General features: G+C 48.2%; 47 protein-coding genes (2 of these 47 cut by a window edge). 33 read left to right on the top strand and 14 right to left on the bottom strand.

Going from position 1 to position 57,671, the window contains the following annotated elements:
• A protein-coding gene (locus AB4114_RS18005) for a trypsin-like peptidase domain-containing protein (RefSeq protein ID WP_441989703.1) crosses the window boundary here: on the top strand, positions 1-1,749 show its 3' portion. Its footprint begins 774 nt before the window's first position; only the last 1,749 of its 2,523 coding nucleotides appear in the window; its start codon lies off the left edge, out of view; it ends in the stop codon at positions 1,747-1,749.
• A 519-nt stretch (positions 1,750-2,268) separates the two neighbouring features.
• Here AB4114_RS18005 and AB4114_RS18000 read toward each other — a convergent pair.
• Both AB4114_RS18000 and AB4114_RS17995 read right to left on the bottom strand, forming a co-directional pair.
• On the bottom strand, positions 2,269-3,087 hold the full coding sequence (locus AB4114_RS18000) for a (2Fe-2S)-binding protein (protein ID WP_441989702.1): 819 nt from the start codon (positions 3,085-3,087) through the stop codon (positions 2,269-2,271).
• 560 nt (positions 3,088-3,647) lie between these two features.
• Positions 3,648-4,436: a pirin family protein gene (locus AB4114_RS17995; protein WP_441989701.1), complete on the bottom strand. Its 789-nt coding sequence runs from the start codon at positions 4,434-4,436 to the stop codon at positions 3,648-3,650.
• 184 nt (positions 4,437-4,620) lie between these two features.
• Here AB4114_RS17995 and AB4114_RS17990 point away from each other — a divergent pair, with 184 nt between their 5' ends.
• The 7 genes from AB4114_RS17990 to AB4114_RS17960 all read left to right on the top strand — a co-directional run bounded on the left by AB4114_RS17990 (position 4,621) and on the right by AB4114_RS17960 (position 10,530).
• The gene (locus AB4114_RS17990; RefSeq protein WP_171638308.1) at positions 4,621-5,037 is read left to right on the top strand and encodes a BlaI/MecI/CopY family transcriptional regulator; all 417 of its coding nucleotides are present in this window, start codon (positions 4,621-4,623) and stop codon (positions 5,035-5,037) included.
• A 2-nt stretch (positions 5,038-5,039) separates the two neighbouring features.
• Entirely contained in the window at positions 5,040-5,879 is an 840-nt protein-coding gene (locus AB4114_RS17985; RefSeq protein ID WP_441989700.1) for a M56 family metallopeptidase, read from the top strand.
• Between the two features lie 119 nt (positions 5,880-5,998).
• Entirely contained in the window at positions 5,999-6,583 is a 585-nt protein-coding gene (locus tag AB4114_RS17980) for a DUF2231 domain-containing protein (protein ID WP_441989699.1), read from the top strand.
• A 97-nt stretch (positions 6,584-6,680) separates the two neighbouring features.
• Complete coding sequence (locus tag AB4114_RS17975) at positions 6,681-6,935, top strand: hypothetical protein (RefSeq protein ID WP_441989698.1); 255 nt, start codon at positions 6,681-6,683, stop codon at positions 6,933-6,935.
• 719 nt (positions 6,936-7,654) lie between these two features.
• Positions 7,655-8,356, top strand: coding sequence for a response regulator transcription factor (locus AB4114_RS17970; RefSeq protein WP_441989697.1), 702 nt, complete (start codon positions 7,655-7,657; stop codon positions 8,354-8,356).
• Positions 8,334-8,549 (top strand): hypothetical protein, encoded by a 216-nt coding sequence (locus tag AB4114_RS17965; RefSeq protein WP_441989696.1) that lies wholly within the window; start codon positions 8,334-8,336, stop codon positions 8,547-8,549. Before AB4114_RS17970 ends, AB4114_RS17965 begins: the two co-directional genes overlap by 23 nt.
• Complete coding sequence (locus tag AB4114_RS17960; protein ID WP_441989695.1) at positions 8,494-10,530, top strand: histidine kinase dimerization/phospho-acceptor domain-containing protein; 2,037 nt, start codon at positions 8,494-8,496, stop codon at positions 10,528-10,530. The genes AB4114_RS17965 and AB4114_RS17960 overlap by 56 nt, the downstream gene beginning before the upstream one ends.
• Before the next feature lie 106 nt (positions 10,531-10,636).
• Here the strand turns inward: AB4114_RS17960 and AB4114_RS17955 are convergent, their stop codons facing one another.
• Positions 10,637-10,810: a hypothetical protein gene (locus AB4114_RS17955; RefSeq protein WP_441989694.1), complete on the bottom strand. Its 174-nt coding sequence runs from the start codon at positions 10,808-10,810 to the stop codon at positions 10,637-10,639.
• A gap of 543 nt (positions 10,811-11,353) precedes the next feature.
• On the opposite strand from AB4114_RS17955, the gene AB4114_RS17950 reads away from it, so the two are divergent.
• The 3 genes from AB4114_RS17950 to AB4114_RS17940 all read left to right on the top strand — a co-directional run bounded on the left by AB4114_RS17950 (position 11,354) and on the right by AB4114_RS17940 (position 15,686).
• Positions 11,354-13,105: an ABC transporter ATP-binding protein gene (locus tag AB4114_RS17950; protein WP_441989693.1), complete on the top strand. Its 1,752-nt coding sequence runs from the start codon at positions 11,354-11,356 to the stop codon at positions 13,103-13,105.
• A gap of 61 nt (positions 13,106-13,166) precedes the next feature.
• The gene (locus tag AB4114_RS17945; protein WP_441989692.1) at positions 13,167-15,272 is read left to right on the top strand and encodes an ABC transporter ATP-binding protein; all 2,106 of its coding nucleotides are present in this window, start codon (positions 13,167-13,169) and stop codon (positions 15,270-15,272) included.
• A gap of 102 nt (positions 15,273-15,374) precedes the next feature.
• Positions 15,375-15,686: a hypothetical protein gene (locus tag AB4114_RS17940; protein ID WP_171638272.1), complete on the top strand. Its 312-nt coding sequence runs from the start codon at positions 15,375-15,377 to the stop codon at positions 15,684-15,686.
• A 367-nt stretch (positions 15,687-16,053) separates the two neighbouring features.
• Here AB4114_RS17940 and AB4114_RS17935 read toward each other — a convergent pair whose 3' ends face one another.
• Positions 16,054-16,674 carry an NAD(P)-dependent oxidoreductase gene (locus AB4114_RS17935; protein ID WP_441989762.1) on the bottom strand — a complete coding sequence of 207 codons (621 nt, stop codon included), beginning with the start codon at positions 16,672-16,674 and terminating at the stop codon, positions 16,054-16,056.
• Between the two features lie 125 nt (positions 16,675-16,799).
• On the opposite strand from AB4114_RS17935, the gene rluF reads away from it, so the two are divergent.
• Together rluF and AB4114_RS17925 are read left to right on the top strand one after the other, a co-directional pair.
• A complete protein-coding gene (gene rluF / locus AB4114_RS17930; RefSeq protein ID WP_441989691.1) occupies positions 16,800-17,513 on the top strand; it encodes a 23S rRNA pseudouridine(2604) synthase RluF in 714 nt (237 codons plus the stop codon).
• Positions 17,514-17,736: 223 nt separating this feature from the next.
• The gene (locus AB4114_RS17925; RefSeq protein WP_441989690.1) at positions 17,737-20,109 is read left to right on the top strand and encodes a YcdB/YcdC domain-containing protein; all 2,373 of its coding nucleotides are present in this window, start codon (positions 17,737-17,739) and stop codon (positions 20,107-20,109) included.
• 99 nt (positions 20,110-20,208) lie between these two features.
• On the opposite strand, the gene AB4114_RS17920 is transcribed toward AB4114_RS17925, so the two are convergent.
• Positions 20,209-20,820, bottom strand: a complete 612-nt coding sequence (locus AB4114_RS17920; RefSeq protein WP_441989689.1) for a TetR/AcrR family transcriptional regulator — start codon at positions 20,818-20,820, stop codon at positions 20,209-20,211.
• Positions 20,821-21,032: 212 nt separating this feature from the next.
• Between AB4114_RS17920 and AB4114_RS17915 the strand changes: the two genes are divergently transcribed.
• The 8 genes from AB4114_RS17915 to AB4114_RS17880 all read left to right on the top strand — a co-directional run bounded on the left by AB4114_RS17915 (position 21,033) and on the right by AB4114_RS17880 (position 35,082).
• Positions 21,033-22,535 (top strand): MDR family MFS transporter, encoded by a 1,503-nt coding sequence (locus AB4114_RS17915; RefSeq protein WP_441989688.1) that lies wholly within the window; start codon positions 21,033-21,035, stop codon positions 22,533-22,535.
• Between the two features lie 419 nt (positions 22,536-22,954).
• Positions 22,955-24,211 (top strand): threonine ammonia-lyase IlvA, encoded by a 1,257-nt coding sequence (ilvA, locus tag AB4114_RS17910; protein ID WP_441989687.1) that lies wholly within the window; start codon positions 22,955-22,957, stop codon positions 24,209-24,211.
• 299 nt (positions 24,212-24,510) lie between these two features.
• Positions 24,511-25,560: a BMP family lipoprotein gene (locus tag AB4114_RS17905; protein WP_441989686.1), complete on the top strand. Its 1,050-nt coding sequence runs from the start codon at positions 24,511-24,513 to the stop codon at positions 25,558-25,560.
• Positions 25,561-25,699: 139 nt separating this feature from the next.
• Positions 25,700-27,241, top strand: coding sequence for an ABC transporter ATP-binding protein (locus AB4114_RS17900; RefSeq protein ID WP_441989685.1), 1,542 nt, complete (start codon positions 25,700-25,702; stop codon positions 27,239-27,241).
• Positions 27,234-28,313 carry an ABC transporter permease gene (locus tag AB4114_RS17895; RefSeq protein WP_171638258.1) on the top strand — a complete coding sequence of 360 codons (1,080 nt, stop codon included), beginning with the start codon at positions 27,234-27,236 and terminating at the stop codon, positions 28,311-28,313. Before AB4114_RS17900 ends, AB4114_RS17895 begins: the two co-directional genes overlap by 8 nt.
• Position 28,314: 1 nt before the next feature.
• Positions 28,315-29,298, top strand: a complete 984-nt coding sequence (locus AB4114_RS17890) for an ABC transporter permease (protein ID WP_441989684.1) — start codon at positions 28,315-28,317, stop codon at positions 29,296-29,298.
• Between the two features lie 586 nt (positions 29,299-29,884).
• Positions 29,885-31,885: a methyl-accepting chemotaxis protein gene (locus tag AB4114_RS17885; protein ID WP_441989683.1), complete on the top strand. Its 2,001-nt coding sequence runs from the start codon at positions 29,885-29,887 to the stop codon at positions 31,883-31,885.
• 125 nt (positions 31,886-32,010) lie between these two features.
• Positions 32,011-35,082 carry a response regulator gene (locus AB4114_RS17880; protein ID WP_441989682.1) on the top strand — a complete coding sequence of 1,024 codons (3,072 nt, stop codon included), beginning with the start codon at positions 32,011-32,013 and terminating at the stop codon, positions 35,080-35,082.
• A gap of 86 nt (positions 35,083-35,168) precedes the next feature.
• On the opposite strand, the gene AB4114_RS17875 is transcribed toward AB4114_RS17880, so the two are convergent.
• The 3 genes from AB4114_RS17875 to AB4114_RS17865 form a co-directional block, all read right to left on the bottom strand.
• Positions 35,169-36,224, bottom strand: a complete 1,056-nt coding sequence (locus tag AB4114_RS17875) for a hypothetical protein (RefSeq protein WP_441989681.1) — start codon at positions 36,222-36,224, stop codon at positions 35,169-35,171.
• Positions 36,214-36,789 (bottom strand): sigma-70 family RNA polymerase sigma factor, encoded by a 576-nt coding sequence (locus AB4114_RS17870; protein WP_441989680.1) that lies wholly within the window; start codon positions 36,787-36,789, stop codon positions 36,214-36,216. The genes AB4114_RS17875 and AB4114_RS17870 overlap by 11 nt, the downstream gene beginning before the upstream one ends.
• 317 nt (positions 36,790-37,106) lie before the next feature.
• Positions 37,107-37,964 carry an AraC family transcriptional regulator gene (locus AB4114_RS17865; protein ID WP_441989679.1) on the bottom strand — a complete coding sequence of 286 codons (858 nt, stop codon included), beginning with the start codon at positions 37,962-37,964 and terminating at the stop codon, positions 37,107-37,109.
• 221 nt (positions 37,965-38,185) lie between these two features.
• Between AB4114_RS17865 and AB4114_RS17860 the strand changes: the two genes are divergently transcribed.
• The 6 genes from AB4114_RS17860 (at position 38,186) to AB4114_RS17835 (ending at position 47,020) form a co-directional block, all read left to right on the top strand.
• A complete protein-coding gene (locus tag AB4114_RS17860; protein WP_441989678.1) occupies positions 38,186-39,367 on the top strand; it encodes a galactokinase in 1,182 nt (393 codons plus the stop codon).
• 1 nt (position 39,368) lies between these two features.
• Positions 39,369-40,370, top strand: a complete 1,002-nt coding sequence (gene galE / locus AB4114_RS17855) for a UDP-glucose 4-epimerase GalE (protein ID WP_441989677.1) — start codon at positions 39,369-39,371, stop codon at positions 40,368-40,370.
• A gap of 412 nt (positions 40,371-40,782) precedes the next feature.
• Positions 40,783-42,360 (top strand): UDP-glucose--hexose-1-phosphate uridylyltransferase, encoded by a 1,578-nt coding sequence (locus AB4114_RS17850; RefSeq protein WP_441989761.1) that lies wholly within the window; start codon positions 40,783-40,785, stop codon positions 42,358-42,360.
• Between the two features lie 627 nt (positions 42,361-42,987).
• Complete coding sequence (locus AB4114_RS17845; protein WP_441989676.1) at positions 42,988-43,431, top strand: MarR family winged helix-turn-helix transcriptional regulator; 444 nt, start codon at positions 42,988-42,990, stop codon at positions 43,429-43,431.
• Between the two features lie 39 nt (positions 43,432-43,470).
• Complete coding sequence (locus tag AB4114_RS17840; RefSeq protein WP_441989675.1) at positions 43,471-45,252, top strand: ABC transporter ATP-binding protein; 1,782 nt, start codon at positions 43,471-43,473, stop codon at positions 45,250-45,252.
• Positions 45,245-47,020 carry an ABC transporter ATP-binding protein gene (locus AB4114_RS17835; RefSeq protein WP_441989674.1) on the top strand — a complete coding sequence of 592 codons (1,776 nt, stop codon included), beginning with the start codon at positions 45,245-45,247 and terminating at the stop codon, positions 47,018-47,020. The genes AB4114_RS17840 and AB4114_RS17835 overlap by 8 nt, the downstream gene beginning before the upstream one ends.
• A gap of 559 nt (positions 47,021-47,579) precedes the next feature.
• On the opposite strand, the gene AB4114_RS17830 is transcribed toward AB4114_RS17835, so the two are convergent.
• On the bottom strand, positions 47,580-49,169 hold the full coding sequence (locus tag AB4114_RS17830; protein WP_441989673.1) for a histidine kinase N-terminal 7TM domain-containing diguanylate cyclase: 1,590 nt from the start codon (positions 49,167-49,169) through the stop codon (positions 47,580-47,582).
• Between the two features lie 196 nt (positions 49,170-49,365).
• Between AB4114_RS17830 and AB4114_RS17825 the strand changes: the two genes are divergently transcribed.
• Genes AB4114_RS17825 through AB4114_RS17810 form a run of 4 tightly spaced genes read left to right on the top strand, consistent with a single transcriptional unit; the run spans position 49,366 to position 52,620 of the window.
• A complete protein-coding gene (locus tag AB4114_RS17825) occupies positions 49,366-50,355 on the top strand; it encodes an acrylyl-CoA reductase family protein (RefSeq protein ID WP_441989760.1) in 990 nt (329 codons plus the stop codon).
• Positions 50,356-50,396: 41 nt separating this feature from the next.
• On the top strand, positions 50,397-51,254 hold the full coding sequence (locus AB4114_RS17820; RefSeq protein WP_441989672.1) for a carbon-nitrogen hydrolase family protein: 858 nt from the start codon (positions 50,397-50,399) through the stop codon (positions 51,252-51,254).
• A 4-nt stretch (positions 51,255-51,258) separates the two neighbouring features.
• Complete coding sequence (locus tag AB4114_RS17815) at positions 51,259-51,933, top strand: GNAT family N-acetyltransferase (RefSeq protein WP_441989671.1); 675 nt, start codon at positions 51,259-51,261, stop codon at positions 51,931-51,933.
• 15 nt (positions 51,934-51,948) lie between these two features.
• Positions 51,949-52,620, top strand: a complete 672-nt coding sequence (locus AB4114_RS17810) for a GNAT family N-acetyltransferase (RefSeq protein ID WP_441989670.1) — start codon at positions 51,949-51,951, stop codon at positions 52,618-52,620.
• Positions 52,621-52,682: 62 nt separating this feature from the next.
• Here the strand turns inward: AB4114_RS17810 and AB4114_RS17805 are convergent, their stop codons facing one another.
• The gene (locus AB4114_RS17805; RefSeq protein ID WP_171638211.1) at positions 52,683-53,132 is read right to left on the bottom strand and encodes an SRPBCC domain-containing protein; all 450 of its coding nucleotides are present in this window, start codon (positions 53,130-53,132) and stop codon (positions 52,683-52,685) included.
• A 93-nt stretch (positions 53,133-53,225) separates the two neighbouring features.
• Between AB4114_RS17805 and AB4114_RS17800 the strand changes: the two genes are divergently transcribed.
• Entirely contained in the window at positions 53,226-54,083 is an 858-nt protein-coding gene (locus tag AB4114_RS17800; RefSeq protein WP_441989669.1) for an AraC family transcriptional regulator, read from the top strand.
• A 709-nt stretch (positions 54,084-54,792) separates the two neighbouring features.
• Here the strand turns inward: AB4114_RS17800 and AB4114_RS17795 are convergent.
• The 4 genes from AB4114_RS17795 to sigY form a co-directional block, all read right to left on the bottom strand.
• Positions 54,793-55,998 carry an MFS transporter gene (locus AB4114_RS17795; protein WP_441989668.1) on the bottom strand — a complete coding sequence of 402 codons (1,206 nt, stop codon included), beginning with the start codon at positions 55,996-55,998 and terminating at the stop codon, positions 54,793-54,795.
• Positions 55,999-56,162: 164 nt separating this feature from the next.
• A complete protein-coding gene (locus AB4114_RS17790) occupies positions 56,163-56,375 on the bottom strand; it encodes a sigmaY antisigma factor component (protein ID WP_441989667.1) in 213 nt (70 codons plus the stop codon).
• A complete protein-coding gene (locus tag AB4114_RS17785) occupies positions 56,362-56,766 on the bottom strand; it encodes a YxlC family protein (protein ID WP_441989666.1) in 405 nt (134 codons plus the stop codon). Before AB4114_RS17785 ends, AB4114_RS17790 begins: the two co-directional genes overlap by 14 nt.
• Positions 56,767-57,291 carry an RNA polymerase sigma factor SigY gene (sigY, locus tag AB4114_RS17780; RefSeq protein WP_441989665.1) on the bottom strand — a complete coding sequence of 175 codons (525 nt, stop codon included), beginning with the start codon at positions 57,289-57,291 and terminating at the stop codon, positions 56,767-56,769.
• Positions 57,292-57,469: 178 nt separating this feature from the next.
• Between sigY and AB4114_RS17775 the strand changes: the two genes are divergently transcribed.
• A protein-coding gene (locus tag AB4114_RS17775) for a GNAT family N-acetyltransferase (protein WP_441989664.1) crosses the window boundary here: on the top strand, positions 57,470-57,671 show its beginning. The gene runs 680 nt beyond the window's last position; 202 of the gene's 882 nt are visible here — the first part of the coding sequence; its start codon is at positions 57,470-57,472; the stop codon falls past the right edge of the window.

Raw genomic sequence — 57,671 nt, 5'->3', positions numbered from 1 at the left:
GAAGCCGTTGTTGGCTTGCCGAGTTCGACCGGGCTCCGAGTAACTTACGTGGGCGCAGATTCACCTGCGGCTGAAGCGGGAATTGAACAAGATGAAATTTTAGTTTCTGTAGGCCCTAACTCGGTCAAAACACTCGTCGATTACAACGAGGCGATTAAAAAGTATTTGCCAGGCCAATCCGTGGATATTAAGCTTCAGGCTGGAAGCTCGACGTTGACCAAAACTGTGAAGCTTGGTGAATTGCACAGTGCAGAAGCGACTTTAACAGAAGATACCGAGGGAAGTTCTTTGGATGCGGACAGCGGTAAAACGAAGATTGGCGACAGCCATTTCGGCTGGTCCATGAAGTACCCGGCGGGTCTTGTCAAAAGACAACAATCCGACGACGGTGATACMGTAAGCTTCGTTGATGCGAAGKGCGAATTCGCGCTTTCTATTCACGTAGACAGTGACMAAAGTGATGAGCTGTCGGCAGCGGCTCTTTTGAACAAACTCGCAGGTGATAATAGTAGTGAATATTCGGGCTATGGGGATAGTGCGACGATTCTGGAACGTCAATATGTGAAGCGGGCAGAAAGTCCTTATGCCAAAATCGTGAGCCGATCCGGTGAAGATGGCTATATCCAGACGCGAGGCTACCTGCATGGTGGTCGTTTGTATACGGTTAAGCTTTTCGTAACCAAAGAACAATACACGAATCGTTCCAAGCAAAACAGCTTTAATGATTTGTTAGATAGCTTTAAGCTTGCTTTTAATACGGCAGATAACTCTCTGAAAGATATTTCTGTCTTTAATTCTGATGATGTGACCTATACGAGCGAGTACGGGTTATCGATCGATTTGCCTGCGGATTGGGAGCAGGATCATCGTGGAAGCAACTCCTTTTACAATGAGGATTATTCGCAAACGATCCATGTGTATGTTACCTCAGCGTCTTCGGGTGATACCCTGTCGGATTGGGTTGGCCGGGGGATTAAAGAGTTTGAGGCCAAATATAAGGCGGATTATCGCCGTGTAGACAAGCCAGTAGAGGTAACCGTAGACGGTGTGCCAGCGTGGAAAGTAGATTTTGCGAGTTCCTTGGGAGACGAGTGGGATGCGGGAAGTTCGCTCTTTTTCATCAAAGACAAGTACAAATATGAAGTGCAATTGGCCTATCCGCAAGATGATCAAGGTAATGAGCTGAAGAAGATCTGGGATAACGTGGTGGCGTCGATCTCCGTGGATAAAGAAAAGATGGATGGGGAACTTGGCTTCATTCAGGATTTAGATGAGCTTGCCGATCCGGATCGTTCAACGCTATATAAGAACGAGAAGTTCAACTATACCGTGCGTATTCCTGAAAATTGGACAACGAACCGCTCTTACGATGGTAACGATCAGGCGACGAAGTCCTTTACCTTCACAGGTGGTTACTTACGTGTAGAGGCAGACAGCAAGAAGGCTTACGCCGAAGTCTTGAAGGATGCCGAAGAGGAGCACAAAGTCAGTCACACCAATGATAGTGACTACACGTACTCGTCAGAGGATGTTACACTTTTCGGTGATGTGAAAGCGAAGAAGTACACGGTGAGCTATTCAAAAGCGCACATTCCGTACGCCGAGACGGTCTATTTGTTTAATCGCAAGCAAGTCACGTATACGGTGACGCTTCGTATGGATGCTGCAGTGAGCACGGAAGCGAATGTTGCGCGGCTGAACAAGGCGTTCACTTCGTTCACCTTGGTGAGCGGTACGGGCGGGAAGTAGAGCCTCGCTCGAGCGAGTGGAGTAGGAAAAAGCAGCGGGAATCCCGCTGCTTTTTCTGTTTGGGGGATGTGCGGCAGTTGTGATGCGGAACGTCAGTACCCGCACCCCGACAGTAATGATCCTCGCCAGTTACGGAACGTCAGTACGCTATTTGGTGAAGGAATGGCCTTTTTCCGGGATTAAGGGAACGTAGATCCGCTATTTTCCACTTTTGCTGGGTTTAGCACCGCTTTTTGAACAAATAAGGTACTGACGTTCCGTTTCGAGGCTAGATTCGTTGTTTTCGCCCAAATAGGGGATCTACGTTCCGTTACGTGGGAATAACAGCTTGTGTTTAAGAAACTTGTACGTATCTCAGGGACGACTTCCAATTTGATTACTCTCCCTGCGCCTGCCACCTACCAGCACAGAACCCGCATTCGCACCCGACCCAACTAACGCCAACGTCCATCAAACTAGCTAAACAAACCAAAGCCCCCGAGGAAAATTCCTCAGGGGCTTTGAATATTCAAGTCTTCTTTATCCAGCTGTAGCTGTGCTGGCCTGTTTGCTCTTGATCTCAATGAACATTTCCTCACGCTGCGAATCCTTGAGGATCGGGCAATTGAAGCACTTTGTTCCTTCTTCGCGACGGTAGTACATGCAACAGGAGGAGCGCATCAGAATTTTTTTGCCTTCTTGATAAGGGCTATCTATGTACTTCGGCTCATGGACGAAAGGATTTACTTTGCGACCAAAAACATCGGCCGTCAACTGTTTCGTCAACACCTCATAATCGGCAGTGAACTGTTCACGGACGTGGGGACGTGGGTCATTTTCCAACACATAGTCACGTACGAATGTCATGCGCGCAGCGAATTGATTCCAGATCATAGCCTGATTCACTTTGGCTTGCTCTGCGATGACCGTAATCATTGGCGTGATGAGGGTTGAGAACAGCTTGCGCATCTCTAACTCAATGAACAGGTCACGATCTTCTGTCGGAACTTCCTTCCATTGTACGTTTACAAGCTTATATCCGACATGTGCATGGTCGCCATGATTCTCGACTTCAAGTGCGAGATGATCTAACTCCAAATCCAACCATTGGTTGTACTGAGCAAGAAACAGGTGGATCGTAGCCACCAGATTGAAAAGAGTGAGTCCCAAGTACGACGCAGAAATGTCTAACCCTTTGCCGCGAAGTAACGTTTGCCCTTGCTGCAGGACGTCCAGCATCACTGGTCCCTCTAGGAGTTGCCGTGCAGGAATGTGCAGGAGGGGGTCTTCCATTCCTTTTGGTGAAATATGAAAGTACATCTCAACTAGCGAAAAATCGACGTTTGTTTCGATGGGCATCGTCAGCACACTCCAAATATAAGAATGATTATCATTATCATAATAATTCCTTTGATCATACAAGAGACGTGACGAAAGTGTCAATTTGGTTTCTTCCAAAAAAGGAAGGCGAATCCTACAAATACATGGAAAAAGTCCATGTAATTTAGCCCGATTTCTCTGATTCGCCAGGTTAGATGGAAAAAGTACAGCTAATTTCGCTGATTTGGGCCTTTCGGGCGGATAGGCGTGAGATTAGCTGCATGTTTTCCATCTATTGCTGAAAAAGAGGCGGAAAGGCTCAAAATAGCTGGAGGAAATCCAGTTATTCTGGCGGGGAGTGCTGGCTAGTTGGCGGTATGAAGTAATTGTTGGCGGATGTGTTGGAATTGGAGGTATGAAGTAATTGTTGGAGCTCGTGTTGGAATTGGAGGTATAAAGTAATTGCTGGAGGTGTGATGGAGTTGGTGAAATGAAGTAAATAGGAGAAGGAGGAGAGTGGATGTTTGCCGAGAAGTGAAGCTCTTATAAACACAATACCTCTCCATCTTTAGAGATGGAGAGGTACGTGTGAAAAATGCTTACTTCCGATACAGTGCATAGCCTGGATCTTCAGGTACGTCAATGGCAATGATCCGCAGGGCTTGCTCGCTGCCCGCCACCAAGTGAAGAGCTTCGCCCTCACCTGCCGCTTGCGCTACCACAAAATCCTTGTGGGACAGCGTTTTCCGCTCCTGCTCTAGCCCTTGCTCTTCGCGAACAACGCTCCCCACGCCTTCCCCGCGAATCACGAGGAACGCCATCCTGCGTCCCAGCTCCAACTCATAGCTGAACGACGCACCAGGCTCAATCTCCCAATCATACATCCGCGCATCTGTATCCAACTGGATAGGAGCCTCTCCGCCGATCACTTTTTTCACGGTTGCACCAGCAGCTTGGCTAACGGGGAATAACTCATGCTGGTATTGATGGTAGGCAGCCGGCTTTTTCCCAGTCTCACTCAAATGCGGTTCAAACCAAATCTGCATCGCCTCGCTGCCCGCTCTGCGGAAGGCCTCGGCGTGATAAATACCTGAACCCGCTTGAATCACTTGCGCACCGCCGTTCGTCACGGTTTCCAAAGAGCCGAGGGAATCGCGGTGCTCGACAAGTCCGTCGATCACGTACGTGACAATTTCGAACGCTTTGTGCGGGTGCATGCCGATTTCCGATACATCGGTCGCTTTGCCCCATGCCCAGTAGAATAGAGGGCCGACACGATCTACCGCTGTCTTTTCGCCGGGAAAGCTGATAGCCCGTTGTTCGACGAATTTACCTCCATCGAATGCGCCTACGCCTTGCTCACTTACCGAATATATGTGAATGCTCATCAGAACCATCCTTAACTAACTTATTTTTAATAACTAACTTTATGTAAGTATTATATCGCGAAATTAAGGAGATGTCAAAGTAATTTCAAAGTAATTTCAAAGCATGTCGCTCACACATCGTGGTGCTTCTTGACTTCCGTACTATGATCACACTACAATTTATAGTGTAAGGAGTGTGGCTAACGTGAAAATGCAAAACTTTAAATTAAAGGAAAGCGGACTTAACCGCTTTTTCGGTCCACTAGAGTCTAAAATTATGGAAATTCTCTGGACCAGCCCCTCGGAAATGACGATCAAAGACGTCCAACAAAAGCTGGACGAAGACAAAGCGATTAATTTCAATACCGTGATGACGGTGATGAACCGCCTCGTGGACAAAAAGATTTTACAAAAGCGTTCCGTTGCCAGGTCGTTTCACTATAAGCCTGTTATCACGATTGAAGAGTTCATGGACACGCAATCCAAAGAGCTGACGTATGACCTTATTGAACAATTTGGCTCGTTGGCAGTAACCCATATGGTTGATGCGCTCGATAAAGTGGACCCTGAGCTACTTGACCAGTTGGAGCAGCATATTCTACTTCTGAAAAGGGATCGATAACGATGAAGGAATCGCGATTCAAATGGCTGTACGCGGCTGCACTAGTGGTTGGGGGCACGATTATGTGGCAAATGGTGGCCTTCCTCCTAGGGCATATGTTCCACTGGAGACCCTCTCGCAATCTATTTGATTTGTGTATGATTCTCCTTCACTATCTGCATGTGCCAGGGCACGTACCTATGACCTTAGTCAATCTATTGATTCTCTACACGATGGGGACAATGGTCTGGTTCACGGTAAAGCACAGCTATGATGTGGTCAAGGCGAATAAGCTTGTGAAGAAATACCATGATGTCGCTCTTTCCGAAGCGTATGCTGCGAACTTCGCTCTCGCGCAGCAGCAACTCCAAATCGTCCGCTACCCAGCACCACTTGCCATGACCATCGGGTTATGGAAGCCGCGTATACTGGTCTCAACGGGACTGATGGACATGCTGGAGCCGGGTGAGCTTCGTGCGGTGATTGAGCATGAGAAATGCCATGTACAGCACCGGGATCCTGCGGCGATTTTCCTGCTGGCGCTAATCTCGAAGTCGATGCGGTATATCCCTATTTTTGCTTGGATTGCCCACAAATATCCGATGATGATCGAGYTCCGCGCGGACAAGTACGCCATCGAACGGATGGAGCAAGCGACAGACCTAGGCAGTGCGCTATTGAAGCTGCTCAAACAAACCGGGAAACCGCGGTTTCCACTCTCACACGCTTCCTTTGCGGAGACGTCTATGAATGTGCGTATTCAGCATATTTTGGACCCCGAGAGGGAAGTTGCCTTGCGCTGGCCACTTATTCGGTTAGCGATTTCTGCACTTATCTTCATAGTCGTTATGGGGCTTATCTAACCAGTAAGTCCTTTTTTTACTTGATAATGGGCTTGTCAGAAAAAGAATTGACAATTTCAACCTTTTACACTACGCTTTGTAGTGTAAACTATTTTCGGATACATAAAGGAGCGAATAGCATGGACTACATAATGAAAAATCTACATTTTATATTCACTCACGTTCCCATTGCGCTATTAATTTTCAGCTTTGTTTTTGATGTTGTGGCCCTTATTTTTAAAAAGAAGGAGTGGCACTCAGCGGGTATGCTGTGCCTTGTCGTTGGTGCGCTTGGTGCGATTGCCAGCGTTCTTACAGGGCCAGAATCACGGAATACGCTCGTTGGCTCGCATGAATTCTATGCTAGGCTAACGATGATCCTTGCTATTGTATTAGCCGTAGTACGTGTAGGCTTGCTTGTTTGGAAAAAGCTCGAGCTCGGCAGCAACCCGATCTTTCTCGTCGCTTCTCTTGTTGCGGTGCTACTCGTTAGCTACACAGGTCATCTTGGCGGCAAAATGGTACATCGCGACATGCAAGGCTTCCCAGGTGGCGGGCCTGGTATGCAGGGTGGACCTGGCGGCGCCGGGCCTGGCATACAAGGAGGCCCCGGACAGAATGGCCAAGGGGGCCAAGGTCAAACGCAGGGTGGCCAGCGTCAAGGTGGCCAAGGCCAAGGACAGCAGCAACCAGGTGCTCAAACGTCACCTGCACCAGCTAAATAATAAAAGGGAGATTAGCTGCGATTAAGCTACGAATAAAATTACCTCTTATACCTCATCCTAGCAGAGGTATTGCATAACGCCTTCAGGAGGTAACCATATGACAAAGGTTGATTCAAGCTTACAATCGCAAAATCCGATCTCATCCGCACAAAATTCCGTCGACAACGTTCACCAAGCCGTAAATCATGCCCTATCTCACCCAACTGAGCAAACGACGGAAGAGGCTCAAAATGCCATTTCCAAAGCTGAAAATGCTGTAGCACAGGCAAGTCTCCAATCGGACAGCCCCGCGGTACAGCAAGCTACGGAGTCCTTGGACGAAGATAAGGCACGACTTGCGGATTTGGAATAAACACAATTGCAATGAAGATATCGAAATGATGAAGAAGGCCGTATCCCGTAGTTTACAACTACAGTGGATGCGGCTTTTTGGAATTTATTTGTTTTGGGTTTAGGGTAAGCAAAGCTTACCCCTTATTTCATGTATAATCACACTTCACTTTATCTGATTTTGGCTTTCGCACCCGGCTAAATGGAAAACATACAGTTAATTCTCCCAAATTCCTCCAAATTCCACGATTAGATGGAATTTATGTGGTTAAATCATCGAATTTCATCCGTATTCTCTTGAAATCTTAATATTAAATGGATAATTTCCAGTTAAATCACGGAAACACGAATTAAACGTGAAATTAGCTGTACAAAATACAGTTACTCTAGTGTTTGGTGCACGGCTGCCCGCATCCCTGCACGAGAGAGGAGCGCCAACGTGTCTGCCGTATACAAAAAGGGACGTACTTCTCAAGTACAGTCCCTTTCTTGTATTTCTCCATAAACGCTCCTTCCTTGAAGGACGGCGGAGGCGTTTTTCTGGCGTCTTCCAGCGCTTTCTGCTTGTACAACAGACCTCATGATGAAATGGTACTTCCGTGCTACACTAAAGAGACGAATAGCTTGTTAGCCCTGTCTTCATAATTTCGTAAGAATTATGGTAACTATTTTGTAAATAGTGTCTATTATCATTAGGCTAGTACGGTGGCTTGAAGTGAGATGATGAAAAGGTGCGTGGACGTGACGAAATACCAAGTGCTGGTCGTCGATGACGATATCGACATTCAGGAAGCGATTGAGATTTATTTGAGGGGCGAAGGGATGGAAGTCAGCAAAGCGAACAACGGTCTGGAAGCGCTGCTTTTGCTGGAGGAAAAGGAGTTCCATTTGATCATCCTTGATATCATGATGCCGAAGATGGATGGGATTCAAGCGACATTCAAGATTAGAGAGAAATGTAATGTCCCCATCCTGATGCTTTCCGCCAAAACAGAGGATATGGACAAAATTATGGGCCTGAATGTTGGCGCTGACGATTATTTAACGAAGCCTTTCAATCCGCTGGAGCTAATCGCCCGAGTGAAGTCGCAGTTAAGGCGCTACACAACGCTAGGGCCATTTGGAACGGAGAAGACGGCAAATGAGGAGTTAAGCGTCCGCGGCCTTGTGCTCAATCCTGTCACCAAGGAAGTCACAGTCGATGGCGAGGAAGTACGTATGACGCCAACAGAATTCAAAATTTTGGAGCTGCTGATGGTGAATAAGGGACGTGTTTTTTCTATTGACGATATTTATGAAAAGGTGTGGAAAGATCCCGCCTTTAACGCGGAGAATACCGTGGCTGTGCATGTGCGCAGAATTCGCGAGAAAATCGAAATTAATCCGAAGGATCCTAAATATTTGAAGGTGGTGTGGGGTGTTGGCTATAAAATGGAGAAGTAGATCACTCTCCCTGGTGCTGCTGGTCGGTGTTTTCATCATGTGGACATTGACGTTATTCGCAGTAACGAATGCCTATAAGAACAGTGTGTACTTCGGTGAGGACGCTTATTTTCAAAAGCGGGGCATTCGCGAGGGAAATGAATTCCATCTACGAGAATATTCAGTTGTACCATCTGGAGGCTCCGCATTTTAGTGAGAAAACACCAGAAGAGCAGCTAGGCAATAATGACTATTATAACGTGATACGAGATGCGGAGCGAACCGTAGAGGAGCGTGTCAGAAATCTGGAGCAGAAGTACAGCCAGCGTATCGACACGGCTCGCAATCATGAAACAAATGCAGACGTTGATCGGCTGGAAGCTGAAAGAGACGCGAAAATGGCGGAGCTGAATAAGGAGAAGGAAGCTACTTTTCAACAAAATCTGAAGGCTGCGATTACGGCTAAGCAAAAGCAATTCTTGTCCGCCAAGACAAATTTGGATAACCGTCTTAAATCACTCTACTATGTCGTGAAAAACTTGAAAACCGGTGAAACCTATAGCAATATCTCATCTGAGGCGCTGCAAAAAAAGGTAGATCAACAGGCGTTCATGTATACACTAACAGTACCCAAGTTAGATGAACCGAACAGAATGTTGTACGCCATGAACTATGACCAGGTCAGTGCTACATACTATATCTTAAACCCATCGCAAGGCACGGGCATTATTCAGACAGATTATCTCTCTTACCAATCAGTAAAAAAGCAAGCGACAGCAACGGTTTTCTGGCTAGCAGCACTCTTGGTTCTGACAATTGGGCTAACCTACTTGGCAAGAAAATATCGGGGAGATACCATATCGCTAATCGATATCGAAAGGGTGGTAAGGGAACGCCTGCCGATCGATGTTCGGGCTTGGACAACTTTTATTGCGGCAGCTGCCCTGTTCGGTATCCTCTTCGATGCTGAAATATACTACTGGTCTCCGACGTATATCAGTATTTATCAAATAAGTATCGTACTCATCGCAACAACTTTACTTGTCATTGTATACAGTGGTTTTCGCGGTGCAGTCGCATTGCTGAAACATCCGGACAATCTCGCTATGGAATGGAGAAGTAGCTTAACCGCGTCATTCTGGCAAACCCTGAAAGATACGCTGGAGCAAAGAGGCTTGTTGTTCAAGTTAGTCGTCTTTATGGCGATCATCGCGATCATGGGCTTCTTGCCTGTGTGTGTGGTAGCTTCTAGCGGAGAAGAGGCTGTTATCGTCTTTACGTTCGTCTGGTACATCCTGTTCCTACTCGTGGTACTGCCATATATGATGCGGAAGATTAAGCAGCTTCGTGCCATTATCAAAGGCGTGGAACAAATGTCGCAAGGCAACTTCGATGTGACCCTTCCTGCCAAAGGCAAAGGCCAATTGTCCCGGATGGCGATGAACATTAACAATTTGAAGTACGGCTTGCAGCTTTCGCTGGAGAAACAACGCGTCAGTGATCGTCTCAAAACAGAGTTGATTACGAATGTTTCCCATGATTTGAAAACACCGTTAACCTCCATTATCAATTATGTAGATTTACTTAAAAAGGAAGGGTTGACCGCTGACCAATCCACCCACTACCTCGAGGTGCTTGATCGAAAAACGCAGCGGCTTAAAGTGCTGATCGAAGATCTTTTCGAGGCATCGAAGATGGCAAGCGGAGCTACAGAGCTTCATTGGGAAAAAGTCGACGTTTCCGCCCTACTGACACAAGCCTTGGCGGAGTTCAGCGACAAAATCGAGGCGTCCACGCTGACTTTTCGCGTAAACGTGCAAAGCCCGCATATGTATGCGCTGCTGGATGGCAAAAAAACGTGGCGCGTCTTCGAGAATCTCATCGGTAACGCCTTGAAATATGCCTTGCCGGGAACTCGGGTTTACGTCACGTTGACGGAAAACATAGAGCGCGTGATCCTCATCATTCAGAATATCTCGCTCCACGAGCTCAATTACGGCGTAGAGGAGCTGTTCGAACGCTTCAAACGCGGCGACCAGTCTCGCGGAACAGAAGGCTCTGGCCTCGGCTTGGCCATTGCCAAGAGCATCGTTGAGCTGCAGGGCGGCACGCTCACGATTGACATTGACGGCGACCAATTCAAGGTTATTGCCGAATTTGAGAAGCGGGAGTTGCTGACTGCACCGGAAGCGTAGGGCGTAGAATATGCTCATATAGATAACGTTATGACATAGTGCTATTCACACGTGTACTCAAGCCCTACTAAATTAAGAACACCGTCCTATTAGGACGGCGTTCTTATTATTTTAGCTCAAGCTCCAACTCCTCCAACGTATACCGGTTGTCCCACAAAAAAATCATGTCATACGCTATTGAGTCCTTCGAGACAAACCTTGCTGTAGCTGTAATAACACCGCCTATGATCGTTCCGAATCCCACAATCCATCCCATCAATGCAAACACTTGATCGACCATGTGCATTCACTCCTTTGAGGCGCGATGAACTCCTAATCTATCCATATGCCTGATGAATTTGAAACATGTGTGACATTTGAAAGCCTTCTCATCACGAGTATAGACATCGGAAATGTCGGGCTGGGAGAGTTGCATTTTAATCTTTTTATCCGATTGACACGTTCAGAAGAGGGATGGTAAGATCACCCTGTAAGGTTCGAATAGACAGCTTTTGGAAAATTAACAGGCACTTAATGTGCCGGGCTCATCAAACGAAATAGGGGGTTTCACTATGGATATTATGGTTATTGTCCTTAACACACATCATAAACGGACACGCGTCCAACCTAATTTCATAGATGGTAACCCGCTGGTTGGCCCGAGCGACTGCATACGCATGTTCGGCTGTTAGCACCCCTTCCCATACGTTAAGTTGTGAAGCGCGGGTTACGAAGTTCGTAACGAGCGCTTTTCTGTTTCTATAGATGGCATATCGCTGCGCGCGGTGTGTCTTTTTGCGTCTTTGGGTGTCTATGCGCCATTTGAGAGGAGTGACAAGATCGTATGTTTACTGTATTAAAGAAATTAGCTTGGTTTTTCAAAATGAACTGGAAACGCTACAGCCTCGCGATTGGGCTGCTGATCATCGTTGGCATCATTGATGTTTTACCGCCAAAGCTGATTGGTTACGCGATTGATGGCATACACATGGGTACCTTAACGGGAGCCAAATTGGGGCAATTACTCGCCTTTTGGGGCGCACTCATCGTCGTGAGTTATGGGCTGTCTTACATTTGGTTGTACCAGCTGTTCGGCGGAGCCTTCGTCCTTGAACGTGTGCTGCGCTCCCGATTCATGCGGCAGCTGCTGCGGATGACGCCTACCTTCTATGAGCGCAATCGCACGGGTGATCTGATGGCTAGAGCGACGAACGATTTGCAATCGGTATCGACTACCGCCGGGTTCGGGATTTTGACCTTCGTCGATTCGACGCTGTTTATGCTAACGATTCTGAGCATGATGGGTTTCTTCATTAGCTGGAAGCTGACGCTTGCCTCGATTTTACCACTGCCGATTATGGCTGTTGCGATTACGATTTTTGGCGGCCGCATCCATGAAAGGTTCATCCTCGCACAGGATGCTTTCGGTCAAATGAATGACCGCGTCCTGGAAACCATCGCAGGCGTTCGGGTCATCCGAGCATTCGTGCAGGAGAAGGCGAGCGAGCACAATTTTGCGACGATGACGGACGACGTTTATCGTAAAAATATCGCCGTAGCGGTAATTGATGCTCTTTTTGAACCAACGGTCAAAATTCTGGTCGGTATTTCCTACCTGATCGGACTTTGTTACGGAGGCTATCTCGTGTTCCACAGTGAGCTGACGCTCGGAGAGCTAGTGTCCTTCAATACCTTCCTGGGTATGTTGATCTGGCCGATGTTTGCGATCGGTGAGCTGATGAATATTATGCAGCGCGGGAATGCATCGCTAGATCGGGTCAATGAGACCCTTGGCTACAAGCCGGATGTCATAGAAGCTCAGAAAGCTGCGACGCAGCTACAACCAGATTCAATCACCTTTGACAATGTAACGTTCCGCTATCCGTCCTCATCCATTGATAATTTAGTTGGCATGACGTTTCGCTTAAAACGCGGACAGACGCTCGGTATTGTCGGCCGAACAGGCAGTGGCAAAACAACCCTGCTGAAACAGCTGCTTCGCGAGTATCCTGTCGGTCAAGGCGCGATCACGATCACGGATACGCCAATTGAACAGATCGCGATCGATACGCTGCATGGTTGGATCGGATATGTGCCGCAGGAGCCGATTCTATTCTCCAAAAGCGTGCGCGAAAACATTATGTTCGGCAAGGGGCAAGGCACCGAAGAAGAATTACATCGCGCGCTTGATCTAGCTGCGTTCCGCAAGGACGTCGAGTTCCTGCCGGAAGGTCTGCAGACACTCGTCGGGGAAAAAGGCGTCGCCTTATCCGGCGGTCAGAAGCAGCGCGTCTCCATCGCGCGGGCGTTGTACGTCGATCCGGAGATTCTCCTGCTCGACGACGCGCTCTCTGCGGTCGATGCGAAGACGGAGGCCGAGATCATCAGCGGTATCCGCACGGAACGCGCAGGCAAAACCACCCTAATCACCACGCACCGACTCTCTGCCGTGCAGCATGCCGATTGGATTGTCGTGCTCGATGAGGGTTATATCATTGAAGAAGGCACGCACGAGCAGCTTCTGGCCCTCGGCGGCTGGTATAAAGAGCAATATGACCGTCAACAGCTCGAGGAGCAGACGGTTGGGATGGAATAGATGATGGGGCACATCGAGCCCCCAACGATATGAGACAAAAGAAAAGTAGGTGAGACTCCTGATGACACAAACGCAACAAACGAAACAAACAAAACAAACAACATCAACGAAACAAACCGGAAAACGGTTGTTCCAATATGCGGCCAAATTCAAGCAAACCTTGCTCATCGCGCTGCTATTCTTATCTTTGGCTGTCGCTACTGAGCTGGCGGGACCTTTCATTGCCAAGCATATGATCGACACCCACATTCTCGGCATCGAGAAGCCGTGGTACGAAACACAGTCGGCAAAGAAGGGTGAGAAGGCTGTTGCTTTTGAGCAGACCTTCTATAAGCGGGGTGACAACTACGCAGAGGGTGAGCCGAAGGGCAAAGAGGTCCGTATCCTGCAAGTAGGCAGCAAGTTCGTGTGGCTGGATCAAGCGCTCCCCTGGGATGGCGTCCGCAAGCTGACGGATGATGGCAAGCTGCTGGTTACGCAAGGCACGGAGCAGGCGGAGTATGCCGTTCGGAAGCTGAGTGTGCAGGAGCTGTATAGCTTTTATCAACCACAATTTGCAGAGTTAATGAAGCTGGCGGGGTTCTATGTGATCTTGATTTTCGTGGGAGCCGTCTTTACCTACGGGCAGAGATATTTGCTGCAAGCGGCAGCGAATCGCATCATTCAGCGCATGCGCAGAGATGTGTTCGCGCAAATTCAGCGATTGCCGATTAATTATTTTGACAATCAACCTGCAGGCAAAGTCGTTTCACGCATCACCAACGACACGGAGTCGGTCCGAGATCTGTATGTGCAGGTGTTGGCGAACTTTTTTACAGGCACCATCTACATTCTAGGAATTATCGCGGCCATCTTCATTCTCGACGTTCGGCTGGCTCTCTTCACGCTGCCGATCATTCCGCTGCTCATTGCGTGGATTATCGTGTACCGCAAGTATGCGTCGACGATTAATCATGAAATTCGCGAACGGATTAGTAGCATCAACGGGATGATCAATGAAGCGATTCAAGGGATGACAATCATTCGAGCTTTTCGTCGGCAAAAGGAAACGACTGAGGAATTTGAGGTTTTGAATGAAGAGTACACGCACTATCAAAATAAACTGCTCAGCTTGAATTCCTTAACCTCTCATAACTTGATGAACGTGGTGCGGAACCTGTTCTTCTTCGGGTTGATCTGGTATGTGGGCGGCAGTTCGCTCAATGCGGTGATTACAGTTGGTGTGCTTTATGCCTTCGTCGATTACCTCAACCGGATGTTCCATCCGATGGTAGGTATCGTGAATCAGCTGCCGAATTTGGAGCGAGCGCTTGTGTCGGCTGACCGCGTGTTCGAGCTGCTAGATGAACAGGGAATCGACGTTGTTGCTGAAAAAGCAGACCGCTACAAAGGCCACGTGAGCTTTGAGCATGTTGGCTTCGCCTACAAAGAAGGGGAGGATGTGTTGAAAGACATCTCCTTCGAGGCCAAACAAGGGCAGACGGTTGCACTGGTGGGGCATACCGGATCGGGTAAAAGCTCGATCTTGAATCTGTTATTTCGCTTCTATGAGGTCAGCGAAGGCCGTATCACGGTCGATGGCCGTGATATTCGCGAGCTGTCGAAGCAGCAGCTTCGCCAGCACATGGGCATCGTGCTGCAGGATCCGTTCCTGTTCACGGGGACGATTGCGTCCAATGTCTCCTTGGACGATCCGTCCATCACCCGGGAACGGGTGGAGGCGGCGCTGCGCGAAGTTGGCGCAGCGGAGATGCTTGGGGCGCTGCCGCGCGGCCTCGATGAGCCTGTCATCGAGAAGGGCAGCACGCTGTCTGCTGGGCAGCGGCAGCTGATTTCATTCGCCCGGGCGCTGGCGTTCGACCCGGCGATCTTGATCCTCGATGAGGCGACGGCCTCCATCGACACGGAGACCGAGGCCATCATTCAGGCCGCGCTCGAAGTGCTTGCGAAGGGGCGGACCACCTTCATCATTGCTCATAGGCTGTCGACGATTCGCAGCGCCGACTTGATTCTTGTGCTCGACCACGGCGAGATCGTCGAGCGTGGCACGCATGAGGAGCTCATGGGGCTCCTCGGGCGGTACTACCAGATGTACCAGCTGCAAGCTGGACATCCGGAAATTGCCGCTGCTGCGGAGAGCGGCGAGTCGATTGGGCATAAGATCTAGGTCGCGAGTCGTAGACGAATCTCGACAAAAGGCTAACGACGCTGACTTTCCAATATGCTACAATAAAACAAATTGATGCTTATGGGAAGTGGAGGAGAATTTATGCGTTCAGATACGGTTCGTCTGCTTAATCTGCTGCAGCTATTATCAGAAGTAGCAATTGCAGTAGGGTATTTACTTGGGTTAATCCCATTCGTGTATGCATGGTCATGTGCTTGGGTCATTCCATTGGTGTTCGTGAATTTGGTGTTTGCCATCCTCACGGGCAATGGGACTACGCTGAAAACGATCATCAACATCGCATTGGCCTTCTTAAGTCTCATTCCTTTGCTCGGTTATGTATTCCGCTTTGGCGGCATCGTCGTGTCGGGCTTGAATATGAGAGACTTGTCCAAGAGAAGAAACAACTATTAGATGTAGTGAAAAAACGGATGGCGCCGAACTGGCGCGCATCCGTTTTTTTTCTTTAACAGGAAATATAGCTAATTTGTATGGTTGAGAAGGCGACTTTGGCAGTCTCCGCTTTAGCTCGCTCCCACGGCCTGTGTAATTCTAACGGACACCAGCGCCGCTATTTCGAAAAAAGCAAACAGTTTTCTAGTGTAACGGACACCAGTGCCGTTATTTACTATTTGAGAGGCAATATAACGCCCGAAACACGAGGATAACGGCCGTGTTGTCCGATAGAATAGGCGAATCCAGTTAAATGACTGAATAACGTCATCTGTGTCCGTTAGACGAGGTGGCGTACAGGTGTGGTTCGGCGTTATTCGCTCCCCCGCTAATACGCCAACCCGACGCGGCAGCCGACATACGCGTCCTCCACCGCGACACGGTAGGTGAACGCCGCGGTGTCGCCGACGGAGATGGACGTGCCGCCGTCCGGCAAGAAATCGCGCTCCGCGCGGAACAGACCCTGCGCTTCGCCGTCAGGCAAATAGGTTGGACACACGACTGTCCAACCTAGGCCCGACGCAGCGAGCAGCGCCAACGCCTGGCGGTGCTCCTCGGCCGCGCGTGTCGACGAGCGCCGCGTGTCCGGCGCTTCAAAACGCAGCAGACCCGGATGCTCCCGGCTCTGCAAGATGCCGGCCGTGCCGACGGTAACCACGCGGCTCACGCCGGCAGCCTTCATCGCCGCGATGAGCAGCGGCGTCGCCTCGGTCAGCACGGTGCCGCCATCGGTGCCAAGGCAGCTCACGACGACGTCTACGCCTGTCATGGCGCCTGCGAGATCCTCTGCGGAACAAGCATTACCTTGCAGCAAAGTGAGCCGATCGGAATGCAGTGATATTTTATCCATACTCCGCACGATTGCCGTTACCTCATGACCATCCTGCAGGGCTTGAGCTAGAACGCGCTGACCCACACGGCCAGTTGCTCCTAATAGTAGAAAGTGCATCATCGTACTCCTTCGTATGTCATCTGTTCTCCTAGTATAACAAACTTGAACCGTCGCTTCGAATCCATCATAATAGAAGGTATTGAATCCAAGTGAATACGGAATTAGAAGGGAATTTCAGGGGCATGAGAATTAATAAGTTTATAAGTGAAACCGGCGTGTGCTCCAGACGTGAGGCGGACAAATGGGTCGAAGCTAGGCGTGTGACGATCAATGGTGAGATTGCGGGGCTCGGCAGCGTTGTAGGTCCTGGTGATGAAGTGAAGGTCGATGGGCGGGCAATTGGAGAGAAAAAAGAGCACGTCTACATCGCGCTTAACAAGCCTGTGGGTATTACCTCGACAACGGAGGCGCATATTCGTGGGAATATCGTGGATTTCGTGGGGCACTCGGAGCGGATTTTCCCAATTGGCAGATTGGACAAAGACTCAGAAGGTCTTATCCTACTGACGAATAACGGGGATATTGTTAACCAGATTCTTCGTGCAGAGAACAATCACGATAAAGAATACATCGTAACGGTGAATCGGCCGATTACGCAGATGTTTTTGCGGGGAATGGCTAGTGGGGTGCGGATTCTGGGCACGATGACGAAGCCTTGTGAAATCATTCAAGTCAACGAACGTGTATTTCGTATCATTCTCACACAGGGGCTGAACCGGCAAATTCGTAGGATGTGCGAAGCGTTCGGATATCGTGTAGTGCGTTTGCAGCGTGTGCGCATCATGCATATTCATTTGGGCTCTTTGAAAGTTGGGAAGTGGCGGGATTTGACGCAAGGAGAATTAAAGGATTTGATGCAAATGCTTAGCCAGGAGAAGTCGCAGACGAATCCATAACTGAACATGAATCGCATGAATAGACTTGAGCATTCCGTGTAGGATGCTCAGGTCTTTTTCTATGAAGTGCGAGAATGAATCAGAGAAAAATATTGGTATTTTTTTCTTGCGTAGTTGCAACCTTTTTCCAGAGCACACCGTCAAGTACTATATGGCAGTTGGACGCGTCCAAGCATGTGGGTCCACATGTCGTATGGAGATCTACTTGAGGAGGAAGATGACTTTGAAATTATTGAAACAAGCAGGCACAATGGTACTCGCTTCGACATTGTTGCTGACAGTTGCCCCGATGGGGGCATGGGCGGCGGAAAGTGAATCTGGTTCAGCTACGTCCGCGATGTCATCCCCTGCCTACCCAGGGCAAGCCGACGTCTCGGCGCAAGATGCCAAAATTACAAAAGAACAAGCGCTTGAGTATGCCAAAGCTTACATAACACTACCTACGGATTATATTCTCCAATCGATAAGTTTAAACGCTTTCTATGGCCAGAATGGACAGAATATCCCAACGTGGAACATTAGCTATTCGAAGAAAGTGAAAGATCGTTACTATGGCTCAGCTAATATCGCCATCAATGGTTTGGATGGAACACTCACGTCTTACAATATGAATGACAATGATCCTGAACATAAACCGTCGTATCCGCCTAAGGTGGATTTCCAGGCTGCGAAGGAGCTGGCTGCAGCATTTGTAGCCAAAGTAAATCCATCGAAGCAAAAGGAACTGCTGTACGATGACTCGGTAGAAAAATCTTTCCGTACCCCGCTTGACGGCAATTATCAATATAACATTCGCTATGATCGATCCGTTGGGGGAGTTCCTTTCTCCGGGAATGGACTTAATGTCAACGTCAATGGTGAGGGTCAGGTTACGAGCTATTGGTACAATTGGGACGATAAGGTGATTTTTGATAAGGTGAGCACACCGATTTCGAAAGAGAAGGCAGATCAGCTTTTCCGTGAGAAGATGGAGCTTGCCTTACAATATCAAATCCCGTATAACACGCAAGGGAAAAGAGTACCGATTATTTCCTACTTCATGAACAGTGTTGCTTTGGATGCGGCAACAGGCGAGGTTTGGCAACCATTTCCTAGCTTGAATGGTAACAATAAGCCATTAACAGATAAGCCACTGGGAACGAAACCGCCAGCTACCTTGAATTTGACGAAGGAAGAAGCCGTTAAGAAAGTGGCAACGACGTTTAACCTATCCGCTGAGTACAAGCTGCAAGAAGCTTCCTACAATGAATCGAAGAATGCTGAGACGGGTGAGACCTTATCGAGCTGGAACATGAGCTGGGCCAAGGCAACGTCGGATACAGCGGCTACTGGAAAAATTGGTGCAGGAAATAACGTTTGGGCTTCCGTGAACAGTAAAACTGGCGTTATTACTAATTTTAACTATTATGTTCCATATAGCAGTGAGAATGATAAGCCTATCGAAGGCAAAGTTTCATTAGATGATGCGATTGCGAAAAGCACGGAGTTTGTCAAAGCGCAGCTTCCTGCTTCTACGGATCAACTCGTGCTGAATGTTCAGAAAGAGTACTCTCAGGATATGCTGAAGCAAATGCGCACATGGGAAATTAGCTACAAACGCGTCATTGACGGCGTTGCTGTGGGGAATGAAGAGGTGCGGGTAAGCATTGACCGTGTAACTGGAGCCATCTCGAACTATTATGTATCTCTAAGTGATAATATCGCGTATCCTGCTCAAAAGCCTGAGGTTATTTCCATCGATAAGGCCAAGGCTCTGTGGCTGGCACAGTTCGACGTGAAGCTTGGCTACGTATTGGAGAGTAACGGATACACAGGCGCTATGCCAATCGAGAAATACCGTGTAATGGTAGCGGCAGGGGAGATACCTCCATCTGCGGTGACGGATGCCAAAGCGCAGCCAAAGGCGAAGCTTGTGTATTCCCTTGTTCCTAAAAATGTGAATCGCGATAACTTTATTCTGGATGCCGAATCGGGTCAATGGCGCAGTGCGCAAACTGGCGAGGTTATCTCGTTGGATAAAGTGATTGTAAGTGATATTGATAAGCACTGGGCACAAAATGAACTTCAACTGATGCTTGATTATCAAGCTTTGGATGTGAAGGACGGCAAAGTGAACCCTGACCAAACAATTAAGCGCGGTGAGTTGGTCAAAATGCTGGTCATCGCCATGAATGGCGGCAACGGCGGCATCTATTACGGAGCTGAGCGTGCTGCTTCTTTCGCGGATGTGGGCAATGGCTCTAAATATTTTGCCTATGTGGAAAATGCCGTTGATCGCGGGCTGCTTGATGTAGGGAAAGAGTTCAATCCGGAAGCTGCGATGAATCGTGAAGAAATGGCGCAATTGATCGTGAAAGCGCTGGGTTATCACAGCCTAACGAAATTTGACGGCGTATTTAACAAGGATTTCTTGGATGCTGGGAAAGTGTCTAACGTTGGCGATGCTGCAATTGTGTTAGGGCTGAAAATTATGACGCTCAGCGATGGCTACTTTGCCCCACAGAATGAAGTGACGAAAGCACAGGCTGCAAGCGCGTTCTATCGCTTCTTGCAAACGAGAGCCAAATTGCAAGATAAGCCGCGATACTACTATTAATCTTTCTAACGTGAATCGCATAAGTGAAACGACAAAAGACCTCTCAATGCAGTATTGAGAGGTCTTTATTCAGCCGTCTAGGCATTTGTATCAAGAGAGCTAATCTCTTTTGAAAAGAAAGTAGAACAACTGACGGTAATGTGCCTTCATATGCTCTTTCGTATAGGCTTTCTCGTTTTTAATGTGAAAATAGCCAATCGGTGACATCGAGCAAATGATCGTGTGGGCTGCAAAATCGGGCTCTGCTTGTGGCTCTTGCCCAGGGCCAAGGGATTCGAGAATAAGCTCCGACAATTTATCGCGTATGAAATGGTAAATAGGGGAGAGGAAGAAGTTGCTGCGGCCATCCTCGCAGTTGATATTAATCTTAGTTGACATGGCAACGATTAGCTCGGCTTTTTCCTCAATTTCATCAATCCATAACTCCAAAATGCCAGTCAGTCGATCAATGGGTGCGGCTTGGTTATGTTTATCGAGATACATCATAATGTCATTAATAAATTGCTTCCCATAATGTTGAAGAACATCGAAACAAAGGTCTCCTTTATCCGCATATCTGCGATAGAGGGTTGCTTGTCCAATGCCCGCTGTTTTGGCAATTTGATGCATGCTGACCGATTGAACGCCATAATCATGAAAGAGTTGTTTGGCGGTTTGGAGTATTAATTGGCGATTTTCCATGGCGTCCTTGCGTTCATGACGAATGGACATCTGTAACCACCTCTTTAGATGTGAATTTATTATGTTCGTATTGACAAAGAAACGAAATTTCTGTTAGCATCAGGAATGTAAGCGGACATTTGTCCGTTTACAACGAAAGTTATTGATGTTCGTGTATGTCTGCCACTATGTATTGTACAGGGTATACTATATACGGTCAACGATAGACAAAAAGAGAGAAATTAATCGGATGGAGGGATTACATGTCTTCACAAGCAACATCGAAAGAAACAGAAGCCCCGTTCTCAATGCGCAGCATTCTGGGGCCGCTGATCGCGATTGTCGTAGGTATTTTCATGGTTATTTTGGACGGAACAGCGGTTAACGTTGCACTTCCTAAGCTGCAAGAAGAATTCAATCTGTTGAACTTATCGCTCGTTCAGTGGACGGTCATTGGTTATGCCTTAGCACAAGCCGCGGTTATTCCATTGGCAGGTTGGTTATCGGATCGTTTCGGTGCCAAGAAAATTTTCCTGATTTCCGTAGGTCTCTTCACAATAGGCTCTGGTCTATGTGCGCTAGCGAACTCGGTTGAAATGTTGATTGCTTACCGTATCATTCAAGGACTAGGCGGCGGTGTTGTGGTGCCGATTGCAATGGCATTCATTTATCGTCTATCTCCTCCAGGTAAAGTAGGGGCTGTTATGGGGATGATGGGGATTCCGATTCTACTGGGTCCTGCTCTTGGTCCTGTTATTGCAGGTTGGTTAGTTGAGTATCACAGCTGGCAGTGGATTTTCCTTATCAATTTGCCTATTGGTGTCATTGGTATTATTTTAGGTATTCGTACATTGCCAAATATGCAGCGTCAAAGCGTTGCTTCTCTAGATTTGTTGGGTATGTTGTTAGGGCCTTTAGCTTTCGCGGCACTTGTTTATGGTGTTTCCAACGGTGGTATTGATCCAATTACGGGGAAATCCACATGGACAGATGCAGATACGCTGATCGGTTCTGGCGTTGGTGTCATTTCACTTATCCTATTCATAATTGTTGAATTGAAACAGAAGAATCCACTTTTGGAGCTTCGCGTATTCCGTTCAGGGAACTTCACGAAAGGGATTATCGTTCAATGGATTTCACAAATTGCCATGTTCGGTACGATGTTCCTTGTCCCTCTATTCTTACAACAAGCACATGGTTACAGCCCATTGAAAACAGGATTGATCATGCTTCCTCAAGCTTTGGCTTCCGGATTGTTCATGCCAATCGGGGGTAAGCTGTCCGACCGTTTCGGTTCTCGTCCGCTCGTTGTAGCGGGAATGGTACTAACAACGATTTCGGCATTCTTGCTTTCCAATATTTCCGGTGATTCCGGAGTGGGTACGGTTATGCTGCCGCTTACGCTTCTGGGAGCGGGTATGGGACTATTCATGATGCCGCTGAACAATCACTTGATTCAATCGGCACCACAGAATTTGGTTGGTCGTGTAACGTCTTTGACGAACGCGGCGCAGCAAGTTATGATGTCTTTCGCGATTGCGATCTTGATGACGATTTTCAGTACGAAATTTAAGGATTTGATGGTTGAGTCAGGCGCACAAAAGCCAGATGTAGGCTTATATGCTTCTGCATTCGGACATACGTTCCTCATTTTGCTGGGTATCGCTGTTGTTGGTGGGCTGCTTGGTTTGATGCTGCAGAAACCTAAGAAAATTGAAGGCGATTCAGAGAATACGGCTGAAATTCCGATGATGATTGGTCATTAATCCGTAAGTTTGGACGTATATAGGAGCCGCTCCTCAAGGTCAATTGACTAGGGGGGCGGCTTTTGTCTGTTACAACGAGGCGGCTGTACGGTGAATCAAATATAAGCGCTTTAGTGATGAAAAACATCACTAAAGCTGAGGAACCGCGTTGATTTAGAGTGAATCTCCCGAGATAGTGATGAAAAACATCACTAAAGCTGAGGAACTGCGTTGAATCTGGGTGAATCTCCCAAGTTAGTGATGAAATACATCACTAAAGCCACAGAAACGCGAAAACGTGTCTTCCATAGTGATGAAAAACATGCTTACAGATAGAGAAAAATACTCTCCTCTATATTTGCGTACAGAACGCACCACATATGTTACAATTGATGTTAAAACTTAAAAGAAGCTTCAACAAAGAAAGGGTGTTCGAGAAGATGGTTGTATCTGGTAAAGTGGGTTTGGAAGATATTATTAGAGCCAATCATGTGCTCAGCAAGGTGATTGAACCATCGCCGCTGCAACGCAATGAGCTGCTCTCTAACCAGTATGAATGTAACGTTTATCTTAAACGTGAAGATATGCAAATCGTGCGTTCGTTCAAAATTCGCGGAGCTTACAATGTGATTCAAAGCTTAACGGAAGAGGAACGCGCAGCGGGGGTTGTGTGTGCAAGTGCAGGCAACCATGCACAAGGTGTAGCTTATTCCTGTAAGCAGCTAGGCATTGAGGGCAAGATTTTCATGCCGACTACGACACCGCGTCAGAAGATTTCGCAAGTGAAGCTGTTCGGAGGCTCATTCGTGGAAGTCATCCTCGTTGGCGATTCCTTTGACGATTCTTCGACCCAAGCCAAGGCGTACTGCCTGAAAGAGAATAAAGTCTTCATTCACCCGTTCGATGATGTGCGTACGATTGCGGGGCAAGGGACTGTTGGCTTGGAAATCATGAATCAGATGCCGGAAACACCGGATTTCATCTTTGCAACGATTGGTGGAGGTGGACTAGCTGCCGGAGTTGCGACCTATGTGGCAAGTGTTTCACCGCGGACGCGCATTATTGGTGCAGAGCCAGAGGGTGCGGCCAGCATGACGGAAGCATTGAAACAAGGCGCGGTCATCAAATTGCCTTCCATTGAGAAGTTTGTTGACGGCGCAGCTGTCGCACAAGTGGGTGAGATGACTTTTGACATCTGTAAAGACAAGCTAGAGGATATCGTCATCATTCCTTCTGGCAAAGAGTGTACAACCATTCTGGAGCTCTACAACAGCAACGCGATTGTTATTGAGCCTGCAGGGGCGCTTCCAGTGGCAGCGCTGGATGCATACCGCGAACAAATTCGCGGCAAGAACGTTGTCTGTATCATTAGCGGTGGAAACAATGACATCGACCGGATGCAGCAGATCAAGGAGAGATCCCTTGTCTATGAAGGCTTAAAGCACTACTTCGTCTTGAATTTCCCCCAACGAGCAGGAGCTCTGCGTGAATTTTTGGAGGAAGTGCTGGGGCCTTCCGATGACATCACGCGTTTTGAGTATACGAAGAAGAATAATCGTGACGATGCACCCGCGCTGGTAGGGATCGAGCTTAAGAATAAAGACGATTACGCAGGGCTTATCGAGCGCCTTTCTCGTAAGGATTACGGCTATATTGAGATCAATAAAGATCCAAAACTATTTAATTTGCTAATCTAGGATTTGATAACACGTGAGTGTCATAAAATTAACATGGAGCAATCTAGATTTTATTAACCGCTGGTTGTATAATCAATAATCGGGGCTTAGAACCTATATTGTCGGCAAAAACAAAATGGACATGTTAACTTGTGTGACATGACGAATTACGTGAATCGTTGATAGATTTGCTTCTCTGTTTGGAATCAAAATGATACACTTAATTTGAAGTCAACTTACATAATTTAACTGAATTTGGTCAACCTACAGTGTGGGCTTCATAGTTTCAATTAAATGATGATACGATGGGGGTAAAATCGATGAAGAAGATTTTTTCAACAGTTCTGATGACTGTAACGGTTTCTGCATTAGTGATTTCCGGTTGTGCCAAAAAAGAAGAGACAGGTTCATCCGCATCACCAGCAGCAAGTGCAGTAGCTAGCGACAACACAGGCAAGGACTTCAAAATCGGCATGGTTACAGATATCGGTGGGGTTAACGACAAATCCTTTAACCAAAGCGCTTGGGAAGGCTTGACACTACTGAAGAAACAAACAAGCGCTAACGTGAAAAACCTTGAAAGTAAAAGCGATGCAGACTACACGCCTAACTTGAATCAATTCGTTAAAGATGGCTACAACCTGACTTGGGGTATTGGTTTCTTGATGGGTGACGCAGTTAAAACGGTAGCAACTCAAAACCCGAACGCAAAACTTGCGATCATTGATAATGTAGTAGAAGCTCCAAACGTAGAGTCCGTTACTTTCTCCGAGCAAGAAGGTTCCTACCTTGTTGGTGTGGTAGCAGGTCTTACAACAAAAACGAATAAAATCGGTTTCGTTGGTGGGATCGACATTCCGGTTATCAAACGTTTCGAAGCTGGTTTCGTAGCTGGCGTTAAAGCGGTAAAACCAGATGCTAAGATTCAAATCAACTACACAGGTGCTTTCGACAAGCCTGATCTTGGTAAAGCAGCAGCAGCAACGATCTATAACGATGGCGCTGATATCATTTTCCACGCAGCTGGATCCACGGGTAACGGTGTATTCAATGAAGCGAAAGATCGTGCGAAAAACGGTAAAAAAGTATGGGTTATCGGTGTAGATAAAGACCAATCTCTTGAGTTTGGCGACGAAGTTACACTAACTTCCATGTTGAAACGTGTTGACTCCGCGGTGCTTCGTGTATCCAAAGATGTTATTTCAGGTAAATTCCAAGGTGGCAAAGTTGTTACGTTGGGTCTGAAAGACGATGGTGTAGGCCTTCCTGAAACATCCAAGAAAAACGTTTCTGCTGACATCTTGAAAAAAGTTGACGAGTACAAAGCCAAAATTATTAGCGGCGAAATCAAAGTTCCTGAAAAACCATAAGCGTCGATCCGACGTTACTGGTAAGAACGATAGGTTTGCTTCTGTACAAACAAGGCTAGTTATACTAACTAGCCTTGTTCTTTAGTTTTAATGGAAAATGGGAAACAAATAATAAAAAATTGATCATTAGGGTGATCTTATGAGTGAAGCAGTCCCAGTTGTTGAACTTCGCAACATTACGAAACGATTTCCAGGCATTGTTGCTAATGATGCTATTAGCCTGAAGCTGCAAAAAGGCGAAATTCATGCCTTGCTTGGCGAGAATGGTGCAGGAAAGTCAACACTGATGAACATTGTGTTCGGTTTATATCAGCCGGACGAAGGTAGTATCCATGTACAAGGCAACGAGGTTTTTATCGACAGTCCGAATCGAGCGATTGAGCTCGGCATCGGGATGGTGCATCAACATTTCAAGTTGGTACAACCATTTACAGTAACTGAAAATATCATTTTGGGGATGGAACCCAAACGTGGTATGAATGTGGATATCCGAACAGCACAAGATAAAGTGCGCAAGCTATCTGAGCAATATGGTTTACGTGTGGATCCAAAAGCCAAAATCGAAGACATTTCAGTCGGTATGCAGCAGCGTGTCGAAATATTGAAAACGCTGTATCGCGGCGCCGATATTTTAATTTTTGATGAGCCTACAGCTGTACTAACGCCGCAAGAAATTAGTGAATTGATGGTCATTATGCGTAACCTTGTGAAAGAGGGCAAGTCCATTATTCTCATTACACATAAGCTGAAAGAAATTATGGAGATTGCCGATACAGTGACGATTATTCGTCGTGGTAAAGTGATTGATTCCTTGGCATGCGCCCAAGCGAATCCGCAAATTCTGGCCGAGAAGATGGTCGGACGTGATGTCTCCTTTAAAGTTACTAAAGAAGCAGTAAAACTTGGAGAACCTGTTCTCCAAGTGCAAGATTTAATGGTGCGTAATCAACAAGGATTAGCTTCGCTTAAAGGGCTTAATTTTGAAGTGAAAGCTGGCGAAATTCTAGGTATCGCGGGTGTAGATGGCAACGGTCAAAGTGAACTGATCGAAGCATTGACGGGCTTGCGTACCGTGGATGAGGGTAAAGTGCTGCTCATGGGCAGTGACATAACGAATCAGACACCGCGTGAGATTTCGGAGGCAGGGCTGTCGCATATCCCTGAAGATCGGCATAAACACGGGCTTGTGCTTGATTTTACAATGAGTGAAAATATGGTGCTCGAAACGTATTTCCACCCTGCGTATAACAAAGGCGGCTTCTTGAACTATGACGCGATTGATAAGCATGCGGAGGCGTTGATTAAGCAGTTCGACGTGCGTACACCAAGTATTTACAACAAGGCACGCTCCTTGTCTGGCGGTAATCAGCAAAAGGCGATTATTGCAAGGGAAATATATAAGAATCCGAATCTGTTGATTGCGGCGCAGCCGACGCGTGGTTTGGATGTTGGTGCGATTGAATTCGTTCATCGGATGCTGATTGAGCAGCGGAACAAAGGGAAAGCCGTTCTGTTGATTTCTTTTGAATTGGATGAAATTATGAATGTTTCCGATCGGATTGCTGTTATCTACGAAGGACAGATTGTGGGCGAAGTGATGCCGCAGGATACGAACGATCAGGAGATTGGTCTGCTGATGGCGGGCAGTAAGCGCACGGAGAAAGGAGCCCTTCATGAATAAAATTGTTCGCGTTTTTACAAGTGAATCAGCGGTCAATCCCCTTGTGGCGATTGTGCTGGGGCTGCTATTCGGAGCGCTTGTCATGCTGGCTGGCGGTTACAATCCTATTGCTGCGTATGGATCATTGTTCTCTCGGATTTTGGGCAGTCCGTACGATATCGGGGAGTCGATTCGGGCGATTACGCCACTTATTTTAACCGGATTATCTGTTGCCTTCGCTTTCCGTACTGGGTTGTTCAACATTGGTGCGGAAGGGCAGTTCGTGATGGGGATGACGGGGGCTACTTTTATTGGTGTCAAAATCCATGGTCTGCCATGGATCATCCATGCTCCCCTTGCGGTTATTGTCGGTGCGTTGGTTGGTGGTCTTTGGGGGGCTATTGCCGGTTATTTGAAGGCGAAGCGTGGAGTTAACGAAGTGATTACCACGATCATGTTGAACTGGATCTCCTTATTCCTGTCCAACTATATCGTGAACACGTTCTTACTTGAGCCGAAGCAGCAACGTTCGTATATGATTCAAGACTCGGCCTCACTCAGTATCGGCTGGTTGTCAGAAGCGATGAACCATGCGAGGCTCCACTGGGGGACCTTGATTGCCATTCTGGCAGCAGTCGTCTTCTACTTGATTCTTTGGAAAACGAAGCAAGGCTACGAACTGCGTGCCGTAGGGCATAATATCGATGCCGCTAAATATGCGGGCATGAACGTGAATAAGAACATCATCAAGGCAATGTTCATCTCTGGTGTGTTTGCTGGACTTGCTGGTGTATTCGAGGTTCTTGGTGTCTTCCATTATCAGGTCGTTGCGGCAGGCACACCTGGGTATGGGTTCGATGGTATCGCGGTATCCTTGCTCGGGGCCAACAATCCGATAGGCGTTGTGCTGGGCGCTGTCCTTTTCGGCGGCTTATCTTATGGTTCTGCGGGGATGAGCTTTGGTGCAGATGTACCACCAGAAATTATCCGTATTGTCATCGGATCGGTGATTTTCTTCGTCGCTACCCAAGGTATTGTCAAATGGGTACTGATCCCGTTCTACGGCAAACGCAAGAAAGAGAGGGCTTCGTAATATGGACCTGCTCAGTATGCTTAATGCGTTCTTCACGAAATTCAGTGAACTTATTAATACAACGCTGGTTTATTCCACAGCGCTAATCTTCGGGGCTTTAGGTGGGATTTACTCGGAGCGCTCCGGTATCGTCAATATCGGGATCGAGGGTCTGATGGTTTCCGGCGCATTCGCTTCCGCGGTTGGCGCTTACTACGCGGAAGAAGCGAACATGGGGATCTGGTCCCCGTGGATTGGACTCTTGTGCGCGCTGCTATTCGCACTGATCTTCGCCTTGATTCACGCGGTTGCGACGATTTCGTTCAAAGCGAATCAAGTTATCAGTGGTGTGGTTATTAACTTCTTGGCAGCTGGCGTAACGTTGTATTTGGTGAAAGTATTGTTCAATGGTGCGGGTCAAACCGAAACCCTGAATGATGTATTCTCCAAATGGGAAATTCCGCTTCTCTCCAAGATTCCGTATATCGGCTATGCACTCTTTACTGCCTATCCGACGACGTATATTGCGTTAATCCTAGTCTTCGTGACGTGGTATGTGTTGTTCAAAACACCATTCGGCCTGCGTCTGCGTGCCGTTGGTGAGCATCCGAGTGCCGCGGATACGGTTGGGATCAAAGTGAAGCGCGTACGTTATCTCGCTGTACTGATCAGCGGTCTGCTCGGCGGTCTCGGCGGGGCGACGATCACGCTAACGACAACGAGTGCGTTCTCGCATAACACGATCTCGGGTCAAGGCTTTATTGCAATGGCCGCGATGATTTTCGGCAAATGGCATCCATTTGGCGCACTGGGCGCCGCGGTATTCTTCGGGATGGCGCAAGCGCTAAACAATTTCATGCGGTTGTTCGATTTCTCCAAAGACATCCCGCAGGAATTCCTCTACATGCTGCCTTACGTACTGACAATCCTCGTATTGGCTGGGGCCGTGGGACGTGCGAAAGCACCGTCCGCACTGGGTGAGCCGTACGATCCGGGTAAGAGATAGCGTAAATGAAACATGCAAAGCCAGAGAGCAATCTCAAGGCAATGCATGTTTTTTTTGACATAAAAGAAATTTATATGTTTTGGGTTTGGGTAAGCGAAGCTTTCCCCTTCATCTATAATCAGACTTCACTTTATCTGATTTCGGCTTTCCCACCCGGCTAAATGGAAAACATACAGTTAATTATCGCAAATTCCTCCGAATTTCACGATTAGATGGAATTTATTATGTGGTTAAATCATTCGATTTCATCCGTATTCTCTTGAAATCTTGAAATTACATGGATAATTTCTAGTTAAATCACGGAAACACGAAATAGACGTGAACTTAGCTGTACAAAATACAGTTACTCTAGTGTTTGGTCCACGGCTGCCCGCATCCCTGCACGAGAGAGGAGCGCCAACGTGGCTGCCGTACAACCCATTTCTTGTATTTCTCCATAAACAACGCTCCGTCCTTGAAGGACGGCGGATGCGTTTAATTTGTGTAAAGATGTCGAAATTTGAAGGATAATTGTCGAAAAAAGGCGAATGACCTCATACCTAATTCTTTAATTTAAAAATTTTATTTAGTAAGGAAGGACTCCATTATGCCTGTTATGAGAAATCTATTTCGTATGAAGTCGCTGAAAATGAAAATGACGTTACTGCTATTAGTGGTATCCATTATTCCACTTCTTATTTCTACGCTCATTTTAAGTTCCGAGTCCACTTCCACCATTGAATCAGAAACGATGCAGCATCAGAAACAAATGGCAGCATTTAATACGACTGAAATCAATTCCTGGTTAAATAGTAAAATTGCTTCTATACAATCCGTTGTTAAGACGCATCCTGAATTTATGGGTGGCGATGTGGGGCTGGTTATGCCTGTACTGAAGGTGATGGCGGAGAGCGATCCAGAAGTATATCGTTTTGCTTATGTAGATGCGAAGGGAATGTCCATGGATACCGCAGGTGGCAAGGTCGACACCACCAAGTTTGAGAATTATAAAAAAGCCGCAGCAGAGAAGAAAGTGGCTGTTTCCGATATCATTAAGGAGGAAAGCACGGGCAAGAGCATCCTCATCATTGATGTCCCTCTGGTTGATAACGGCGGCGTCTTCCGTGGAATTGTACAGGCCTTCGTGAGTCCGGAGCAAATGCAGTCTATTATGAAAATGATTGTTTTTGGAGAGACGGGTTATGGGTATCTGCTTTCGCCAAGTGGGACGTACTTGGTACACCCCAAGAAAACAGGGCAGAAATTGGAGGAATCCTCCACGCCTGAGAAGCTAGATCTTTATAAAAAAACGGTGTTCGCCGAAAAGGAAGGCTATATAAAGTACAAGGAGCCAGACGGGACTGCGAAATCCGCTGCTTACAATACGATTGAAGTGACAGGCTGGAAGCTGCTCCTAACTGCTGAAGAATCAGAAGTATTCCAGAAAGTAGATCATATTAGGAATGTAAGTTACTTGATCGTCGTTATTTCTGCCTTACTTGTTGCTGCGTTAGCTATCGTTATATCTCGCATGGTCATTCGCCCCATCCTAACGATTTCCTCACTTATGCAGCAAGTTGGACAAGGTGATTTATCCAGTCGATTGAGCGAACGGGGGACTGACGAAATCGCCGTCATGCGCAGCAACATTAATGCTATGCTGAATGCTTTCTCCGCGATGATTACTAAAATATCGGATGCAGTTTCACATACGGCTGCTTCTTCGGAGCAGTTGACTGCGATCGCAAGCGAGTCAACGAGAGCATCCGACCACATTAAACAAGCTGTTCAAGGAGTTGTGCAAGGATCTGAAGCGAACTACGAAGCCTCAGAGCAAGTAGCAACTGCGATGGGTGAGATGGCAGCAGGTGTTCAGAAAATTGCCGAGTCCTCTGCCAATGTTTCGGAAACAGCACAAAATGTTGTTCAGGAAGTTATTCGTGGGAATGCTGAGATCCAGCAGGCCATTACTCAAATGAACAGTGTTAGCCGATCTGTTATGCAGACAGCTGGAGTTATGCGGGATTTGGAGGAGAAGTCGGAACAAATACGGCAAATTGTCGGTGTTATTTCTGAGATTGCATCACAAACGAACCTGTTATCCTTAAATGCATCGATTGAAGCAGCAAGAGCAGGGGAACATGGTAGAGGCTTCGCAGTTGTGGCCAGCGAGGTGAAGAAGCTTGCTGAACAAACCAGTAAGGCGACGGTGGACATTACCACAATGATCGGGGAAACGATTCATGCAACGAAAGAGGCCTCTACTGCCATGCAAGGTGGTTTAGCCGAAGTCGAGAAGGGGTCCGCACTAGTGGAGACAGCAGGAGATGTCTTTCATTCCATTCATGGCTCCATACAGATGGTTAATGACCAGATCCAGGAAGTCTCGGCGGCAACTCAGCAGATTTCCGCTGGAACAGAGGAAGTTGCAGCATCTTCACAAGAAACAGTCCGTATCGTTAAGAAGGGATTAAATGAGTTACAATCCATTTCATCGTTAGCATCTGGGCAACTGCAGTCTATGGAGGAAATTACTTCATCGTCAGAGTCACTTAGCGAGCTAGCAGTGGAACTACAAGAGCAAATCAGCCAATTTCGGTTGAAATAACGGTAGAACATCTCTTCCTTTTGTCGGAAGAGGTGTTTTTTACGTAAAGAAGGTGCGTGCCATTAGTCCTTTTATACTATAGCCATAGGTGTTATGTTATAATCGGCAAAGAAGGGTGATTACAAATGAAAGCGATTACTTTGATGAAGTCGATGTGGACTTTTATCATCATCATTGCTTTATTAATAGCAGTTATTGGAACGAACTTCTATCAGATGTTTGCCCTGAAGGGGACTCTTGACCATGTCAAGACGAATTGGATGCCGAGTATTGCTAGAATTGTAGAGATGCAAGAGCTCATTACACAAGAAAGAGTTCTTTTGCATAAAATGTTGCTCGAAACGGATAAGAATGCCCTTCTTACCTTGATTACCTCTTATCAGGATGTCCGTCGACAGTTTGATGAGAAGTATCGAGGCTACGAGTCTTTCATCAACTCCGAGAGTGAAAAACAGATTTATATGGAAGTGTCGGATAAAACGATAGATTACTTGCAGAAGGGTCAGCTTATCATTGATGCCGTCCAATCTGGTGATTATATCATGGGGAAGACCTTGTTGGACAAGCTTGCACCGAAACGAGAGCAAGCCGATGCGAGCTTACATAAGTGGATTGATTACAATTTGATGGGAACCCAAAGGGATGTAGATCGGACCTCCAATCAGCGTGAGTTAGTACTTTGGATGGGGAGCATTTTCACGATTGTGGCGATTGCCATTGGGGCTGCTCTTGCCTTGCAGACGCGTTCTGTGAGAAGGAAGGGCGAACAGAAGTTGATGAAGGAGAAAGAGAAGGCCCGAAGCTATCTCGATCTCATTGATGTCATGATTGTCGTATTGGACCGAGATGGCAGAATTGAGTTGTTGAACCGCAAGGGATACTCGGTGCTAGGTTATGAGGAAACGGATACCTTATGTAAGAATTGGTTTGAAGTTTGTGGGCCAGAGAATCTAGTAGAAATGCGGAAAGAGCGCTACCAGGAATTCATGGAAGGCGATGCTTTGTCGGACTATTTTGAATCGCTCATCGTAGATAAATTAGGTGAAGAGCGCCTATACGGGTGGAGCAATAACTTGATTTGGACAGAAACCGGAGAAGTGGGCGGCGTTATCTTTGCGGGTGTCGATATTACCGAACGTAAGCAGGCTGAAGAGACGCTGAATCAGTACAAAGATCACCTTGAAGTGTTGGTGGAGGAACGTACATCAGAGCTGGAAACCAAGAATTTGCTTCTTGCTGATGCCAAGGAATCCGCCGAATCTGCTAATCGGGCGAAAAGTGAATTTCTGGCGAATATGAGCCATGAAATCCGCACACCGATGAACGCCATCATTGGATTGAATTATTTGCTCCAGCAAACGGAACTCACGGAGCGGCAGAAGGATTACGTCGGGAAGACGGTGCTCTCGGCCAAAAGCTTGCTGACGATCATCAGTGATATTCTCGATTTCTCGAAAATTGAGGCGAAGAAGATTGTGCTGGAGCGTATCGATTTTGATTTGTATGAAATTATGAGCAATATATCAAATATCATCGGATTTTCGCTGTATGAGAAGKGGTTAAAGCTGCATTTCTCCATCCATCATGAGGTCCCTCAAGTCTTGAATGGTGATCCGTTCCGATTGAATCAAGTTTTACTTAATTTGGTGAATAACGCTTTAAAATTTACGGATGAAGGTGAAATCGCGATTGCGGTAAGTGTTTCTTCACAAGATGACAGTGGGGTTTCACTTCGATTTGAAGTAAGAGATACAGGCATTGGGATGACACCTGCGCAGCAAGCATTATTGTTCCACGGATTCACACAAGCCGATATGTCAACGACCCGCAAATACGGGGGAACAGGCCTTGGCCTAGTGATCAGTAAGAGTATCGTAGAGTTGATGCAAGGGGAGATTCACGTCGAGAGCGAGCTGGGGAGGGGGAGTTCTTTCATCTTCACAGTGAGGTTCGAAGTAGGCTCTGAGCACTTATTCAGTGCACCAGTAGCTTCCTATTTAAAATTTCTGCGAGTGCTCCTCATTTGCGATGACGAGGAAATGCGGCTTGTTCTGAAGAGTCAGCTGGAACAGTTCCAATTCATTGTTAATGCCGTAGATACCGCTCAAAGCGCCTTGGAACAAATTAGCACTAACGGTCGTTATGATCTGGTTATGATCGATTGGAGGCTTCAGGATGAGAAAGCACACACCTTGGCTGAGAAAATAAAACTGGAGAATGCGACACCCGTGCAAGTGATCGTACTGATCAGTTCGTATCATGAGTCGGAGCTTCAGCTGAAATTTCAGTCAGCATCTGTGAAAAAGCTGCTCTATTATCCAATGAGCCAGTCGCAGTTATATAACCAGATAACGAACTTGTTCCAAGAGCAGCTGCAGATGAAGATCGCATCGCCACAGGGTGAGAGTGAAACCAAGAAACTGCACATGCTCCGTAACACGGAGGTCTTGCTAGTGGAAGACAATGAAATTAATCAACAAGTTGCGCAGGCCATTCTTCAGGAGATGGACATTCATGTAGACGTAGCAGAGAATGGCATCGAAGCGTTGAAACGAGTTGCTACTAAGCGGTATGATGCCATTTTGATGGATTTGCAGATGCCGCTCATGGACGGCTTTGAGGCGACGAGAAATATAAGGGATTTCGATCAAGAGACACCGATTATCGCGATGACTGCTGATGCTATGCAGGGAGTCAAGGAGCAGGTCATGGAAGCTGGCATGGATGCGTATATTTCCAAGCCGTTTGAACCTATTCAGCTATTCAGCGTCTTACAGCGAACGATTCAGAGCTCGCGTGGGAGAGGGTATGCTGAAGTCGCAGCATCGAAGCAAATAGAGGCGCTGCCTGTCTTGAACGCGGCGGAGGCACTAGGGCGCCTTGGACAAAATGCGAACCTCTACGAGCGGATTTTGCACAAGTTTGCAGCGAATCACGCGAACGCCATAGATGAGATACGAGAGGCGATTAAGAACATAGACTATCCCGAAGCGCTGATGCTAGCTCATACGCTGAAAGGTGTGGCTTCCAACATCGGAGCAACGCCGCTCAGTCATACAGCTGATGAGCTTCAAACGGCGATCCATCAGGGTTCAGTCGGATTGCTGGAGGAGCTTTTGGAAACTGCCGAGGGTAGGCTGGAGCAGGTTAATCAGGCCATTATCGCGTATTTGGCAGCAAATGCTCAAGAGAAATAAATGACAAATGACCCGCAGGAGTGACATTTTTTTGGAAATGCCACTCTTGTCGGGTCATCATTGCGAGTTGAGGCTATTGGGATTAGTTATTTCTTCAAGGGTGTTTCCGTTTTGTGTTCAATTACTTGTGATACTTTTGGTTCAATAGCTTTTGACATTTGCTCAATGGAAGAATTGCTTTTAGGAGTATTACCATTGTTTTCGCCTTGCATTTGTAAAACGGCTTGCGTTTGTGCAATGACATCAATCACTTGTTGCTTAGAGATTTGTTTAGCTGCAGCAATTTCTACAACAGATTTACCTTTAGCTAATTCTTCTTTTAATTCTGTTGCGCTAATTTGTAGTAAAGAAAGCAGGTTTGCATCATTTAAATAAGCATCAGCAAAATAATCAGGTTTACCATCTTTAGAGAATAAGCCTTCTACTTTCATAGTTGAAGCTGTAGTCTCGCCTCCTATCAGAGAAAGACTGATGGTATTACCTTGAACAAATACTTGATAGAACGGTGTTTTTGATCCTTTTTTCGTGTAATTCAACATTAACGTTTTCTGATCCGGGTTCTCCATTTGCTCCATAGCAAACTCGTACTCTTCGATGTGGCCATACAGGTTAGTAATGAGATAATCTACCTTAGCCTTGATTTCCTGATCGTTTAAAGCAATGAGTGGCTTGTCCTTAGGCTCCCAATTCTCTTGATTCACATGTTCAATCTTACCTGTACTGCTGTTGGTATGTAGGATGAACTTTTTTCCAGTTCCACCTTTTTCCTGGAGTATGATGCTGGTTTGAACACCTTGAACTTGGCTAGCATCGATGATCTCGAACGATTTTGTTTCGGGAAAGGCGCTATACAGCTTCTCGAGTGTTGCATGGCCAACCTTATCTACTTTAACTTGTTCAGCAGTCATTGGTGTTCTAGTAAGCATTTCAATTAGGGTAGGGGCAGCGAATGCTGCGGTCGGAATCAAAAGTGCAGCAGCAACGATGCCACCAATTAGTCGTTTTTTCATGTTTTTTTTGCTCCTTTTTGGTTGGAAATAGTCCGAATAGGATTGTTCTATTCGTTTAGAAATGGCCGGGGGACACGTTATTTTCTCTGCCTCATTGTGCAGATGTTCACGGATTTTGCCTTCAATAGTCATTGATCTGTTCCATCCTTTCCAGGGGGAGATTCCATATAGTTTTTCGAAGCGCCTGGAGAGCAGCATGATATCTGGACTTGACTGTACCTAGCGGTATATCAAGCAGAGTTGCAATTTCCTCAAGCGTATAGTCGTGAAAAAATCGAAAGATAATCACTGTCCGCTGTTTATCGGTCAGTTTTCGCATGGATTGCGATATCATGTGATTCGTCTCATCCATCAAAGAAGTATGTTGATCCCAATGAGGCTCTTCCCGCGAGAAAGCACGGATGCGTTCGAAAATTCGGAATCTCCGCCAGCTCTTGACCCGAAACCTCTGCACCTGACGAATGACCAAGCCGTGTAGCCAGAAGTGGAAAGGACGGTTCGTATCGTAGTTAGCAAGTGAGGTCCACATTTGCATATAGATCTCATTCATGACATCTTCTCGGTCCTGCTGATGATCCACCAGGAAGGAAACTGTCCGATAGATGTCTTGATAGGTGGCATCGTACATCGCATGAAACGCCTGTTGATCTCCATCTTTCATTTTTATAAGTAATTGGTACATGAATTCATTTTGCATTCGGAGGGCCCTCCTGAGTTAGCTTACACCCTATATTGTCTCTCAATCGGAAAAAGGTTCGGTTTTATTTTAATTTTTTTACCACAATAGAAAGACGTTTTCGGTTCCCGAAAACGTCTTTCTATTTGGCGTTAAAACCTTCATCGAAACGCGGTCGCTCATCTTTGAATGGCCTCGATAGAGGTTTTCTCATTTTCGGTCATTGTTTATAGATTTATTTCATCTCCCGATACAAGAAACAGCGGCAGCCATGGACGAGAAGCTGGAGTCCTAGGCTACCGCTGTTTTATTTTCATTTAGAAAAAAAAGAATTCGGATCAGAGCAACTTGATCTGATTCCGATATTCGCTTGGCGAGACGCCATACCAGCGCCGAAACTGCTTGGAGAAGTACAGCGGGTCATAGAAGCCTACTGACGCAGCGATCTGCTCGATCGTGAGCTCTAGCCGTTCCCGCAGCAGTAGGCGTGCTTTGTCCACGCGCAGCTTGAGCAGGAACGTCACCGGCGTCACCTTGGTGTGCCTCTTGAACATGCGCGATAGATAAGCGCGATTATAGCCTAGGCTCTCCGCCATCATTTCAATCGTAATGGGCTCCGCGTATTGCGTGGACAAGTAATGGATCGCCTGCTGCACGATGCGGTCGCTCTCGTCTTCCGTGACCAGTCCTGCTACCACAGGGGCAGACATGGCTTCGCAGTACTCGCCGAGCAACAAGCTGAGGTAGCCTGTCGCTTTGAGCTGTGCATTGGATTTCTTAGATTTGAGCGCGAGCTGGATCTGACGAAAAAGCACAGGCATATGCCGGTTGCGCGCGATATGGATGATGGGGTTCGCGGGCGTGAGGCCCGCCACACCAACGAGCTTTGCCGCTTGTACACCTGTAAAGGCGATCCAACAATAATGCCAAGGATCTAGCTCATCAGAAACGTAGCTGATCAGTTGTTCCGGCTCAATGACGAAGCTGTCGCCAGCGCCAATGGCATACTCTTCTCCATGTGAAGAGAATACGCCTCGGCCTGATAACACATAATGGATTAAGTAATAGTCATAGACCTTCGGTCCAAGACGATGTTCTGGCTTGGTCTGACTTTCCCCTGCGAATAATACCGTGAAATCACTCTCCCCAGCAGGAAGAGGGTTCGATACTACATAATAACTCTCAGGCTTTTGCATGACGTTTCCTCATCTCCGTTCAAAGACCATTCGTTCCCTTCACTGTATCATATATCTCACATAAAGAGGAAACTGCAAATCACATTTTTCCATGTGAAAATAACATGCCTCCATAGCCAATCCTTGGCGTATCTCTTATACTTAAGCTACAAACTTACACAAACAACATATCTAACAACAACCAAGCAAACATACCAATCATACAAAAGGCGGTGCCACACATGGCAGATTTGCAAGCTCTAAAAGACACGTTTATTGAAATTTACGGAGAAACTGCTGCGAAAATATCAGCATTTCACGCTCCAGGTCGAGTGAATTTGATCGGCGAGCATACGGATTACAACGGCGGTTATGTATTCCCGGCAGCTTTGACGTTCGGAACGACCTTGATCATTCGTCCAAGACAAGATCGCGTGATCGGCTTCGCATCTACGAATTTGGCACTTCGCAAACAAATTTCCATAGACGACTTGTCCTATCAAGAAGAGGATGATTGGATCAACTATCCGAAAGGCATCTTCGTTCACTTAGCGAAAGCAGGATTCCCAGTGACGCAAGGTTATGACCTTTTGTTCCACGGTGAAATTCCAAATGGTGCAGGACTCTCTTCCTCAGCTTCCATCGAGGTTGTTACAGCTTTTAGCTTACTAACATTAGAAAAGTGCCCGATCGATACAGTCAAAATCGCGCTGCTCGCACAAGAAACAGAAAACCAATTCGTTGGCGTAAATTGCGGCATCATGGACCAATTCGCTGTAGCGAATGGCAAGAAAGACAACGCAATCCTCTTGATGTGCGATACGCTCGAGTATCGTCATGTTCCTTTTCAAAGCGGCAGCTATAAGCTTGTGATCGGCAACACAAACAAACGCAGAGGTCTCGTCGACTCCGCCTACAATGAGAGAAGAAGTCAATGCGAGCAGGCGGTTACTTACTTGCAAAAGCAATTCCCAGACATCACGTTGCTTGGTCAACTGAATCTAGAGCAGTTCAACGAATATAAACACTTGATCCCAGACGAAACGGTTCGCCGCAGAGCGGAGCATGTTGTGGAAGAGATTGATCGTGTTTTGAAATCCATCGAAGTACTTGAGAAGAATGACCTGGAGTCCTTCGGTAAGCTGATGATTGGTTCCCACGATTCCCTCCGTGACCTGTATGAAGTAACGGGCTTGGAGCTTGATACGATGGTTGCAGCGGCATTGAAGGTGCCGGGTGTGCTTGGGGCACGAATGACGGGCGCAGGCTTCGGTGGCTGTACGGTTTCCTTGGTGCATGAAGACAGTGTTCAGACGTTCATCGACCAAGTAGGCGCAGAGTATACGGGCATTACAGGGCTAACACCAAGCTTCTATGTTTGCGATATTGGCAACGGTGTAGAGCAACTTGAGGAGGCGTTGTAAAATGGCAATTCTAGTTACAGGTGGAGCAGGCTATATTGGATCGCATGCGGTAGCAGAGCTTCTGGCCAAAGGTGAAGAAGTCGTTATCGTCGATAACTTGCAGCAAGGTCATAAGGACGCAGTACTTGGCGGTAAACTATACGTTGGCGATCTACGTGACGGGGAATTTATGGATACGGTTTTTGCTGAAAATAATATCGATGCCATCATTCATTTTGCAGCGAATTCGCTCGTTGGTGAGAGTATGACCAATCCAGCGAAATATTACCACAATAACGTGTACGGAACGCTTTGTTTACTTGAAAAAATGACGCAATACGGCGTGAAACGCATCGTATTCTCATCGACGGCTGCGACATATGGCGAGCCTGAGAACATCCCGATCCTTGAAAGCGATCGTACCTTGCCAACGAATACGTACGGCGAAACGAAGCTGGCGATGGAAAAAATGATGAAATGGTTCGATATTGCGCATGGTATCAAATATGTTTCATTAAGGTATTTCAATGCAGCTGGCGCCCATGCAGGCGGCAAAATCGGTGAAGATCACAGCCCGGAAACGCATCTGATTCCGATTATTTTGCAGGTAGCGCTGGGTCAAAGAGCGCATATCTCGATTTTCGGCGAAGATTATGCAACAGAAGACGGTACTTGTGTACGTGACTACATCCACGTTAGCGATCTAGCGAGCGCACACGTGCTTGCGGTAGAGAAGCTGCGCGGCGGTGCGGACAGCAACATTTATAACCTTGGCAATGGCACAGGCTTCTCCGTGAAGCAAGTGATCGATATCGCGCGCAAAGTTACAGGCCATGCGATCCCAGCGGTAGTTGAGCCTCGTAGAGCCGGTGATCCGGCAACGCTAATCGCCTCCTCGGAGCGCGCAAGAGCCGAGCTTGGCTGGAAGCCAGCTTTGGATTCCTTGGAAGCGATCATTGAGAGCGCGTGGAACTGGCACCAGAAGCACCCGAAGGGGTACGCAGCTGAAGTGACGAGTTTGTAAGTCGAACTTGGGAACCTCGGGACCTCCCCTTTTAGTAAGGGTTAAAGGTTGATCGTAGTGGGGTTTGGTTGTGGAAGACAGTCAGGTAAGATAGGGAATAGTTCGATTGTGCCTGCTTAATTACGCAGTGAGAGGCATAGAAGCGCCATTAGTCCGATTTCACCTGCTTAAAATGCCCTAAACCAGCTGTTATCACGAAATATGGCTAATTAGTTCGGCAAAATCGAACTATCTGACCATTTAAAGCTGGCTGGGTACGTTTAAGTGGGATATTTCGGACTATAGGTAATAGGTGCAAGTATCTACCTGATCAGACTCCGTTTGTCAGGAGGATGTAAGGGTGACTAGTTGTAGGAACGCTGAGCATGATGAGGTTGTTAGTTCGATGCTCAGTAGAAAGGGAAGTGGCAATATGGAACGCACATTACAAACGCCGCAATCTGCAGCGTTAACCATAGAAAGACTCCTGCAGTTCGCTACCCAAAACGGGTTGATCGAACAGTTGGATGTGTATACATCGCGTAATGCTTTATTGGATTTATTCGGTCTTGCTGAGCCTTTTCAAGGCGAAGTGCCTGCAGAGAAATTGAGCAGTCCGGTTGGCTTGCTGGAAGAGCTGCTAGATGCAGCTTGGGAAGCAGGGCTACTGGAAGAGAACACGATGACGTACCGCGATTTGCTGGACGCACGCATTATGGGACTCATGATGCCCCGTCCTTCCGAGGTGGTACGTGAATTCTGGAAGATCGCGAAAACGCAGAATGTGGAAGCGGCGACGGCTTATTTCTACAAGCAATCCATTGATTCTAACTATATTCGTATGGATCGTATTGCGAAGAATGCTTACTGGCTAGCTGAAACGTCGTATGGGGATTTGGAAATTACGATTAACCTGTCTAAGCCGGAGAAGGATCCGAAGGAAATTGCGCTGCTCAAAACGCTGCCACAAAGCAGCTACCCCCTATGTCTACTCTGCGTAGACAATCTGGGTTATGCAGGTCGTGTGAATCACCCGGCTAGACAGAATCTGCGCGTCATCCCACTCGAGTTGGATAACGAGAAGTGGTACTTGCAGTATTCACCTTACGTGTACTACAACGAGCACAGCATTATCTTCCATGAGAAACATATTCCTATGAAAACAACGGCAAATACGTTCTACCGTTTGCTGGACTTCATCGAACAGTTCCCGCATTACTTCATCGGGTCAAATGCGGACCTGCCGATCGTTGGGGGGTCCATCTTGAATCACGATCATTTCCAAGGGGGACGTCACAAGTTCCCTATGGAAAAAGCGCCAAGTGAGAAAGCATTCTCACATGCAGACTTTGCAGGCGTGAAGGCCGCGATTGTGAAGTGGCCGATGTCGGTGCTGCGCCTAAGCGGGCACAACAAGCAACAGCTGTACAAGCTGGCGAGCAAGCTGCTCGACGACTGGCGTGCCTACAGTGATGCGGAAGCGGAAGTCCTCGCGTTCAGCGAGAAGGACGGACAGCGCGTGCCGCATAACACGATCACGCCGATCGCCCGCAACAACGCGCGCGGCGAGTACGAGCTTGATCTGGTGCTGCGGAACAATCGCACCAGCGCAGAGCATCCGGATGGGATTTTCCATCCGCATCAGCACTTACACCACATCAAGAAGGAGAACATCGGCTTGATTGAGGTTATGGGGCTGGCGGTGCTGCCAGGCCGCCTGCAAGAGGAGCTGGCGGCGATCGCCAAGCTGCTCACCGGCGAAGCCGAGCTCAGCCGCGAGACGCTCGCAGATGCTGGACATCCGCTGCATAAGCATGCGGATTGGATCGCGGGGCTGCTCGCGAAGCACGGCGCGTCGCTGACGGCCGACGCGGCGAATGCGGTGCTGCAGACCGAGGTCGGCAGCAAGTTCATGGACGTCCTGCTCGACGCAGGCGTCTTCAAGAGAGACGAAGCAGGGCAAGCGGCGTTCGGACGGTTTTTGGCTGCGGTGGGCTTCGCGCAGCAGTAGGTTTTGGATCCCTGGTCGGTGGACCAGGGATTTTTTGTTGCGCGCGCGTAGTGGCGCGCGCCGGGTTGAGGCGCTGCTTCCAGCCAGTGGCAGAATAACTGGATAAACTACAGCTAATTTCGTGGGGAATGATCGAAATTGGGGAATAACTGGAAAATGTACAGCTAATTTCCCTGAAATCTCTCGTTTGGCGTGAAATGGGGGGGATTAGCTGTAGGAAATCCATCTAATCTGAAATTTCATGAGAAAAGAGAGAAATTAGATGGAGATTTTCCATCTAATTGGTTGCTGGCTACTCAATTACTCCCAACCTACCCCCACCAACAGACGCACCATACCCACCCCGCCACCATCGCACCAGAAACAAGCCAACTACTCTCCAACCGCCCGCACCAACAGACGCGCTATACCCAACCTGGCACCTCGCACCATGAACAAGCCAATTACTCCCCAACCCACCCGCACCAACAACATCATCTCCAATCTTCCTCCATACCAGCCTCCTAATCATCCCAACTTCCTATCACCATACTCGCACACGTGTAAATGGAAAAAATCGTATTGACAGGACAAGCAACGCTACCTAAAATATTAATTAGCCGACTAACTAAAAAGGAGGGCGTTTCAATGTCTCGCCATCACCATAATCCAGAATCTCTAACCCATTTGATGTCACATTTGCTGAAAATGCACCGACATACCATTGATCAAATTATTCATCTCTACGATGTGTATCCAGGGCAGCCGCCTCTATTACTGGCATTGTCCGTAGAGGACGGACTTAGCCATAGCGAGCTAGCCTCGCGCATTCATAATAAACGGGCGACATTAAGCGTCATGGTTGACCGCATGGAGAAAACTGGCCTCGTCGAACGCCGTCCTGATGAGAACGATCAACGGGTTACGCGTGTCTATCTGACCGAGAAGGGCAAGGAAGTTACCGTGCATGTTAAAGAAGCAATTCAGACGGCGGATGAGATGACTTTTGCGCATTTTTTACCTGAGGAAAAGCTGCTGTTTCGCCGCCTTCTGCTTCAAATGAAGGATAATCTCCGTCCCAAAGAGGAATAAATTAGTTAGCCAACAAACAAAAAGAGGGGACATCCTGTTATGTGGAAACTACGATCGTTCGTTAAACCGTATTGGTTCATAACGCTGCTCGCTCCTCTGCTGATGGTGATGGAGGTCTGCATGGACTTATCGCAGCCTCGCCTTATGGCGATCATTGTAAATCAAGGGGTTGCCGAGGGAAATCTGGCATTGATCTGGTCGACAGGCTTACATATGTTAGGCGTCGCCCTCATTGGCCTTGTTGGTGGAGCGGGTTGCACATTCTTCGCAGTGAAATCTGCCCAGAACTTTGGCGCTGACCTGCGACTAAGCGTATTTGAGAAAGTCCAATCCTTGTCGTTTCGACAGTTGGATACATTCTCGACCGGTTCACTGATCACTCGTTTGACTAGCGATGTGATGCAGATGCTGAACATCCTGCAAATTCTACTACGTCAATTTACACGTGAAGCGTCACTGCTTATTGGCAGTTTGATCATGGCTGTGGTCATTTCACCACGACTTTCCTTGATCCTCCTAGTGGTTGTACCGATTCAATTTGTCATTTTATATCTATTAATGAAACGCTCTACACCGCTTTTTCGCCAGATGCAGACGAAGCTCGATCGCGTAAACACGGTTATGCAAGAGAGCACGACGGGCATTCGTGTGATCAAAGCTTTTGTTCGCGCCGCCTTCGAGCGTACCCGCTTTGGCAATGCGAACACGGACCTGTTGAACGCTAGTCTTAGCTCCGCGCGAGCCTTGGCAACAAGCGGGCCGCTGATGACGTTGATTTTGAACATAAGTATCGTTGCCGTTCTTTGGTTTGGCGGTGCTCAAACGTGGAGCGGTTCGATGGCCATCGGTGACTTGGCCGCATTCATCATTTATATCAGCCAAGTGTTGTTTTCGCTTGTTTCCATTACGAATACGCTGATGAATATTTCCCGTGCGCAAGTTTCCGCTGAACGAATTCGAGAGGTGCTGGATACGAAGGTGGATGCGAATGAGCCTGCACAGGATCAAGAAAAATCAGAGCTACTTGAACCATACCTGCACCAATCGGCTACATCATCCACTGTGGTGGGCTGCGAGTTAGAATTTGAACGGGTTTCATTCGTGTATGAGACAGCTCCCGATCAGCCAGTTCTCAAGGATATTTCTTTCAAGGCACTGCCTGGTCAAACGATCGGCATTCTCGGGGCAACTGGCGCAGGTAAATCTACCCTGGTTAGCTTGATCCCGCGACTCTATGATACCTCCAGCGGACATATTCGCCTGAATGGCGTTGATGTGAGAGAAATGCCTGTCGAGCAACTGCGTAGCCAGATCGGTATCGTGCTGCAGCAGTCCATTTTGTTTAGCGGGACGATTCGCGACAACATTCTTTTCGGCAAGCCAGGGGCATCGGAAGATGAGATGGTGGCAGTTGCTCAAGCGGCAGAGGCCGACAGCTTCATCTCCAAACTGCCTGAGGGCTATGAAGCCAAGTTGGGCCAACGAGGCGTGAACCTATCTGGTGGTCAAAAGCAGCGAATAGCGATAGCTCGGGCCTTGCTTTTGCGATCTCCATTACTTGTGCTGGATGATAGCACGAGTGCAATTGATTTGAGCACGGAGAAACGCATCCAGCGTTCTCTGCAAGCGTTGATGGCAGGCAGCACACGCATCATTATCGCACAGCGCGTCTCCTCCGTTTTGCAGGCCGATCAAATCCTTGTCCTAGATGAGGGGTGTATCGCTGCGAGAGGAACACACGAGGAACTGTTGGCGACAAGCCAGCTGTACCAAGATATTTACAATTCCCAGCAAGGGAAGGAGGCGGCTCTGCATGGCTAACAAGCAAACGCGCAAACCACGCGCGAAAAACATCGGCGCAACCCTCCTTCGCATGTGGGACTATCTTAGGCTTCAACGTACCGGGCTGCTCACCGTTGCGATTTTGACAGTTCTCGGCAGCGGCCTTGCCTTGCTCGGGCCATTTTTAATCGGCAGAGCGATTGACGATTACATCATACCGCGAGACCGGGATGGACTTCTGGGGCTCTGTCTCCTGCTGCTGGGCTGCTACGTAGTCAGCGGGGCTGCATCTTGGATCCAATCCTATCTGATTGCTGGGGTATCCCAGCGGACCGTGTGGCAAATGAGACAGGATCTTTTTCGCCACCTGCACAAGCTGCCCATTAGCTATTTTGACAAGACTTCACATGGGGAACTCATGAGCCGCACAACCAATGATGTCGATAACGTTGCGACTACGCTCAGTCAAAATTTAACGCAAATTATGACCAGCATCATTATGATTGTCGGGTCTTTGATCATGATGATTACTCTGAATATCTGGCTTACGCTCATCGCATTAATCACGGTTCCGATCGTACTTTTCACAACCAAGCAAATCACGAAACATACCCAACGCTTGTTCAAAGAGCAGCAGCAGCGGCTCGGTGAGTTGAATGGCTTAATTGAGGAGACGATTTCTGGGCAAAAGGTTGTGAAAACCTTCCAACGCGAAGCCGCTGCCGTCGATCAACTCGCTGCAATCAATAAACAGCTTCGAGTCGCTGGTACTGGTGCTMAGCAGCTCTCGGGTATGATGGGGCCGAGCATGAATATGATCAATCATTTTAGCTTCATTTTACTGGCTGCTATCGGGGGTTGGATGGTGCTGAGGGGGTGGACGATGGTTGGTGTGATTATCAGCTTTTTGAACTATTCGAAGCAATTCAGCCGTCCGATTAACGATCTCGCTAACCAGTACAATATGATTCAGTCGGGGATTGCGGGAGCGGAGCGAGTTTTTGAAGTGATGGATAATGAGACGGAGTACGAATCGAGTAAAGAGGGTGTCCAGCTAACAGATGTCAAGGGGGAAGTTGTGTTTCAAAACGTTTCCTTCAGCTACACGGACGAAGTGCCCACGTTGCATGAGGTTTCGTTTACTGCGGAGCCAGGCGATTTGATTGCTCTAGTTGGCCCTACGGGTGCAGGCAAGACCACAATTATCAATTTGCTAACTCGCTTCTACGATATAAATGAGGGCAGTATTACAATCGATGGGCTAGACATTCGTGAGATGGAAAAAGACAGCCTACGCAGCCAGCTAGGCCTCGTGCTGCAGGATGTCTACCTGTTCTCGGGGACGATCCGAGAAAATATCCGCTTCGGCCGCTTAGACGCGACGGACGAAGAAGTGGAAGCCGCCGCGCAGCTTGCGAACGCGGACGGGTTTATTCGCAAGCTGCCGAGCGGCTATGACGCCAAGTTGACCGCCGGAGGCGGCAACTTGAGTCAGGGCCAGCGGCAGCTGCTCACGATCGCGCGGGCGATTCTCGCCGATCCCGCGATTCTTGTGCTCGACGAGGCGACGAGCTCCGTCGACACGCGCACCGAGCAGCACATCCAGCAAGCGATGGGTGTGCTCATGAAGGGGCGAACGAGCTTCGTGATCGCCCACCGACTCAGCACGATCCGCGAAGCGAGTGTCATTCTGGTCATCCACGGCGGCGAGATCGTGGAGCGCGGTACGCACGAAGAGCTGCTGGCGCTTCGTGGGCATTACTATGATTTGTATGCGAGCCAATTCAGCGAAACCAGTTCACTTTGACGGACGTGGAGTCCGGCAAGAAATAGAAAGGGGGTTCCCGTGGAGGGGAACTTCCTTTTTGCTTATCGTGAATCAGCCAGTTGCCACTCATTTGCAGGTGCTAGCACTGTCCTCGCCAGTTACGAGTTAGTTTTCGCTACCCTGCCAGTCCTTCGACAGTAACTTTCTATTCCCTTGCTAGCCCCACGCCCCAATAGGATCACCCAGTCCCCGTCAATCCTGGGCCATTTTCTCACTGGTCCTCGCCACTCTCCATCAATCCTGTGCCATTTTTTACTATTCCTCGCCAGTCCCATCCAATCCCGCACCATTCCCCGTAGTCCCCCACCAATCCCCTTCGCACCCGTCCTCGCCACTCCCACCCGCCAACTAACTGGATTTTCTCCATCTATTTCGGCTACATTTCCCTCGTTGCGTCGATTAACTGGATTTCCTACAGCTAATTTCCATCATTTTCGCCGAAATGCCCTCATCTGTCAGAATTAGCTGTAGCTTTTCCATCTAAACTCAAAAAACACCGAGATAAGCCATTTTTAGCTGTAGTTTTTACAGTTAATGCTCACCGAAAGTTGCCGAACGTTGCTTCCACCGGTCCGTCAAATACCCGCACCTGATTCCGGCCTGCCCGTTTGGCCTGATACAAGGCCATATCCGCATGCTTCAGAAGCATCTCCAAGCTGTCTCCGCGATGGCTTGCCTGCGTTAATCCGAAGCTCGCAGTTACGGCAATCGATCCGAAGCTGCCGCTCATCGGCTCCACTGCGAGCTGTGCACGAACCCGTTCAGCCAGAAAGACTGCCTCATCCAGCGAGCAAGCAGGAAATGCCATGACGAACTCCTCGCCGCCGTACCTAGCGATCAGCACGCTAGGCACGTCGGCCTCAAGTCGCTTCGCCACCTTCACCACGTGCTGAATCGCGAGATCGCCCACATCGTGACCGTAAGTATCATTGATGCTCTTGAAATGATCAATATCGAAGAGCAGGATGCACTTCGATTTCTCGCCAATCTGATCTCCTTCCAAAATCATCTTGCTCCGACGGAGAAACTCCGTCCGATTCAGCAGCTTCGTCAAGCCATCATAATAGGCTAACTGTTCCAATTGATCTTGGAGCAGTTTCTGCTCGGTGACGTCGATCAGCATCAGTAGGCTCCCGATCGGCTCCCCATTGCGTCCCCGTACAACAGAGGAACGGATCTGGTAAAAGAATTCCTTGCCATCGGCTACACGCCAACTAAATTCTTCCTGCGCACCGTCTTGTGAACGCGCCACGGGAAACGGCGTACCCGACAACTGAATCCAAGCTTCATCGAGCGTTAGTCCAAGCATATCGGTTGTTAATCCTGGAAACATTGAGCTAAGGACACCGTTGAAGTCTACCAGCCGATCGGCGAAGTCCAAGACAATAGCGCCTTCCCGCATACTTTCAAAAATACGATCTTTCGCAATCGGAATAACCGTCAACATCCTTGTAGACACAATCGCCCAGATGTACATGGCAGAAGTTATACAAAGAATCATAGGTACGGGGTCAATGCCATACGGTGTTAGGCCCATCAGATAGACGAAAGCACCTGTCATTGGCATGAATTGTCCCATGATTAAGGTTACGAGCTGTAAACGGTAGACTTTTTTCGTTTGACGCCATCTGCGCAGAAGCAAGACGACCGCCGCAAGCATACATCCAAATATATAAGCCCCATGAACGATGTAATATTGTCCGATAACGATATCCGTAGTGGGGAATGGTACATTTTCGCGAAAATACATGTCTTTATAAAATAAATGATGATAATCATTCGTGATCACCATAACGAAGGTTATGGCAGGTATGACGAAGAGCACCGCGATCTTACTACGAGTCAAGTTCAAGCCAACATACTGCATGACAATCAGTAAACCAATCGCAGGAGCGGCCCCGATGCCAATATATTCGAGAATCGTCCATCGTTTTACTTCGACTAACGTATCGCTGGCCATTTCAAAAGCATGAGCAAAAATATAAATAGCCTGTGTTGCTGTATAGATGACGAATGTATAGGCACCGGGGATTTCTTTGCGTTTGATATAGGCATACATGCACAGAAAGACTGTGAAAACTCCCGAGGTCGCGATAAGTGAAATGAACATGGTTAGTGTAGGATCCATGAGTTACACTCCAGTATTTGTAGGATTAGTAGATAAATTGTCGATTTAATGGTATCACATCCTTGCGCGGGGTCATAGGAAACGTATGGAAAATATGATTGGAAGGGAAGGGATACAAGAATGGAAAGGAGATACAAAATTTAGTAAACTAATAGCATCAAGTGTAGTGGTGAGAAATAGCTTGGAGGCGCTGAATATGGATAGCTTTAACGCACTAGTTGTGGAGCGAGCACAGGATCAGTTTTCTTGCAAAATAAAAGAACTACGCATGGCGGATTTACCCGCTGGGGAAGTGACCATCCGCGTCGCTTACTCCGGTATTAATTATAAAGATGCGATGGCTTGCAGCCCATCGGGGCGAGTCGTGCGCCAGTACCCTATGGTACCTGGCATCGATTTGGCGGGTACGGTCGTGGCCTCGTCAGATCCCCGCTATCGCGAGGGCGATGAGGTGCTCGTGACCAGCTACGAGCTGGGCACAGGGCATTTCGGCGGGTTCAGCGCGTATGCGCGCGTCCCCGCCGATTGGGTCGTGCCACTCCCGCTAGGACTGACCCATCGCGAAGCGATGATTCTTGGCACGGCGGGATTTACAGCAGCGCTGTCCATTCACCGCATGGAGGCGAATGGGCTGCGCCCAGGGCAAGGACCCGTGCTCGTGCGCGGGGCTACGGGTGGTGTGGGCAGCAGCAGCGTCTCGATGCTCGCCGCCCTCGGTTATGAAGTAGAGGCCAGCACAGGGAAGTCCGCTGACCATGCGTATTTGCTTGAGCTTGGTGCGACGCGGGTGCTGTCGCGGGAGGAGCTTTCACCTGCCGAGAGTAAGCCGATCAGCAAGGAGTATTGGGCTGGGGCGGTTGATCCTGTGGGAGGCTCGGCGCTAGCGCACGTGCTCAGCCGCATGAAATACGGCGCCTCCGTGGCGCTGAGCGGATTGACGGGCGGCGGGGATTTTGCGGCGACGGTGTATCCTTTTATCCTGCGAGGTGTGAATGTACTCGGAATTGATTCGGTCTATTGTCCGTCAGAAGTGAGAAAGACGCTCTGGGAGAGGATGGCAACGGAGCTGAAGCCACGGCTGCTCGAGCAGACGGTCTATAAGGAAGCCCGGTTGGATGAGGTTGCTGAGGCTGCGCAGCTGGTGTTAGAAGGAAAGGTCAGAGGCAGGGTGCTGGTTCGGCTGTAACGGTTTCGTTTTGAATTATGAGGTGGAGGAGTGTTGGAATCATGAAAATGCGGGTATCCGCTGTTCAATATCATTTGCATACGATAAGCAGCTTTGAAGAATTTGCCGCACAGGTGGAGCATTATGTGAAGGTGGCCCAGGAGTTTGAGGCGGATTTCGTGCTGTTCCCGGAGTTGTTCACCACACAGCTGATGTCCATTGGCGATGAGAACGGCAAGGCATTGCCGATAGAAGCACTCCCATCTTTTACAGAGGCCTATCGCGACTTATTTCAAGGACTTGCTCAGCAAACGGGCATGCATTTGATTGGCGGCACGCACATTACGGCAGAGGGAGACAAGCTGTTTAATACGGCTTTCTTGTTCTATCCAGATGGTCGTATTGGTGAGCAAAAGAAGCTGCATATTACTCCTACCGAAGTAAAGGAATGGGGAATGGGTGCGGGGGATTCGCTGCAGGTTTTTGATACGGACAAAGGACGAATTGCCATTCTCGTCTGTTACGATGTGGAATTTCCCGAAATCGTGCGGATGGCTAGAGCCCGTGGAGCAGATGTGCTGTTCGCTCCTTCGTGTACGGATGATCGACATGGCTTCCACCGAGTTCGATATACGTGTCATGCCCGGACGATTGAGAACCAAATCTATGTGGTGACGACGGGGACTGTGGGCGCTTTACCAACGGTTGATTTCATGAGAGCGAACTTCGGACAAGCCGCTGTCATTACGCCCAATGATGTGCCGTTCCCGCCTAAAGGTATTCTCGTTGAAGGGGAGATTAATGGCGATATGGTTGTGACCGCCGATCTTGACCTCTCACTGTTGGCAGTCGTTCGGGAGCGGGGTTCCGTCACTACCTGGCGTGACCGCCGAACCGACCTGTACACCGATTGGTCATAATGCCATGAGAAAACATCTCTATGTGTTCGATGGTGATATCCCCGTGGAAGCAGTCATTCGCACGTATGGCGTGGCAGATTTCGAGGCGTTGATTGCTGTTCAGCAGGCGAGTTTTCCACCTCCGTTTCCTTCTGAGCTCTGGTGGACGAAGGAGCAACTGTCAGAGCATGTGACTCGGTTTCCAGAGGGAGCGTTGTGCGTGGAAGTGGCGGGTCAGGTTGTGGGCTCGATTACGGGACTGCGTGTGGAAAGTGAGGATATGGCGGCTAGCACGGATCATAGCTGGTCAACAGTGACGGATAGCGGGTCTATCCGCACGCATCGTCCAGACGGGGACACACTCTACATTGTGGATGTATGCATTATGCCAGCGTATCGTAAGCTTGGTTTAGGCAAGTGGCTTATGCAGTCCATGTATGAGGTCGTCGTTCAGTTGGGGTTGGTACGGTTGCTGGGAGGCGGACGGATGCCGGGCTACCACAAAGTTGCGGAAGCGATGAGTGCAGACAGCTACGTGGCGGCCGTAATGGCGGGGACGATGAAGGACCCGGTGATCACTTTTTTGCTAAGATGCGGACGGACGCCAGTCGGCGTGGTTGCGGGGTATTTGGAAGATGAGGAATCGCTGAATCATGCGCTGTTGATGGAGTGGCGGAATCCTTTTACATATTACAAATAGGAGTGAGTTGACCTTATGGAATTCATACGCATAACGAGTATTGAGGATCCGTTGTTTCGATCGATGCACGATCTGATGAAAGAGGTATTCCCGCCGGAGGAAGTGCTGGATTATCCATTGTGGAAAGAGCCGTTAGAAGACCCGGGCATTCGCGTTTTTGTTGCGGTGCATGAAGGCAAAGTGGTCGGTACGACGGAATACCGCTATTACGAGGATTGGCAAGTGGCGATGACGGATTTCACCATTATTGGTGGGGCAGGGCTTGGGATCGGTCGGTTTCTAGCGAGAAAACGCTGGCAGGACCTTGAGCGACTTGCGGCAGAATCGGGAAAGCCTATGCTAGGGATGTTCGCTGAGATTTACGATCCATATCGGATCGAGGGGCATGCTTTTGGCGGCGTGAAGCCGATGGACCCTTACGTTCGACGTGAGGTGCTGTCTCATCTTGGCTACAAGCGGATTGATTTCTCCTACGTACACCCATCCTGGGAGAACAATGGGGAAGCTGTTGAGGAACTGGATCTATGTTTCCTGCCAACGGATGAAGATCAGGCGGAGATTAGTGCGGCGTTGGTGGCACAATTCTTGCGGCGGTATTATGCGGTGCTTGCGAATAAGCCCCATGCTTGGGAAGCGATGGTTGATGGTTTGGAAGGGAAAGAGAAGCTGGCGCTGTTGCCGTTGTAAGGTGTGTGCTAAGCAAAAAGGAGTCCGAATGGACTCCTCTACTTCTTTCTAGGTTTAAAAGTCTACCAACCGAAGTCTAGCGTTTTCCCCGTCTCGGCTAGCGTCTTGATGTTGCTAAGAATCATCCACCAGCTGGCTTTAGTAGACTCAAAGCTCGGGTGGTCTGGCGTCCATTGATCGTTCACAAGCGTCAATTTCGTACAGTTTCCAACGGTTTCTAGGGTCATTGTCATGCGTGATTCAAACTCTGCATGGTTCTCCCGATAGGAAGGACCTGCATGCTCGGTACAGCTGAGTAATTTCTCAGGCTCATAAGCCAATATTTTGCCATATACATGCACCGTTTCATCGCCATCTTGACCAGGACCAATATAGGAATAATCCGAGCCAATTTCAAAAGTTGAATGCAGCACGCTGCCAAATAAAATTTGCCGAGTACCTTCTGGCGTGATGAGAATATCCCAAACTTGCTTCGTGCTTGCACCAATATAAAATTCATACTTTAGCTCCATAATCGCTCGCACTCCTTCGCTTCTGTGATCCTACCTATCATAATGCAGCAAGTATTCCCATGTATTGTAAAAACGCGACAAGGAGTGTTCGATATGACTACGAATCTGAATCTGAGTACGAGTCTAGGGACGAATGCGACTCCAACTACAGGCCCTACGTTACCTAGTCTGGGTATCATTAATTTTCAGCAAGGTGGGCACAAATTTCAGCTATGTCGGTATGCGCCGGCTGAGGATGTAGCCTTTTTCGTTCGGCACTACTGGGTTGTCAGATGGGACCTAGTGGGCAAAGACCCCTACACACAGCATGTTATCCCGAATCCTTGCGTGAACCTCGTTGTGGAGCCAGAGCGCACGGCAATTTTCGGACCTGGCAAAGAGAAATACGGACATCACCTGGAAGGTCAGGGGAGTGTATTCGGCGTGAAATTTAAGCCGGGTGGCTTCTACCCTTTTGTCCAAGAAAACGTATCTAGTATGTTAGACAATCCGCTGAGCATTAGGGATGTTTTTGACACCGACCCGCGCTCTTTGGAAGCTCAGGTGTTTAGCCATAGTGACGATGGGCGGAACATTAGTCTGGTTGAAAACATGATTCGTTCCAAGCTTCCTGCGCAGGATGATCAAGTCACGCTGGTTAATCAAATCGTGGATCATGTGTACGGGCAACCCGACATTACCAAGGTTGATGCGATATGCGAGCATTTCCAGATGAATATTCGTACGTTGCAGCGCCTCTTCGATCAATACGTAGGTGTCAGTCCGAAGTGGGTTATCAAAATCGCCCGCATCCAAAACGCAACAGAAACCACTGACGGAAACGACACGCACAACTGGGCTAAGCTTTCGATGGATCTCGGTTATCACGATCAGTCTCATTTTATTAAGGATTTCAAGTCGATCCTGGGTCAGACGCCGGAGGAGTATGTGTTAGGGAAGCGGGCAAAGTGATGGAAGGCGTGGTGGTGGGAGAGTGCTAGGAGGGGCCATCCAGGCATTCGCTGCACTCCCCACACCGCCACTTCGCGATTTCGCTGCTGCGAGTTTAGATCCTTGGCGCACCGAATCCACTAACTGGAAAACCTCCATCTATTTTCTGAAGTTTTCATCGAAATGAGTAAATAAATGGCAAACCTCCATCTAATTGGCGGGATTTTTGCCAGCATTCCCTAATCTGGGCGAATTAGCGGGAGGAAATCCAGTTATTTCAATAAACAAGCTCTTTTCGGGGAAAATAACTGTATGAAATCCATCTAAAGCTACGGAACTGGTAAACGTGGAAGAGTCAAGTAACAGCAATCCATGCAATACGCCACCCAAGCTACTCTACTTAAAACAACCGTTACTCGCCAACCTCCAATTAGCTACCCTGCCACTCTAAGCTCCCCACCATACCAATGCTACTCAGTATAACCACTCACTCGCCCGATCGCTAACAAACTATCCAGCCACATCGAGCTCTCCCTCAAACATTAGCTACTTAGCACAACCGTTACTCGCCCGACCTCCAAGTAGCTACCCTGCCACTCTAAGCTCCTCACCATACCCCTGCTACTTAGCACAACCGCTACACTCCCCCAATACATCTAGCTCTAACAACTGACATGCACTAGGCACCTACCTTAGTCGCACCTAGCCAACCTAGTCGCTCCATCGCTTCCTACATAGTCTGTTGCTTTGTGCTTTGTTGCTTTTTCCGAAGAAGCGGGCCAAGCAACACGACTCCCACGAACAGCAAACAGCCGCTCAAAGCATACACCGTCAACAAGGATGTTGAATCCTTCAAATAACCGGATAAAGCCATTCCTATCAGCATCATCCCCATGAAAATCGGCGTAATCGCTCCGCCAACTCGCCCCATGAACGGTCCCTCAGTGTTCCGCATAATCAGGGTTTGAATACCGACCTGGATGCATGGATAGAACAATCCACTTATGATCTGCAGGATCAGCGTCAACGATATGAGTGTGGAGGCTCCAACGCCAATCGTGCAGATGGCACTTACTAGTAAACCAATCGCGAGCAAAATCTGAGGTTTGACCTTCTTCGCAACACCCATAATGGCAGCTCCCCCGATAAGCATGGCGGCCCCATTGGCCATCATAAACCATTGGAGGGACTGTTTACTTAGTCCTAATTTCTCAATAGCAATGAATATCGCGAGTGGTTGAATTAAACCGGCGGCTAATCCAGTGACACCGAAAGTGAGGCTCAGCGTTCGTAGCGCACGGTTGGTTTGCACATACCGCAGACCGGCCGTTAGCTCTTTTAAGAAGCTACTGCTCCCCGCGGAGACTTCTTCTCTGTCGTCTTTCGGGAGGGAAGTAAGGACAAGCGATGAACCCAAGAACATCACACCTGTGAGGATGAGCGAAGCCTCAATGCCATATTTCAGATAGATGAATGTACCGACGGCAGGTCCCAAGACCATGAAGATAGCTACGAGGGATTGAGACATTGCCATGACACTCTGGAGCCCATCCGCGGGTACATTCTTTTTGTAGAGCTTCATGGCAGACGGTTGAGAAAACTGCGATAAACTCGCGGAAATAAACGTCCCCACCAGCAAGGCGTACCAAGAACCAGAGAGTACAGCAAGCAACACGATGAATACAGTAATGGCGGATATGAAATCACACCAAACCATGGTCAGCTTCGGACGCCAACGATCCGCGAACGTGCCGCCAATGAAGGCGAAGATGAAAATAGGCGCTGTCTCTACAACGGAAATCAAGGATACATACTGCGGATTATTATGGGTAATGTCCGAGATATAGAGGAGGATAGCGAAATTACGGATCCAAATACCGAGCTGCAAGAGCACGCGGGACAGGATAATGGTACGAACATAACGATTGGTTAACAAAGGTTTCAGTCCTTTCGATTAATAATTACTAAATTACTAATTTACTAAGTTAGTAAAATAACAACCAAATCATAGCTCACTCGACCGAAGGAAGTCAATATGGATTTATGAATGGGAAATAAAAACGGCTGCCCTTGAGGGCAACCGTAAAGGTAGTACGTCATTCATTTTCGGTGAATTTTACGCACCGCGAACAGATAAACAATCGTGGGAACCGGGGCCTGAATAATGCCCCAAATGCCCCAGAACCAAGGGTGGCGAGCGCCACGTCTGCGGGAATCAACGTACAGCCATGTGCTTTGTACGAGTATAATCAATGCGATACCGATCCATGCCCAAAGGGGCAGTTGATCGAATTTGGATTCAGTTGGTGTCATGAGAATCCACCTGCTTTCTTAGGATTAGCCAAGCTAACGGAACCAATATGGCCGCTGCTTGGATGGAGAGGAAGGCAACCGGCTTAGCCGTTACCGTGAGATAATACACATAAAACAAAAGCATCGCGCTGATCCATAGGATCACTAGATCGCGCACCAGTCTGGATTTTCGCTTACTTTGCGCCGCGGCAATTTGCTGATCGAACCAAGCGGTGCTCGGCGTTGGCACGTGGACTGCAGCTTCGAGCAGATCCAGCCCCTCGCGCAGCTGGCGAGAGGTCATTTCATCGGCAAGCTCCTCGCTTGTTTGTCCCTCGCCGCGCCCTCTTCGCTCCGGCTCTCCACCCTCTAGCGGTTCTTGCCGCTGCCGCTTGTGCAACTCATCATCCATCTACATCAGCTCCTTCCGTAGTTGTTTTAATGCATGGTGCACCCGAGATTTCACGGTGCCCTCCGCGATGCCGAGCATGCCGCCAATTTCTTCATAGGTGTATCCGTAGTAATGCTTGAGAATGAGCGGAATGCGGCTCTCACACGGCATATCAGCTAAGGCATCTAACACCTCCGGCCAAGCGTCATCCGTGTGATGTGCGGTCTGCCATTGCAATTGGCGTAAGGATTGCAGCTGCTCTTTCTCCTGCCACTTGCGCTCCCAAAGGCGGCGTCTGCTCTGATCGATCATCAACCGAGTGGCGATGGTGATTAACCAGGACGAGAACTTCGAAGTCCCGTTGTAGAGCTTTATTTTTTCGATACATCGGGCCATCGTTTCTTGCGTAAGGTCCTCAGCTAGAGAGGGATTCAGCGTGATTTTGACCAAATATTTATACACAAATGCATAATGCTGCTGCAGAAGCTGAGACAGAGCGGCGGTGTCGCCTAGCATGGCTTGACGAATGAATTCATTCTCTTCCAAGTGATTGAACATCCTCTCTGTCTGGAATCATAAATAGTACGAACAGCTACTACAAACCGTTCACAGCCCCACGAAAAAATATGTAGAATGATTTATTAGCTTACCACGGCAGCGCTCAGACATGTATAATGACAGCAGGTAAGTCCATATGAATGAGATGACTAATGGAGGACAACATATGAAACAAGGCATATATGCAAGAGCGGGACTATCTCCTGAAGAGTTGGAGGAAGTTCGAGCGCTATGGGAGCTATGTAATAAGCATGAAGGTATTGACATTAAATTAAACTGGGGCACTTTATCCAGCCGTCCTGCTGGTGTGACGAATGATTTCGTATATTATGAAAATGACCGGATTGTCGGTTTCCTTGCCATTTACA

Origin of the sequence: Paenibacillus sp. 2RAB27 (assembly GCF_052115445.1) — a bacterium.
Taxonomy (GTDB): domain Bacteria; phylum Bacillota; class Bacilli; order Paenibacillales; family NBRC-103111; genus Paenibacillus_E.
The sequence above is the reverse complement of the archived record's forward strand: the minus strand, read 5'-3'. Positions and strand labels throughout refer to the sequence as shown.

Excerpts from the sequence above, each read along its gene's own strand:
- AB4114_RS17975 (WP_441989698.1), top strand. The coding sequence starts at position 6,681 with ATGACAAAGGTTGATTCAAGCTTACAATCGCAAAATCCGATCTCATCC.
- AB4114_RS17810 (WP_441989670.1), top strand. The coding sequence starts at position 51,949 with ATGGAATTCATACGCATAACGAGTATTGAGGATCCGTTGTTTCGATCG.
- AB4114_RS17920 (WP_441989689.1), bottom strand. The coding sequence starts at position 20,820 with ATGTCCATTCGTCATGAACGCAAGGACGCCATGGAAAATCGCCAATTA.
- AB4114_RS17785 (WP_441989666.1), bottom strand. The coding sequence starts at position 56,766 with ATGGATGATGAGTTGCACAAGCGGCAGCGGCAAGAACCGCTAGAGGGT.
- AB4114_RS17820 (WP_441989672.1), top strand. The coding sequence starts at position 50,397 with ATGAAAATGCGGGTATCCGCTGTTCAATATCATTTGCATACGATAAGC.
- AB4114_RS17895 (WP_171638258.1), top strand. The coding sequence starts at position 27,234 with ATGAATAAAATTGTTCGCGTTTTTACAAGTGAATCAGCGGTCAATCCC.
- AB4114_RS17825 (WP_441989760.1), top strand. The coding sequence starts at position 49,366 with ATGGATAGCTTTAACGCACTAGTTGTGGAGCGAGCACAGGATCAGTTT.
- AB4114_RS17870 (WP_441989680.1), bottom strand. The coding sequence starts at position 36,789 with ATGCAAAATGAATTCATGTACCAATTACTTATAAAAATGAAAGATGGA.
- AB4114_RS17935 (WP_441989762.1), bottom strand. The coding sequence starts at position 16,674 with ATGCACTTTCTACTATTAGGAGCAACTGGCCGTGTGGGTCAGCGCGTT.
- AB4114_RS17885 (WP_441989683.1), top strand. The coding sequence starts at position 29,885 with ATGCCTGTTATGAGAAATCTATTTCGTATGAAGTCGCTGAAAATGAAA.
- AB4114_RS17830 (WP_441989673.1), bottom strand. The coding sequence starts at position 49,169 with ATGGATCCTACACTAACCATGTTCATTTCACTTATCGCGACCTCGGGA.
- AB4114_RS17845 (WP_441989676.1), top strand. The coding sequence starts at position 42,988 with ATGTCTCGCCATCACCATAATCCAGAATCTCTAACCCATTTGATGTCA.
- AB4114_RS17960 (WP_441989695.1), top strand. The coding sequence starts at position 8,494 with ATGAATTCCATCTACGAGAATATTCAGTTGTACCATCTGGAGGCTCCG.
- AB4114_RS17905 (WP_441989686.1), top strand. The coding sequence starts at position 24,511 with ATGAAGAAGATTTTTTCAACAGTTCTGATGACTGTAACGGTTTCTGCA.
- AB4114_RS17995 (WP_441989701.1), bottom strand. The coding sequence starts at position 4,436 with ATGAGCATTCACATATATTCGGTAAGTGAGCAAGGCGTAGGCGCATTC.
- ilvA (WP_441989687.1), top strand. The coding sequence starts at position 22,955 with ATGGTTGTATCTGGTAAAGTGGGTTTGGAAGATATTATTAGAGCCAAT.
- galE (WP_441989677.1), top strand. The coding sequence starts at position 39,369 with ATGGCAATTCTAGTTACAGGTGGAGCAGGCTATATTGGATCGCATGCG.
- AB4114_RS17945 (WP_441989692.1), top strand. The coding sequence starts at position 13,167 with ATGACACAAACGCAACAAACGAAACAAACAAAACAAACAACATCAACG.
- AB4114_RS17980 (WP_441989699.1), top strand. The coding sequence starts at position 5,999 with ATGGACTACATAATGAAAAATCTACATTTTATATTCACTCACGTTCCC.
- AB4114_RS17800 (WP_441989669.1), top strand. The coding sequence starts at position 53,226 with ATGACTACGAATCTGAATCTGAGTACGAGTCTAGGGACGAATGCGACT.
- AB4114_RS17950 (WP_441989693.1), top strand. The coding sequence starts at position 11,354 with ATGTTTACTGTATTAAAGAAATTAGCTTGGTTTTTCAAAATGAACTGG.
- AB4114_RS18000 (WP_441989702.1), bottom strand. The coding sequence starts at position 3,087 with ATGCCCATCGAAACAAACGTCGATTTTTCGCTAGTTGAGATGTACTTT.
- AB4114_RS17940 (WP_171638272.1), top strand. The coding sequence starts at position 15,375 with ATGCGTTCAGATACGGTTCGTCTGCTTAATCTGCTGCAGCTATTATCA.
- AB4114_RS17805 (WP_171638211.1), bottom strand. The coding sequence starts at position 53,132 with ATGGAGCTAAAGTATGAATTTTATATTGGTGCAAGCACGAAGCAAGTT.
- AB4114_RS17890 (WP_441989684.1), top strand. The coding sequence starts at position 28,315 with ATGGACCTGCTCAGTATGCTTAATGCGTTCTTCACGAAATTCAGTGAA.
- AB4114_RS17875 (WP_441989681.1), bottom strand. The coding sequence starts at position 36,224 with ATGACTATTGAAGGCAAAATCCGTGAACATCTGCACAATGAGGCAGAG.
- AB4114_RS17840 (WP_441989675.1), top strand. The coding sequence starts at position 43,471 with ATGTGGAAACTACGATCGTTCGTTAAACCGTATTGGTTCATAACGCTG.
- AB4114_RS17915 (WP_441989688.1), top strand. The coding sequence starts at position 21,033 with ATGTCTTCACAAGCAACATCGAAAGAAACAGAAGCCCCGTTCTCAATG.
- AB4114_RS17850 (WP_441989761.1), top strand. The coding sequence starts at position 40,783 with ATGGAACGCACATTACAAACGCCGCAATCTGCAGCGTTAACCATAGAA.
- AB4114_RS17865 (WP_441989679.1), bottom strand. The coding sequence starts at position 37,964 with ATGCAAAAGCCTGAGAGTTATTATGTAGTATCGAACCCTCTTCCTGCT.
- AB4114_RS17815 (WP_441989671.1), top strand. The coding sequence starts at position 51,259 with ATGAGAAAACATCTCTATGTGTTCGATGGTGATATCCCCGTGGAAGCA.
- AB4114_RS17790 (WP_441989667.1), bottom strand. The coding sequence starts at position 56,375 with ATGACACCAACTGAATCCAAATTCGATCAACTGCCCCTTTGGGCATGG.
- AB4114_RS17860 (WP_441989678.1), top strand. The coding sequence starts at position 38,186 with ATGGCAGATTTGCAAGCTCTAAAAGACACGTTTATTGAAATTTACGGA.
- rluF (WP_441989691.1), top strand. The coding sequence starts at position 16,800 with ATGAGAATTAATAAGTTTATAAGTGAAACCGGCGTGTGCTCCAGACGT.
- AB4114_RS17955 (WP_441989694.1), bottom strand. The coding sequence starts at position 10,810 with ATGGTCGATCAAGTGTTTGCATTGATGGGATGGATTGTGGGATTCGGA.
- AB4114_RS17900 (WP_441989685.1), top strand. The coding sequence starts at position 25,700 with ATGAGTGAAGCAGTCCCAGTTGTTGAACTTCGCAACATTACGAAACGA.